This is a genomic window from Bacillales bacterium, from assembly GCA_035700025.1.
Classification (GTDB): domain Bacteria; phylum Bacillota; class Bacilli; order Bacillales; family DASSOY01; genus DASSOY01.
The window spans coordinates 173,015-228,860 of the sequence record DASSOY010000048.1; the positions used below are offsets into that span (position 1 = coordinate 173,015).

Below are 55,846 nucleotides of genomic sequence, written 5' to 3' on the forward strand. Positions count from 1 at the left end.
ATCCCGACGACGGTGTGCTCATCAAGGCTTATTTGCCGATGAACAGTTTCTTGGGAGAAACGGTTGAGGAAATTAAACAAGCGATCAATCATTTAATGTTGTTTGATATCGATCTCGGCCGCAACACGGTAACGATCAGCGAGGTGCATGAAGAAGAGTGGGCTACCGCGTGGAAGAAATATTACAAACCGGTAAAAATTACCGAGCGGATCACGATCATTCCGACTTGGGAAACGTATGAAGCCGCCGAAAACGAAATTCTCGTCGAACTTGATCCGGGCATGGCTTTTGGTACCGGGACGCATCCGACGACGAAGTTGTGCGTTCAAGCGATCGAAAAGGTGCTTCGTCCAGGGGATCGGATGATCGACGTCGGTACCGGATCAGGAGTTTTGAGCATCGCCGCCGCCAAACTCGGCGCGTCCGAAGTCGCGGCGTTTGATCTTGACGATGTCGCTGTAAAAAGCGCGCGCCTTAATGTAAAATTAAACAAGGTTCAATCCATCGTTTCAGTGAAACAAAACAATTTGCTCGACGGTGTTGTGCAGCAGGCGGACGTGATCACCGCCAATTTGCTCGCCGACATCATCTTACGTTTCCCAGCCGATGCTGCGAAGACGACAAAACCGGGAGGTTATTTCATTGCTTCCGGCATCATCAAGGCGAAAGGCGCGGAAGTGGAAGAAGCGTTGCGCCAGCACGGCTTTGCGATTGTGGAGCGTTTGCAAAGCGAAGACTGGATCGCCTTGATTGCAAGAAACGGCGGGTGACGGGATGCAGCGTTATTTTTTAGAGCATTCGCTGGGCAGCGAACAGCTGGAAATCACCGGAGATGATGCGAAACATATCAGCCGGGTAATGAGAATGCGGCCGGGGGATGCGATCATTTGTTGCGGCAACGACGGACGATGCGCGAAATGCTCGCTGCAAGAAGTGACGAATGACCGCGTCGTCGCCGTTGTGGAACAAATGGTCGATGACACGAGCGAAATGCCGGTTCGCGTGACGATCGCACAAGGACTCCCGAAAGCGGACAAGCTTGATCTCGTCGTCCAAAAAGCGACGGAACTTGGCGTACATCGCGTCATGCCTTTCCTTGCAGAACGATCCGTCGTGAAGTGGGACGACAAGAAGAAAGCAAAAAGATCGGAGCGGTTGCGGAAAATCGCGAAAGAAGCGGCTGAACAATCGCACCGGTGCCGCATCCCGGAAATTTTATATCCGCGCACTTTTGACGAATTGCTTACCGAGAGCGAGTCATACGATGTGAAACTCGTCGCATTCGAAGAAGAGGCGAAAGCCGGGGAACAGTCGAATTTCGCAGGCTTGGTCCAGTCAATCTCCCTCGGGCAGTCGCTGTTGGCGGTCGTTGGACCTGAAGGCGGCTTATCGACAGAGGAAGTCCGCTTGCTGCAGCAAAAAGGGTTTGTCTCCTGCGGCCTCGGCCCGCGAATTTTACGCACCGAAACCGTCGCGTTATATATGCTTTCGGCGATTTCTTACCATTTTGAGTTAATGAGGTGAACATCATGCCTACAGTGGCTTTTCACACTTTAGGTTGCAAGGTCAATCATTACGAGACTGAGGCGATTTGGAACGTGTTCAAGAAACACGGTTACGAACGAAAAGATTTTCATGAACGCTCCGAGGTGTACGTCATTAATACGTGCACCGTTACAAATACTGGCGATAAAAAAAGCCGTCAGACGATTCGCCGGGCGATCCGCAAAAATCCAGATGCGGTCATCTGTGTGACGGGTTGCTACGCGCAAACATCTTCAAAAGAAGTGATGGACATTCCGGGTGTCGACGTTGTTGTAGGCACTCAGGACCGCGAAAAAATGATCGCGTACATTGAACAGTTCAAAAAGGAACGTGAGCCGATCAACGGGGTCGGCAACATCATGAAAACGCGGGTTTACGAAGAACTGGAAGTTCCGACGTTCACCGACCGGACGCGTGCGTCGCTGAAAATTCAAGAAGGCTGCAACAATTTTTGCACGTTCTGCATCATTCCGTGGGCCCGAGGTTTGCTGCGTTCCCGGGAACCGCAAGCGGTAATGAAACAAGCGCAGCAGCTCGTGAATGCCGGCTATAAAGAAATTGTGCTTACGGGGATTCATACGGCCGGATACGGCGAGGACATGAAAGATTATAACTTTGCCCAGCTTTTGCGTGATCTTGAAGCGAAAGTCGAGGGTTTGAAACGCATTCGCATTTCTTCCATTGAAGCGAGCCAAGTGACCGACGAAGTCATCGATGTTTTAAACCATTCGGAGAAAATCGTGCGCCATTTGCATATTCCGCTGCAATCCGGTTCGAATACCGTTTTAAAACGGATGCGCCGCAAGTATACGGCTGAATTTTTTGCTGAAAAATTGGCTTTGCTGCGTCAAGCCTTACCGGACTTTGCCTTGACGTCTGACGTAATCGTCGGTTTCCCCGGGGAAACGGAAGAAGAGTTTCAGGAAACGGTTGATTTCATTACGGATAACCGATTTGCGGAATTGCACGTATTCCCGTATTCGATTCGTACAGGGACGCCTGCCGCTCGAATGAAAGACCAAGTTCCGGAAGACGTGAAGCACGAACGGGTGCGGAGATTGATCGATTTGTCGAATCAGTTGGCGAAGGAATACGCTTCGCGGTATGAAGGCGAAGTGCTTGAAGTCATTCCGGAAGAACCGTTCAAAAAAAATGCGTCCGACGGATTGTACGTCGGTTACAGCGACAATTATTTGCGCGTCAAGTTTCCGGCCTCCGCAGAGATGGTCGGCAGCATCGTGAAAGTGAAGATCACGAAAGCCGGCTATCCGTATAATGAAGGAGAGTTTGTGCGCGTCATGGATGACGACGTTCGTCCTTCGATCGCGCAATAACCGAAGAGAAGAAAGGAAAGCAGCATTCATGACACAACGATTAGCTCCATTGATTGATCATACGGCATTAAAACCGGAGACGACGAAACAACAAATTGAAACGTTATGCAAGGAAGCTGCCGCATACGGTTTTGCCTCTGTATGCGTAAATCCGACATGGGTGAAGGCCGCTTCGGCATTGCTGAAAGATTCAGAAGTAAAAGTTTGTACCGTCATCGGTTTTCCGCTCGGGGCTTCGACGACGCATACGAAGGTGTTTGAGACCCGAGAAGCGATCCGTGACGGAGCGACCGAAGTGGACATGGTCATCAACATCGGCGCTCTGAAAAGCGGGGACGACACACTCGTTGAACAGGACATTCGCGGCGTTGTCGAAGCTGCCGGCGACGCGGCGATCACGAAAGTGATCATTGAGACGGCGCTGTTGTCGAGAGAAGAAAAGGTGCGCGCGTGCCGGCTGGCAGTGCGCGCTGGCGCTGAATTCGTCAAAACGTCGACGGGCTTTGCCGGAGGCGGAGCGACTGTTGAGGACGTCGCATTGATGAGGGAGACGGTCGGTGCCGATGTGGGCGTAAAGGCGTCGGGCGGGGTACGCGACCGCCGGACGGCAGAGGCGATGGTCCGTGCCGGGGCAACGCGGATCGGTGCCAGCGCCGGCGTGGCGATTGTCAGCGGCGAGTGTTGAAAGATTCGAGCCGTGACGCGAGCGGCCCGGCAAACGGGAGTATCGCGAGGGAACAAACGCTGTTGAACAGCACGCTGGCGTGTGCGAGCTGGGTTCCCGGTACGCTCGTGAACCATGCGGCCCATGTGCCTAACAATGGGACGAAAGGGAGAAAAACAACGACACCGGCTGCATTGATCGCGATATGGGTGTAAGCGGCGAGTTTGGCCGCTTTGTTAGCCCTGATGGCGGCGATCCATGCGGTGACACAAGTGCCGATGTTAGCGCCGAGCATAAATGCGATTCCGGCATTAAGGGTCAATTGGCCTTCGTTGATGAACGTCATCGCAATGCCGGTAGCAGCGGTGCTGGATTGAATGATCGCGGTAAAGAACGCGCCGACGGCTGCGCTTGTGATCACGTCGTGATTCGTCATGATCAACAGGCGATGGATCGTTTTCAATTGTGCCAGCGGGCCGGCCAATTCTCCGAGACTGCTCATCGCCGTAAAGACGGCACCAAGGCCGAAAAGGACGCAGCCAGTGGAGAAAAGTCGTTGCCGGCGCGAGAAAAGAAGTGCGGCGCCGCAAATGAGTAACGGTATGACGGCATCGGTGACGTGAAATGTAAACAACTCTAAGGTGAACGTCGTGCCGATGTTCGTGCCGAGAACGATACCGATCGTTTGCTTGTAGCGGATCATTCCCGCGGCAAGCAAACCGACGGTAAGAACCATGACGGCCGAACTGCTCTGAACGACTGCCGTGGCTGCCACCCCGACGAGAAAACTCTTCCAGGGCGTGTTGGTCATTTTTAACAGTGCCGTTCGCATATGTTTTTCAGAAATGGATTGCAACCCGATTCTCATCACGGTCATGCCGAACAAAAAGACACTTATGAGAACGGCGAATAAACTGAGCCATTGATTCACCTGCATCACCTATTGTCATTCTATGGACGAGGATGCACAAGCATGATTGCTTTGTTTGCGTCGAAAGGAATGCATGACTTGGAAACACATATTCGCAGATTATCCGTTAATGATTACGAAGCGTTGCAGCAGTTGCAATCAGGCATTGCCGATGATTATGTTTTAAGAATTTTCCGGGAATCCGTTCGGCGAGAAGCGACTTACGGCGTTTTTTCTGCAGGACGATTGCTCGCGATGGCTGCCTATTCGTTGTATGCTGGTCGTTATGCCGTCCTCGGCCGGGTTCGAACGGACGCGCGCTATCGCGGCCATGGATTGGCGACGAAACTGCTTTCATTGATCTGCGGCGAAATCGAACGGCAAGAAACAGCGGATTGGATCGGGCTTTCTACGGAATGGTCAAACGGCGCGATGCGTCATGTTGCCGAAAAACTTAAGCTGGATTGTTTGTCGGTGTATGAATCTTGTGTGCTTGCCTTTGAGCGGCTGTCGGAATGGCGCACGCAGCTTCCGTTTCCGGAAGATTCCTGGGAGCCGGTGGAAGACGTCTCCGAAAAACGCGAACGGCTGATTTCGGCCGTGCAGACGATGGATCGTCCTCTAACGGTGTTTCCGTATGCGTGTTATTACCCTCTTCCTTTCGAAGCGGACTTGTTCAGCGCCGATTATGTCGCAAACGGACGGATGTATGAATCCGGCGGCCAGTTTTTCCTTCTCATGAATGACACAAAAGGGAAAGATTATTTGCATTTGAAAATTTTTGATACGTCCGTGATCGACGATCCGGGTTTGTGGCACACGGCAGCCAGGGAAGCGGAGAAGGCCGGCCGTGACCTTTGGGTCGACTTGCCGCCCGACGCGGTTGCTTCGCGCGATTGGCTGCGTTCTTTTCATTGCACGAGATGGACGTGTTACGGGCGAAAGACTTTGCCTTCGGTTGACCGGAGTCACCGCGTATATTATAATGGCAAGTGATCGTCTCCATTTACCTTACAGAATCAGTAAATTCGCCCCGCGAATCGGGACGAACTTGCTTCAAGTTTGCGGAGGGAGGGAAATTCATGGCTGATACAAGAGTTCGCAAAAATGAATCCATTGATGATGCTTTGCGCCGCTTCAAGCGTTCTGTTTCGAAAGACGGTACGTTGAAGGAGTTGAAGAAGCGCAGACATTATGAAAAACCAAGCGTGCGCCGAAAAAAGAAATCCGAGGCTGCCCGGAAGAAAAATCGCAAGTTTTAGAAAGGAAGTACTCCGATGAGCTTGAAAGATCGACTCACTGAAGATTTGAAACAAGCGATGAAGGCGAAAGAAAAGAAGAAATTGTCCACGCTTCGGATGATTCGGTCCTCGTTGCAAAACGAGCAAATCAAACTCGGTAGAGCGCTTTCAGAAGATGAGGAAATTACGGTGTTGAGCCGCGAATTGAAACAGCGCAAAGACTCCCTCCAAGAGTACGAAAAAGCCGGACGCGAGGATCTCGCGGAAGGCGAGCGTGCTGATATCGCGGTAATCCAAGCCTACTTGCCCGAACCTTTGTCTGAAGAAGATCTTGAACGGATCGTAGACGAAGCGATTGCCGAAACCGGCGCGGAAGAAAAAGGCGACATGGGCAAGGTGATGTCCGTCGTCATGCCTCGCGTCAAAGGGAAAGCGGACGGTTCGCATGTGAATCGCTTGGTCCAGCAAAAGTTATCGAAATAAAGCACGTCTCGTTTCGGGACGTTCAAAGTGCGGAGAAACCATTGACTTTCTCCGCACTTTTCTTGTTCGAAAAAGCTTCGCATGCACCTTCAAAAATGCCGAAGCGCTTTCGACAGCATGAACATCCTTGCTCGGGATGTTTTTTTAGTCCATTGAAACTTTTTTCCTTTCTGCTCGTATGTTATTACAAGATTCACAATTCATTCAATTAGGGGGTAAACCGATGGGTCTGGACATGGGAACCATCTATTTATTGATTGTCGTCGCCATCGTCATAATCATTTTAAGCATTTTGTTTTCGTTCGTGCCGGTGATGCTTTGGATTTCCGCTTTAGCTGCCGGTGTGCACATTTCGATTTTTACATTGATCGGTATGCGTTTGCGAAGGGTCGTCCCGAAGAAAGTCATTAATCCATTGATCAAAGCGGTGAAAGCCGGCCTTGATTTAAAAATCAACCAGTTGGAAAGTCATTACTTGGCCGGCGGTGATGTCGACCATGTCGTTAATGCGTTAATTGCCGCACATCGGGCGAATATCGAGATTAATTTTGCCCGGGCTGCAGCGATTGATTTAGCCGGCCGCAACGTGTTGCAGGCTGTCCAGATGAGCGTGAATCCGAAGGTAATCGAAACTCCATTTATTTCCGGCGTGGCTGGAAATGGAATTGAAGTGAAAGCGAAGGCGAGAATCACCGTAAGGGCGAACATCGACCGCCTTGTCGGCGGTGCAGGCGAAGAAACGGTCATTGCTCGAGTCGGTGAAGGGATCGTATCGACGATCGGCAGTTCTGACACGCACAGCAAAGTGTTGGAAAGTCCGGAATTGATCTCACAGACGGTGCTGAAAAAAGGACTCGATGCCGGAACGGCGTTCGAGATTCTATCGATTGATATCGGTGATGTCGATATTGGAAAAAACATCGGCGCCGGATTGCAGACGGAACAGGCGGAAGCCGACAAAAATATCGCACAAGCGCAGGCAGAGAAACGTCGAGCGATGGCCGTTGCCCAAGAGCAGGAAATGCGAGCGAAAGTGCAGGAAATGCACGCGAAAGTCGTGGAAGCCGAAGCACAAGTGCCGCTTGCGATGGCGGAGGCGTTGAGAAAAGGCAACATGGGTGTAATGGATTATATGAATTACAATAACATTAAAGCGGATACGGATATGCGCTCCGCGATAGGGAAACCGTCCGACGAAGGTGATACGAAGTAAGAAGAAGGAGGGGATCGCATGCCCGAATTCACATGGATCATCGTGCTGGTTATTATCGGTCTTGTCGCCTCTTATGCAAAGAATTTGATTTCGGCCGAGACCAAGAGGGAATTTTCGCCGACGCCGGTTTCGCCGGAAGGCGCGCGCGAGCGTTTGGGGGAAGAGAAACCGCAGCTTGACCAAACGGAGATTCTCGTCAGCAATGATTTCTCGGAGCCGGGGAAGGAAGCTGGAGATCGCAGGATCGAAAGCGAGGAGCATTCGACTATACGTTCGCAAGAGAAAATCCGGCCGCATGAAACGACGGATTACCGTCATTTATCGAAGCGGCAACTTCGTGACGGGTTCATTATAGGGGAATTGTTGAACGAAAAACCGAGAGCTAAGGAACCGCACCCAGCGATTATCCGTTATACGAACGAACAACGGCGAGGTTGACGGACATAAACTTGCCAACTTGTGAACTGCATGCCGATTGTTGGAGATGAACCGACAATTGCAGGCAGTTTTTTTTTATGTAAATTATTGCTTTCCCCGTGTTCCTCGTTCTGCCAACTTTTCTTTTTACCAAGTGATAGCCGAGCCATGTCGTTCATAAAGATGAAAAAGAGGGGGGTTCGAATCGATCATGGGTAAATGGAGGAATAAACTGAACCAATGGCTTGTCAACAATGTTGAACTTCCCGCAGACGTTGTCATGGATTTGCCGAGGATTACGATGATCGGACAACTCCACATTTACATAGAAAACCATAAAGGTGTACTCGCTTTTTCCCATAAAGAACTGCGGTTAATGCTCAACCAAGGACAACTGCTGATTAAAGGGAAAGGATTCGTGTTAAAAGCGATATTACCCGAGGAAATTTTGCTGGAAGGAACGATTGACGAAGTGAAGTTTTTGAATGTTTGAGGGGGGAAGCATACGTTGGACAAACATTGGATGGACAAGGCTTTCGGTCAAGTGCGCATCATCGTTCGCGGCCGGCGGACAGAGCAGTTTATGAATCGCTGTCTTGAACACAACATTACCCTTTCCAATATTGTGAGTCGAGATGCGTCCACGATCGAATGCACGCTGCCTGCTGGCCAAATCAAGGAGATTCGCCCGCTGCTCAAACATAGCGATTGCCGGTTTCATATTGTGGAACGGCGCGGGATTCCATTTTTTATAAGAAGATTGTCTTTCAAAAAGGGCTTTGTCGTCGGCATGATTGTTTTTGCTGCTGTTTTGTTCGTGTTGTCAAACATGTTATGGCGCGTGGAGATTCAAGGAGCTGATCCGCAAACGGAACAAGAGATTTCCGAAGTGCTGCAAAAGCTCGGTGTACAACCGGGAAAATTTATATTTTCACTGCCGCCGGAGGAAGACATTCAGCAAGAAATTGCTGCGAGCGTTGAAAAAGTGTCATGGGTCAGCTTGAAAATAAAAGGAACGACGTATCAATTCGACGTTGTTGAGAAGGAACTCCCGAAGAAAGAAAAAGCGTTGACACCGAGAAATCTTGTTGCTGAAAAAGAAGCGATTATTCACGACATTTACGCAGAAAAGGGGAAGCCTGTCGTCGAACCCGAAGATTATGTTCAAAAAGGGGACGTGCTCATTTCCGGCGTCATCGGCGGAGAGGAAAGGAATAAACGGGTGGCGGCGAAGGGGAAAGTATGGGGGGAAACATGGTACGAATCTAAGGTGACCCTCCCGCTAACGACCGAGTTGAAAACACACACGGGCAACAGCTATGTGAAGCGGTCGTTGGAATTATTTGGATTTCGTCTCCCGTATTGGGGGTTTGCCGGTCCGGATTTCAGGCATTACGACACACGTACAAAAACGACGCCATTGAAATTTTTGCAATGGGAACTTCCCATACGATTCGTGAAGGAAACGTTATATGAAACAAAACGAACGAAACGTACGTATTCTAAGAAACAAGCCGTCGCTAAAGCGAGGAGCGTCGGGAAACACGACGTGCTGCAAAAGATCGGTCCCGGCGGTAAGATTCTCTCGGAAAAGGTTTTGCGCGAAACGGTCGAGAATGGTAAAGTAAAGGTATTCCTGTACTATACAGTCATTGAAAACATTGCAACAGAACAACCTTTGATCGACAATAAGGAGACTGAGTAGATTGCCCGATGATTTGAAATGGATCGATCTCCATATCGAAAATCAAAATGAGGCTCAACAGTTGTTTGGCCCGAACGATACGCATTTGAAAGCGATCGAGAAACTGCTGAACGTCTCGATCACCACGCGCGGCGAGGGGATTTCTGTAACAGGCGAAGCCCGCAAGCGCGAACGAGTGGAAAATGTGTTGAAAACATTGTTGACGTTAATCAGAAGAGGGACGAAGATTTCCGAACGCGATGTTATTTATGCAGTGAATTTAAGCGAACAGGAACTGCTCGACGAACTGCTCGAGCTGTACCATGAGGAAATCACTGTGAACGCGAAAGGAAAGCCGATCCGGGTCAAGACGCTCGGCCAACGGCACTATGTCTCAGCGATGAAGAAGAACGATCTTATTTTCGGAATCGGTCCGGCCGGAACCGGGAAAACGTATTTAGCGGTCGTCATGGCCGTTGCCGCCTTAAAACGGAATCAACAAAAAAAAATCATCCTGACACGGCCTGCGGTCGAAGCCGGAGAACGTCTCGGATTTTTGCCGGGTGATTTAAAAGAAAAGGTCGACCCTTATTTGCGTCCGCTGTATGATGCTCTGCATGACGTGCTCGGCGCCGAGCAAACGGCAAGGCTCGTGGAACGCGGTTCGATCGAGATCGCTCCGCTTGCGTATATGAGGGGAAGGACCCTCGACGATTGTTATGTTATTTTAGACGAAGCTCAAAATACGACCCCGGAACAAATGAAGATGTTTCTTACCCGGCTCGGATTCGGCTCGAAGATGGTCATTACCGGCGATGTCACTCAGGTCGACTTGCCTAAAGGCCACAAGTCCGGATTGAAAATGGCCGAACAAATTTTGGCACCGGTGAAAGACGTGTCTTTCGTTTATTTGCAACAATCGGACGTCGTTCGTCATCCTCTCGTACAACAAATCATTGAAGCGTACGCGACGGCTGGTCATTAGTACGCAGTAAGGCGCTGTCGCGAGGAGGCTACAAAAGTGAAAGAACGTATTTTCGGTTGGCGTGAAATGAAAGATCATCGTTCCGTGAGAACGATCATTTACATTGTTCTCGGCTTTGTCATGTATTTGGCAATGGTCGACAATGTCATGCCGGAAAAGCTGGACATCCGGCCGTTTTCGATCGCGCCCGAAGATATTCTTTCCCCTGTGACGACCGTCGACGGTGAAGCAACGAAAGAAAAACAAAACGAAGCGGCCGCAGCTGTCGCTCCGAAATATACGTTCAAACAAACAACAGCGCTCGTGCAAATCGAAAAAGCGAACGCCATATACGATACCGCAATCAAAATCGCCCAACAAAAAAAGGCGATCACGTCTTCCACGGATGCGAACGGTGGACAGGCCGATACCACGAACGAAACGGAAAAGGTGTCAACAGAAGAAAAAATCAGTCTGCTGAAAAGCAACCTTTCGCAAAACATTGTCGAAGAATTGCCGAAGACGACGTTGAAATCGCTTGTAACGACACAACCGTCTGACTTGACGATCGCCAAAGAGATCACCGGAACGACCCTTAACGCCGTCATGGCGAAACAAATTAAATGGGGTGAACTTGCCAAAGCGAAACGGTCGGTCAACGAAGTGTTTCCTGAGTCTTCCCTTCCCCCGTCGCTGAAAAAAGCGGCCGAGGCGATCACGAAACAACTGATCGTTCCGAACTACGTCTTGAATGCGAAGAAAACGAAACAGGCACGACAGGAAGCGATCGAATCCGTCGATCCTGTCCTGATCCAGGAAGGACAAATCCTGGCTAAAAAAGGGCAGGTCATCAACCATCAAATGTACCACCAAATCGAGGTTGCCGGATTGTTGGACGACAGCTTTAATCCATATCCTTATCTAGGCCTCGGAATTCTTGTATTCTTGCTGATGGCGTTCGTCAGCTATGAAACGAGCGGTCTCGAATCGAAAGTCAGGAGCGGCAACACCTACGTTTTGATGTACGGGTTGGTCATGTTCGTCACTTTCTTGTTGATGAAAATCACGAGCCTGTTGTCGGAATTCCATGTTCATGGTTTGATTTTTCTCGTTCCCGCCGCGGTCGGAACGATGCTCATCCGGCTGCTGATCAGCGAACGGCTGGCGATCACCACCAGTTTCGTGCTTGCGGTATGTGCGTCCATTTTATTCAATGAATCGACGCTTGCCATCATGAATTTCACATTCGGGATTTACGTGCTTTTCAGCTGCTTGGCGGGAGCGGTGTTAATCGGAAAAAGAAATGCTCGTCCGCGCATCTTGAAAACCGGATTGATGGTGTCGCTCGTCAATATTCTCGTTGTGTTGATATTCCTCTTCCTGAAAACGAGTCAGCTTGCCGTATTCGATGTCGTTTTGAGTCTCGGATTCGCTTTTTTGGCGGGATTTTTGTCATCGGTTTTGACACTCGGCTTCATGCCGTTCTTTGAAGTTGCCTTTGGTATTTTGTCGACGATGCGGTTGATCGAATTGTCCAACCCAAACCACCCGCTGCTCCGCAAAATTTTAACAGAGGCCCCCGGGACGTATCATCATAGCGTCATGGTGGCGAATTTGGCGGAGGCGGCATGCGAAGCGATTGGTGCCAACGGACTGTTGGCCAGAGTGGCGGCATACTATCATGACATCGGGAAAACGAAACGACCGCGATTTTTTATCGAGAATCAAATGGGAATGGAAAACCCGCACGATAAGATTTCGCCGCAGCTGAGCCGAACGGTCATCTTGTCTCATCCTTACGACGGCGCGATCATGCTGAGGGAACACCGGTTGCCGAAAGAAATCGTCGATATCGCTGAGCAGCATCACGGAACGACGCTTTTATCGTTCTTTTACAATAAGGCGCTGCAATCAGGAGCAGCCGACGTCAGCGAATCGGAGTTTCGTTATCCGGGTCCGAAGGTGCAAACGAAAGAAGCCGCCGTCATCGAAATTGCCGACAGCGTCGAAGCGGCAACACGATCGTTGAGCAAACCGAAACCGGAAAAAATTGAATCGCTCGTTCGCAAAATTATTACGGCACGCCTTGAAGACGGGCAATTTGACGAATGTCAATTGACGTTGAAGGAACTCGATACGGTAGCACAGTCGATATGCGAAACGTTGAAAGGCATTTTCCATTCGCGGATCGAATATCCAGAGGTGGATTGGAAGAAAAAAGTGGGGCATGCTTAATATGATTATTGATATTCAAGATGAAACGGGCACATTGCACGACGAGCATTTTGAAGTCGTACGCGGTTTGCTTGAAGCCGCTGCGGCTGCGGAAAACATTGATTCAGACACCGAAGTTTCAGTCATCTTCTTGAACGATGAAAGCCTTCACGAATTAAATCGAACGTATCGCGGCGTCGATCGTCCGACAGACGTATTGTCTTTTGCATTAGAAGAGGAAGGCGAGGACGAGCCGGCGATCGTTGGTGATCGTTTTCCGCAAGCTTTAGGAGACATTGCCATCTCCGTTGAGACGGCGGAACGGCAGGCGAACGACTATGGACATTCGTTCATGCGCGAGATTGGATTTTTAGCGGTGCACGGCTTCCTGCATCTATGCGGGTACGATCACGGCACGGTTGAACAAGAAAAACGGATGTTCGAAAAGCAAAAGGGATTATTGACGGCCTATGGACTTGAAAAGTAACCGAAACCGCCGTTCAAGACTGTTTATTTGTTTCAAGTGGGCGTTTGAAGGATTGATGTACGCGTTGCAGACGGAACGAAACGTCCGCATTCATTTTACGGCAGCTATTGTTGTGCTTGGTGCCGCTTTTGCGTTCAACTTTAGTTATTACGAACGGTTGCTCTTGTTTGGGGTCATCGGCTTCGTCATCGGAATGGAGTTGGTCAACACGGCAATCGAACGGTTGGTCGACCTGGTTTCCCCCGGCGAGCATCCGCTTGCGAAAAGGGCGAAAGATGTCGGCGCAGCCGCCGTATTGACGGCGGTATGCGTCGCGGTAGCCGTAGCCATGACGATATTTTTCCATCACTTCATGTAACAGGAGGATCACGTTTTGACAATGAAACCACTCATCGAAGAAGCGAAGACAGCAAGGAAGCACGCTTACGTCCCTTATTCGGAATTTGCGGTCGGTGCGGCGCTTCAGACAGCCGACGGAAAGGTTTATCACGGCTGCAACATCGAAAATGCTGCATACAGCGCGTGTTGCTGTGCGGAAAGGACGGCGCTTTTCAAAGCGGTTTCCGAAGGGGTAACGACGTTTGCCGCGATGGCTGTCGTCGCCGACAGTCCGCGTCCCGTTCCCCCGTGCGGCGTTTGCCGTCAAGTGCTTTCCGAATTTTGCGATCCGCAAATGATCATTACAATGGCAAATCTCAAAGGGGACGTCGAACGGTTGACGATTGCCGAATTGTTGCCGGGCGCGTTCAGCGCGGAGGATCTCCATGAGTGAGCAGGCGTTTAAATCGGGGTTTGTCGCGTTGATCGGAAGACCGAACGTGGGCAAATCCACGTTGATGAACCGCATGGTCGGGGAGAAGATCGCGATCATGAGCGACAAGCCGCAGACGACACGTAACCGGGTTCAAGGTATTGTGACGACGGAAACTTCGCAAATCATCTTTGTCGACACGCCAGGCATTCATAAACCGAAACATAAACTCGGCGAATACATGACGAAAACCGCGCACCAGACGTTAAACCAAGTGGATCTGATTTTGTTTTTGGTCGATGTGAGCGAGGGGTATGGGAAAGGCGATCAATATATTATCGATCGTTTAAATGAGATCGACACGCCGGTGTTTCTTATTTTAAATAAAATTGACGCCGTTCACCCCGACGAGTTGCTGCCGATCATCGAGAGCTATCGCCGCAAGTCTAATTTTCGCGAAATCATCCCGATTTCGGCACTGAACGGCAATAATTTGAATACGTTGACAAGTGAGATCGAGAAAGTACTCGAGCCGGGACCGAAATATTATCCGGAAGACCAAGTGACGGATCATCCTGAACGTTTTATTGCTGCCGAATTGATCCGGGAAAAAGTGCTGCACTTGACACGTGAGGAAGTTCCGCATTCGATCGCGGTCGTCATTGAACAAATCGAACGAAAGGAAAAAAAGAACCTCGTCATCATTCATGCAGCGATTTTGGTCGAACGTTCGTCGCAAAAAGGGATTATCATCGGCAAACAAGGGGTAATGCTGAAAGAAATCGGGAAACGGGCAAGGGAAGATATTGCTAAGCTGTTCGGTTCGAAAGTGTTTTTGGAACTTTGGGTGAAGGTTCAAAAAGACTGGCGCAACAAAGATTATTTGCTGGAGGATTTCGGTTACCGGGACAATTGACAAAAATTCCATCACATGATTTCACCATGGCCGACCAACCTAAGGAAGAGAACGCACAACAAGAAGGGTGGAATTGTTCATGTTGGATTTAACGTGGAAGGTGTTTTGCATGACGGGAGACGTCAATACGTACTTGTTATTAAAACAGCTTGAACAAGCCCCGAACGATCAAGAGGCCCATGGATCCGTTTACGCGGACTCGGCCATAGACGAAGTATCTGCCAGCTCCGTTCAGGCGATCGAATAGTATTATGTACCTTGCATTATAGTTCATATTCGCAAAAGGTGTGACGAAACCGTTAGTCACACCGTTTTCTTTCGATCGGTGGTGGAAAGATTGTTGACGAAAGACGAAGGCATAGTTATCCGTACGGTCGACTACGGGGAAACGAACAAAATCGTTACGCTTTTCACAAGAGCGGGCGGAAAAGTAGCCGTCTTTGGCCGCGGTGCAAAAAAGACGAGAAGCACCTTGGCGTCGGTTACCCAGTTGTTTACGTACGGTTCGTATTTATTTTTTCTCGGAAGCGGGCTCGGAACGATGCGGCAAGGGGAGATGATTGATTCATTCCGCCGGTTGCGGGAAGATCTTTATCGAACCGCCTATGCTTCCTATATCGTTGAATTGCTCGATAAGGTAACGGAAGACCAATCACCCGATCCGTTTTTATTCGAATTGCTTTACCAATGTCTCCATTACATCGACGAAGAACGGGATCCTGAAGTTATCATGTTTATTTTTCAAACGAAAATGCTGCACGTTGCAGGCATCCGTCCGGAACTCAATGGCTGTTCACGCTGCGGGCATCGAGACGGACCCTTTTTGTTTTCCATTGTTGAGGGCGGATTGCTTTGTGAACGATGTCAACGCGTGGATCCGCGCGCATGGCCGGTTGCGGATGTCGTCGTTAAGTTGCTTCGGCTCTTTTCCTCCTTTGCTATGAATCGGCTTGGCCAAATTTCACTGAAACCGGAAACGAAGAAAGCGTTGAAAACAATTTTGGACAATTATTATGAAGAATATTCGGGACTTCGCATGAAATCGAAAAGGTTCCTTGACCAGCTTGAGCGAATGGATCCGGGTACGAGTTGACACGAATCGGAAAATTGAGTATGATAACGACACAACAAATGCATAACGATCATGCCGTGAAGGAAAACAGTATTTGCAGTTAAGGTATCAAAGCGAATCCCGGTCGGTGAAAGCGGGGTATACAAACTGTGAAGAAGGCATTCCGAAGCATGTTGCGATTGAAAGTGATCTCTTCTTCTCAAAATGAAGAGGTAATTAGGGTGGAACCGCGGGTACAACTCTCGTCCCTACGCTGCAAGAGCCGGCGTGGACGGGGTTTTTTTTATGGATGGAGGGAAAAACACGATGAATGTACAAGAAATGATGCTTACGCTGCAAAATTTCTGGGCGGAACAAGGTTGTTTAATCATGCAGGCGTATGATGTCGAGAAAGGGGCGGGCACGATGAATCCGATGACTTTTTTGCGCAGCATCGGACCGGAACCGTGGAAAGTCGCTTATGTCGAACCGTCCCGGCGCCCTGCCGATGCGCGTTACGGGGAAAACCCGAATCGCGTTTACCAACATCATCAATTTCAAGTAATCATGAAACCGTCGCCGGACAATATTCAAGAATTGTACTTGCAAAGTTTGGATCAATTAGGAATCGATCCGTTGGAACATGACATCCGATTCGTTGAAGACAACTGGGAGGATCCGACGCTCGGCGCTTCCGGACTCGGTTGGGAAGTTTGGCTAGACGGCATGGAAATTACGCAGTTTACGTATTTTCAACAAGTGGGCGGCTTGGAAGCGAAGCCGGTTTCCGCGGAATTGACGTACGGATTGGAGCGGCTTGCTACGTACATCCAGGACACGAGTTCCGTGCACGAACTGGAATGGAGCAAAGATTTTTCGTGGAAGGACATTTACTTGCAGCCTGAATACGAACACTCGAAATATACGTTCGAAGTGTCCGACGTTGAAGGGTTGTTCAAGCGTTTTTCTATGTATGAAGAAGAGGCCCGCCGTGCTCTTGAAGAAAATCTCGTCTTTCCCGCTTATGATTATGTGCTGAAATGCTCGCATACCTTTAATTTGCTCGAAGCCCGCGGCGCGATTTCCGTTACTGAACGTACAGGTTATATTGCCCGGGCGCGGAAATTGGCGAGACGATGTGCGCAAACGTATTACGAAGAACGGAAGCGGCTCGGATTTCCAATGTTGCAAGAACAATCGCACAGTGACGGTTAAGTGACGGATGACACGGATGAAAGGAAGGGATCCAGTTGAGTGAACGACAACCTTTTTTGCTTGAAATCGGGCTGGAAGAGATGCCGGCACCGTTTGTGCCTGATGCGATCGACCAATTGAAAAATAAATGCGCCGCATGGTTTGAGGAAAACGAATTAGCGTATGGAGAAATTCGAACGTTCTCAACCCCCCGGCGTCTGACGATTCTCGTCACAGAGGTTCCGTTAAAACAACCCGACAGAGAAATAGAAGCGAGAGGTCCGGCCAAACAAATTGCGATGGACGAGGACGGGGAATGGTCGAAGCCGGCGATCGGCTTCGCTCGCGGGCAAGGGGTCGACGTGAACGATTTGTACGTACAAGAGGTAAAAGGCAAAGCGTACGTATTTGCGAAAAAATATATTAAAGGAGAAAGAACGGAAGCGCTGCTGCCGGGAATGAAAACGGTCATTCAAACGCTGTCCTTCCCGCGAAGCATGCGATGGGGCACGCACGACTTTCGCTTTATCCGGCCGATCCGCTGGATGGTGGCGTTGTTCGGGGAGCAGGTCGTCCCCATTTCGATGACTGGGGTGGAATCGGGGCGCCGTACCCGGGGACACCGTTTTCTCGGCGAAGAAATCGAATTGCATCAACCTGCCGACTATGAGCATGCGTTGCTCGGCCAATATGTCATTGCTGACGCTGACCAACGAAAGCAAGCGATTCGCGAGCAATTGGAAACATTGATGCTTGAGGAAAGTTGGCATATACCGATCGATGAGTCATTGTTAGACGAAATTACCAATCTCGTCGAATATCCGACGGTGTTGTATGGAACCTTCGACAAAACTTTTTTGAAATTGCCGAAGGAGGTATTGTTGACTTCGATGCGCGAACATCAGCGGTATTTTCCGGTCGAAGGCGAAAACGGCGAATTGCTGCCGTATTTCGTTACCGTTCGCAACGGGGACCATCGCCATCTCGATCAAGTTGCCAAAGGCAATGAAAAAGTTTTGCGGGCCCGGTTGAGTGACGCGGTATTTTTCTATGAAGAAGATCAAAAAACGACGATCGACGAGGCGTTGAAACGACTCAGCCATATTGTGTTTCAAGAAAAGCTCGGAACTATGGCGGATAAGACGGCGAGGGTTCGCCGGCTCGCGAACCAAATCGCCGAACAATTGAAAATAGCGCCGGAAACCCAACGATTTGTGGATCGAGCGGCCGAAATTTGCAAATTTGACCTCGTGACGCATATGGTCGATGAATTTTCTGAATTGCAAGGAGTCATAGGTGAACAATACGCGCGTTTGTTTGGCGAACCTGAACTTGTGGCCGTTGCGGTGCGGGAACATTATCAACCGAGGTTCAAAGACGATGCACTTCCCGCGACCGATTGCGGAGCGATCGTGGCCATCGCCGACAAACTTGATACAATTACCGGCTGTTTTTTGGCCGGGCTGATTCCGACCGGTTCACAGGACCCTTACGCTTTGCGCCGTCATGCGCTCGGCATCGTGCAAATTTTATTGGAGCGCAAGTTCGCTTTGTCTGTCGAGAATTTGTTTCGGTTAGCGCTGGACGTGTATGCGGAAACAGGGTTGTTCAATCGGAAACGTTCGGAAGCGTCGCAACAATTGCGTGAATTTTTCACAACGAGAATTCGCACATTGCTGCAAGAAAGAACCATACCGTACGATGTGGTCGATGCAGTGCTGGCGGGAGAGATCAATCAAGTTGCCGATTTGGCCGCCAAAGCGGAATTGCTCACGAAAAAAAGAACGACCGATGCTTTTAAACCGCTCGTCGAAGCTTTGAGCCGTGTAACGAACATCGCAGCGAAAGCGGATATTGCGGATTCAGACGAAGCACGTGCCAACCCTGAACTGTTTGCGGCGGAACAGGAAAAAGCCTTGTACGAGGCGGCAAACAAGGTTGATGAACAATTATTGGAAGCGGCAAATAACGACGATCCGCAGCAAGCTTATGAGGCGTTGATCGAACTGCAGCCGGTCATTCATGAGTATTTCGACAACATTATGGTGATGGCGGAAGATCATCAACTACGTGAAAACCGGTTGAAACAAATGGTGGCATTGTCGCGGTCGATTCGTTCCTTTGCTGATTTTGGCGCCATTGTCCTTTAAGGGAAACCGTCAAAAAGGGTGGTGAAACATCATCGAACTGAGCGAGAGGCAACAACATATATTGCAAATCGTCAAAGATGACGGACCCATTACTGGGGAACAGATCGCCGACAGGCTCGGCTTGACGAGGGCGACTTTGCGTCCGGACCTCGCCATTTTGACAATGGCCGGCTTTCTTGACGCGAGACCGCGTGTCGGATACTTTTATTCTGGAAAAACAGGCTCCCAATTGTTAACCGACAAAATCCGAAAGATGAAAGTGAAGGAATACCAGTCGATTCCGGTCGTCGTCGAACAATCCGCTTCCGTTTATGATGCGATCACGACGATGTTTCTCGAAGATGTCGGCACCTTGTTCGTCGTCGACGAAAATGCCCATCTGGCCGGTGTTCTTTCCCGCAAAGATTTGCTTAGAGCCAGCCTCGGCAACCAAGACTTGGCGAAAATTCCGGTAAACATCATCATGACGCGCATGCCGAACATCACGATGTGTACGAAAGACGACCTCGTTATCGAAGTGGCGAAATTGTTGATCGAAAAACAAATCGACGGGTTGCCGGTCGTTAGACCGGGGAAATCGCCGGGTCATTTTGAAGTGATCGGCAGAATTACGAAGACAAACGTAACGAAAGCGCTCGTTGAAATCGCCTCGAATGAACCGGTTTAGTCGACGAGGCGGATGAGAGCTTTCGAATCCTTCGCTAGGGATAGAAGGGAACAAGCGAGTTTAAGGAGGATGTCATGAATAGTCACAAGAAAAATCGCGTCGTTTACGTTGTATCCGATTCCGTCGGAGAAACGGCGGAGCTTGTCGTGAAAGCGGCAGCGAGCCAATTCCGCGACCGGTCGATCGATATTCGCCGTACTCCGTACGTGGAAGACAAACCAACCGTCGACGAAATCGTGACTTCGGCGAAAAATGACGAAGCACTTATCGCGTTCACGCTCGTAATTCCTGAAATCAAACAACATTTGGTCGATGCCGCAACCGAACAAGCGGTGCCCGTCGTCGATATCCTTGGTCCGATGATGACGGGGATGGAACGACATTTTCAGCAAAAGCCGCGCTATGAACCCGGTCTTGTTCATACGTTGGATGAAAATTATTTCCGTCGCGTTGAAGCTGTCGAGTTCGCTGTTAAATACGACGACGGGCGCGATCCAAGAGGGATAGAACGAGCCGACATCGTATTGATTGGTGTTTCCCGTACTTCAAAAACACCGCTTTCGCAATACTTGGCGAATAAACGTATAAAGGTGGCCAACGTGCCGATTGTCCCTGAAGTTGAACCACCGGAAGAGTTATTTAAAGTATCAAAGCATAAATGCTTTGGTTTGCGTGCCGACGCAAGAAAACTGAATGATATACGCCGTGAACGGCTGATCGCACTCGGTCTCGATTCGTCTGCGAATTACGCAAACTTAAAACGAATCGAAGAAGAACTTTCGTTTTTCGACAGCGTTGTAAAACGCATCGGCTGCGAAGTAATCGATGTTTCCAACAAAGCGGTCGAAGAAACGGCGAACTTGATTTTAAATCAATATCGAAATCGTCTCGAAGGCAAAAAACGTTGAATCGTTTCGAAATTCAACGTTTTTTTGCGTAAAATGGGCAGAATGGTTGCCTAAACCGAATTCAATGTATTATAATTTGTTTTCGTGATTAAAATAACTATTAGTTAATAAAACATAGCAGTATTCTAAATTTTAAAACTAAATTTCAAAGGGAGGATTCCCCTCAAGGAATGTAGAATAAGAAATATGACGAAAGATCTTATGATTTATGTGGATGCGGATGCGTGTCCCGTGAAAGAGGAAATTTCAGAAATAGCGGCTCGGTTCAACGTTGAAGTTCGTTTTGTTGCTTCTTTCGATCACGTTTCTCATTCGGCGGATCGCAGTTGGATATTTGTCGATTCGGGACGGGAATCGGTCGACTTGCACATCGTTAATCACGCGAACAGAGATGATGTTGTGATCACTCAAGATCACGGTTTGGCCGGCCTGTTGTCTGTCCGAGGCATTCACGTCATTTCCCCGAGAGGAAGACATTTCGATGAAAATGACATGAATCACACGTTGTTTCAGCGATATTTGTCGGCAAAACAGCGGCGTGCTGGTTTGAGAGTGAAAGGACCTGGGAAAATGACCGTGCAAGACCGCGTTCGATTTCGGCAAACGTTGACAAATTTCTTGTCAATGGTGGAAGGAAAATGAGCAGGTCATCTTGAATACGATAAACTAGGCACTTGCGACGAAAACGGTGGTGCGCCAAATGGCGAACAAGATTCCTGAAGAAACGATTGAGCAAATCCGAAATTCCGTTGACATTGTGGACGTCGTAGGTGAATATGTTCATTTAAAGAAGCAAGGACGAAACTTCATGGGGCTTTGTCCGTTCCATGACGAAAGAACGCCTTCTTTTTCCGTTTCCCCGGACAAACAAATTTACCATTGTTTCGGGTGCGGGAATGGCGGGAACGTATTCACGTTTTTGATGGAAATCGACGGGCTCGGTTTTGTCGAAGCGGTTAAAAAGTTAGCCGATCAAGCGAATATTGGTCTTCCGAACGTCACCGTCGATGACGGTCGACAGATTGCTTCGAGTGATCGCCGAAAACTCGCGGAAATTCACGAGTGGTTGGTGAAATTTTATCAGTCTTGTTTGCTGAGAACCCAATCTGGGGAGAAGGCGAGACACTATTTGCAGCAACGGGGCTTTTCCGATGAGACGATCGAACGTTTTCAAATCGGCTATGCACCGGAAGAATGGGAATTGGCGGCTCATTTTTTGGAGAAGCGTCATTTTTCTCCGGAAATTCTTGAGAAGTCGGGCCTGTTTTCTAAGCGGGCATTTGACGGAAAGATTTTCGATCGTTTTCGCGATCGTATCATGTTTCCGATTTGGGATTCGCGCGGTCAGGCCATTGCTTTCGGCGGCCGGGTCATCACGGATGCACAACCGAAATATTTAAACAGCCCGGAAACGGAAGTGTTCCGCAAAGGGAAAACGTTGTATGCTTTTCATTTGGCAAAGCGATCGATTCGCGAAGCGAAACAAGCCGTCGTAATGGAAGGTTACGTGGATGTCGTCAGCGCTCATCAAGCGGGCGTCACGCAGGCGGTTGCTTCACTCGGAACTTCTTTTACCAACGAACAGGCACATTTGTTGAAGCGGCATGCCGATTCCGTCGTGATTTGTTATGACGCCGACCGTGCTGGCATTGACGGGGCGCTGCGAGCCGCCGAATTATTGCAGCAGTCCGGTTTATACGTTAAGATCGCGTCCATTCCGGGAGGACTTGACCCTGACGATTACATTCGTAAATTTGGCGGCAGCCGCTTTCAAACGGAAGTGATCGGGGCGAGCCAAACGGTTACCGCTTTCAAAATTCATCATATGCGAAAAGGAAAAAACTTAAATGATGAAGGAGATCAGCTCCGTTATATCGAAGAAGTATTGCGGGTTATTGCTGCGCTGCCGAAAGCGGTCGAGCGGGATCACTATTTGCGTCAACTGTCCGAGGAATTTTCTCTTTCTCTTGATGCGTTGAAACAACAGCAATATGCCATATACAGGCAGTTGAAGAAAAGCGGAATGAAAGCCGAGGCGAATCGCAATGTTAATATGAGAGGACATGTGCGTAAACAAACGTTGCTGCCTGCCCCGCTGAAGGCCGAGCGAATGCTGCTTGCTTATATGATCCAGGATGAAGAAATCGCGCAACGGGTGCAGGAGGAACTTGCCGGTGCCTTTCACGTAGAAGAACACGAAGCGGTTGCCGCACATTTGTTTGCTTATTACGCGGATGGGAATCCGCCCGATATCGGAGCCTTCATCGATCAATTGGGGAATGAGAAGCTCGTCCGCATGGTTACGGAATTAGCAGTTACCCCTTTGAACGAACCGGCGAACGAGCAGGAAATCAACGATTACATCCAACAGGTAAGAACTTATCCGAAGCGGCTTGAGATCGAAGAAATGAAAAGGCAAAGAAAGGCGGCGGAAAGCGCTGGAGATTCTGATGAAGCCGCACGAATCGCGATGAAGATCCTTCATATAAAGAGAGAAATAAAAGGTATGTATTTGTAAATCAATGGAAGGAGGGGATCGAATGGCTGAAAAACCGAACCGTCAAGAGGCGCAAGGTGAACTGACCATCGATCAAGTCAAAGAACAACTCGTCGAAATCGGCAAGAAAAGGGGGGCGCTAACTTACGCGGAAATCGCGGACCGGCTCGCACCTTTCGAACAAGATTCCGATCAGATGGACCAGTTTTTTGACTACCTGGACGATCAAGGCATCGAGGTGCTAGATGAGTCGGACGCTCCAGAAGCAGCAAAAGAGGAAGAATTCGATCTGAATGATCTGAGCGTTCCACCGGGCGTCAAAATCAACGATCCGGTCAGGATGTACTTGAAAGAGATCGGACGGGTCGACTTGCTCTCGGCCGATGAAGAAATTGAATTGGCCAAGCGCATTGAAGAAGGCGATGAAGAAGCGGAGCGCCGGCTGGCTGAAGCGAATTTGCGTCTCGTAGTAAGTATCGCCAAGCGTTACGTTGGCCGCGGGATGTTGTTTCTCGATCTCATTCAGGAAGGCAACATGGGTTTGATTAAAGCCGTGGAAAAGTTTGATTATCGGAAAGGCTACAAGTTCAGCACATACGCGACTTGGTGGATTCGTCAAGCGATCACGCGCGCCATTGCCGATCAAGCGCGAACGATCCGGATCCCGGTTCACATGGTGGAAACGATCAACAAACTCATTCGTGTTCAACGTCAACTGCTGCAAGATCTCGGACGTGAACCAACGCCGGAGGAAATTTCGAAAGAAATGGATTTAACGCCGGACAAGGTGCGGGAAATCTTGAAAATTGCGCAAGAACCCGTTTCGTTGGAAACGCCGATAGGCGAAGAGGATGACTCTCATCTCGGCGACTTCATTGAAGACCAAGATGCACAAGCCCCTTCTGATGCTGCCGCTTATGAGTTGCTGAAAGAGCAATTGGAAGATGTGCTCGACACGTTAACCGACCGGGAAGAAAACGTGTTGCGTTTGCGTTTTGGCCTCGACGACGGAAGAACGAGGACGCTCGAGGAAGTTGGAAAAGTGTTTGGCGTCACTCGTGAAAGGATCCGTCAAATCGAGGCGAAGGCATTAAGAAAATTGCGTCATCCGAGCCGAAGCAAACGGTTAAAAGACTTTTTGGAATAAAGTTTACTTCTCCAAGGGAAGTAAACTTTTTTTTGTGCGTCAATTTCTTATTTTTTATTGTACTGATTTTCCATATCAGTTTCAAGGGGGCTTCAGACTTATTCGAAAGATCTTTTGAAAAAGTTGAAACGCTTACATTGTTAATTTTATAATATAACTGGAAGTCGGAAGATACAGAACTGGAGGAGAACGATTTGAATTTTGATTTAACGGAAGAACAGAAGCTGATTCTAAAGACGATCCGTGATTTCAGCAACGAAGAGGTAGCCCCTTTCGCTGAACGGTGGGACAAGGAAAAAAGATTTCCTAAAGAAGTGTTTGAAAAACTCGGGGAGCTTGGCATTATGGGACTTCCTTTTCCAGAGGAATACGGCGGTTCCGGGGGAGATACGATCAGTTTCGCCATCGTCGTCGAAGAATTGAGCCGGGCATGCGGCTCAACGGGCATCACCTATTCGGCGCACGTTTCTCTTGGCGGAGCACCGTTGCATTTGTTCGGCACCCGCGAGCAAAAAGAAAAGTACCTGGTTCCGATTTGTAAGGGAGAAGCGTTGGGAGCGTTTGGTTTAACGGAACCGAATGCTGGTTCGGATGCTGGCGGTACTCGGACAGAAGCGAAGGAAGATGACGGCGATTGGGTCATTAATGGAAACAAATGTTTCATTACCAATGCGTCTTACGCACAAGTCGTTCCGATGACCGCGATTACCGGCAGAACGAACGGCGAAAAAGAAATTACCGCCATTATTGTTCCGACCGACGCAAAGGGATTCGAGGTCATTGATAACTATGAAAAAATGGGGCTTCATGCGTCCAATACGACTGAGCTCGTACTTGAAGATGTGCGCGTGCCGCGGGAAAATGTTCTTGGTGAGCGAGGAAAAGGGTTTCAACAGTTCCTGATTACGTTGGACGGCGGACGCATCGGAATCGGCGCGATGGCTGTCGGCATTGCCCAAGCCGCGTATGACAAGGCATTAAGCTATGCGAAAGAAAGAGAACAATTCGGGCGGCCGATAGCCAAATTTCAAGTGAACCAATTTAAATTGGCGGATATGGCCATGAAATTGGAATTGGCGCGTACAATGGTTTATAAGGCAGCATGGCTGAAAGACAACGGAAGAAAATTCAGCAAGGAAGCTTCCATGTGCAAATTGTACGCATCGGAAATTTGTATGGAAATTTGCCGCGAAGCGGTGCAAATTCACGGCGGATACGGGTACATGAGGGATTATCATGTCGAACGATACTTTCGAGACGCCAAGCTTCTGGAAATTGGTGAAGGTACTTCGGAAGTGCAGCGAACGGTCATTGCCCGCGAAATTGGATGTTAGAAAATGAAAAAGGGGATCGCCTTCGTTCTTGAACCCAATCGGAAAAGGAGGCACATATGACAAGGCTCTTGAGTCGAACCGTCGGCGGATTATTGAGGGAAAAGGCGAATGAGTTGCCGGACCATGAGGCCATTGTGTATCCCGAACACGGCATTCGTTATACGTATAAGGAATTTTACGAATTGTCGGGTAAAGTCGCAAAAAGCTTAATGGCGTTAGGGATCGAGAAAGGTGATCATGTCGCGGTTTGGGCAACGAATGTACCCGAGTGGCTGCTACTCCAGTTTGGAACGGCGCGTGCGGGCGCGGTTTTGGTCACCGTCAACACGAGCTATCAGGCGAAAGAACTCGATTACTTGTTGAGACAATCGGACAGCAAAGTGCTCTTTCTCGTTGAAGGCTATAAAGACAATTCCTACGTGAAAATGGCGGAAGCGATCATACAGGAGGGAAAAGAAGCGTTTCCTTCACTCGAACATTTCGTGTTTTTGGACGGCGGGAAGGTGCATCCGCCTAGGGGGATGATCGGATGGACGGAATTCTTGACTTCAGCTAAGAAGATTTCGGACGAAGCTTTGCATGACCGTGAATCGGAACTCCACGAACACGATGTAATTAACATGCAGTACACGTCTGGAACGACTGGGTTTCCGAAAGGCGTCATGTTAACGCATTTCAATATTGTCAACAATGCTTATTCAATCGCGCAGGCGATGCGACTCGGACTGGAAGACCGCATGTGCATTCCGGTTCCATTTTTTCATTGCTTCGGATGTGTGCTCGGTACATTGGCCGCGGTATCCGTCGGGGCAACAATGGTTCCTGTCGTTGAATTTTCCCCGAAAGACGTACTGGCCACTGTCGAAGCAGAAAAATGTACTGCGCTTCACGGGGTTCCGACAATGTTCATCGCGGAGCTGAATACCGAGGGATTCGCGAATTACGATTTATCCTCGCTGCGGACCGGTATTATGGCTGGATCTCCTTGCCCGATCGAGGTGATGAAGAAAGTGATCAACGAAATTGGAATGGCAGAAATTACGATTGCATACGGGCAAACCGAGTCATCTCCCGTCATTACGCAAACGCGTACCGATGATCCGATTGATCGGAGGGTGAATACGGTCGGGAGGGCATTGCCGGGAATTGAAGTGAAAATCATTGATCCGGTATCAGGAGAGGAAGCAGCGCCGGGAGAGCAAGGAGAGTTGTGCACGCGCGGCTATCACGTAATGAAAGGGTATTACAAAATGGAGGAAGAAACGAGACGCGCGATTGATGAAGGTGGATGGCTGCACACCGGCGACATGGCAGCGATGGATGAATCGGGCTATGTGAGGATCACCGGAAGACTAAAAGACATGATCATCCGCGGAGGGGAAAATATTTATCCGCGTGAAATCGAGGAATTTTTATATGAGCATCCGGACGTTCTTGACGTTCAAGTGGTTGGGACACCCGATGAAAAATATGGAGAAAAAGTGGTTGCCTGTGTTAGAAAACGGCCAAACAGCAAGGTGACAGAAGAGGAGATTCGTAATTTTTGCCAAGGTAAGATCTCTCGTTTTAAGATCCCGGAATACATTATGTTTGTCGACGAGTATCCAATGACCGCTTCGGGAAAAATTCAAAAATTCAAATTGCGCGAGCAAGTGAAATCAATGCTTGCTGACCATTGAGCCGTTTCTCCATCGAGACGGCTCGTTTTTTTGTTTAAACTCTGTCAGTTATGGTAGAATAGGTTATGTCACAGGCGATCGCTCCTTTTATTTTGGAAGATAGAAGGAACTGCCTTTCCTTGCCCGCCCATTTCAAGTAAAATGGTTGGGGGAGCTGCTATTTTAACTTACATACGAAGGAATCAACGTACAAGGAGGACATCGCATGAAAAGCAATCCTTTAATTCCTTACGGCATTATTGTGGTTCTTGGTATTGTACTCATGTGCATTATTGGATTTTACGGAGCCAGCCAAATAGGGAATGACCAAGCAAAAGGCGGCGGAGGCGCAACGGCGGATGCCAGCCCGAAACAAATCTTCGAGAAAAATTGCGCGTCTTGCCACGGTCAAAATCTTGAAGGCGGAATGGGACCGAGTCTTCAACATATCGGCAGCAAATTGTCGAAAGAACAAATTTTGGAGCAAATCAAAAACGGCGGCGGCGCGATGCCCGGAGGCTTGATCCAAGGGGAAGAAGCCAAGAAAGTGGCCGAATGGTTGGCCAAGAAAAAATAACGAAAAAGCTTTCTGCTTGGCAGAGAGCTTTTTTTCATTGGCAGGTGCGGCATACACATGAATGAAATAAAATTGTCGAAAAGATTGCAAGCGGTGGCAGATGCGGTTCCTGAAGGCGCATCGCTCGCCGACATCGGTTCTGACCATGCGTATTTGCCCTGTTTTTTGAGTTTGGCTGGAAAAATACGTGCCGCGATCGCTGGTGAAGTGGCGGTTGGTCCGTACTCGTCGGCGAAATCGCAAGTGGACCGGCTGCACTTGGGCGATGTCGTTTCGGTGCGATTGGGAGACGGCCTGGAAGTGATTCGCCAAGGCGAGGTTGACGTTGTTGTCATCGCGGGAATGGGGGGGCCATTGATCGCCGACATATTGCAACGAGGGAAAGAGAAGTTGAGTGCGGTCCGTCGTCTCGTTTTGCAACCGAATGTCGAAGCTGAAGGGGTGCGAACTTGGCTCGTTGATCATGGATGGGAGTTGAGGCATGAGTCCATTCTCGAAGAGGACGGGCATATTTACGAGATCCTTACAGCGGAACCGGGAAATCCGCACCGTCCCTACGTTGGCACGGGCCGGCAAGGGTTGCTTTACGGACCGTTTTTGATGAAAGAGCGGAATTCGGTGTTTTTGAAAAAATGGCGTCTCCAGCTGCGCCATTGGAAAAAAATCGAAAAACAAATGATCCAGGCGGCCGAAACCGAACAACTTGTGCAAAAAAAACGACAGTTGCGGAAACGCATCGCAGAAACGGAGGAGTTGCTGAATGAGTAAATTTGCCAGCGGACAAACGTTGATTCAAGCTTTTGAAGCCTGGAGCCCTAAATCGTTGGCGATCGGAGATGATCGAAACAAAATTGGGTTGCAACTCGGAACGTTGAACAAACCGGTCAAAAAAGTGATGGTCACACTCGACGTTCTTGAGAATGTCGTCGATGAAGCGATCGCACAAGGGGTGGATTTGATCATCGCTCATCACCCGATGATGTTTCATCCGGTCAAACGGATCGATACCGATACTGCGAGAGGACGGATGATCGAAAAATGTTTGCGCCAAGGCATTGCGGTTTATGCCGCCCATACGAATCTCGATGTTGCCGTCGGCGGCGTAAACGATCGGCTGGCAGAAGTTTTAGGCGTTGAGGATACGGAAATTTTCATACCGACGCAAGAAAGAAAGCTTGTCAAATTTGCCGTATATGTTCCGGAATCACATGCGGAAGCCGTCCGGCAAGCGCTCGGGGACGTTGGAGCCGGACATATCGGCCGTTACAGCCATTGCAGCTTTAACAGCCGCGGAACGGGCATGTTTTTGCCGGGAGAAGGGACGAATCCCCATATCGGCACGAAAGGAAAATGGGAACGCGTCGAAGAAGTGAAGATCGAAACGATTTTACCGGAAGAATTGACGAATCAGGCGATCGCTGCGATGAAAAGAGTACATCCATATGAAGAAGTCGCCTACGATTTGTATGCGCTGCAAAATGAAGGAGACTTTGCCGGCGTCGGCAGAATCGGGGAATTGAGCGAACCGATGCCGCTGCATCAATTCGCGACACACGTGAAAACGCGTTTGCAGGTCAGGGGTGTCCGTTTTGTCGGACAGGCAGACGCGATCGTGAAAAAAGTCGCCGTTTTGGGCGGGGACGGGAATAAGTTTATGTCAACAGCAAAACGAAAAGGTGCTGACGTTTACGTGACGGGAGATGTTTACTTTCATACAGCTCATGAAGCATGGATGGACGGTTTGAATGTGGTCGATCCCGGTCATTATGCCGAAAAAGTCATGAAGGAAGAGGTTAGCCGCCGGTTGAATGCGTTTGTCGCGGCACAAGGATACGATACGGAAGTTTTTGTGTCCAAGACAAACACCGATCCATTTCATTTCGTGTAACGCGAAAAGATCCCCGTACGGGGATCTTTTCAGCTATTTCACTTTTACCTTGGGCAAGATTTTTTTTCGTTCGATCGGATTTTCTTTATTCCATGTGTCTTCGTTGTTCGGATCGTATTGTTCGAGAAACCGAATGACTTGTTTCGTGATCGGTGTCGGCGTGGAAGCGCCCGCTGTCACGGCAACTTTCTCGACGCCGTTCAGCCATTCGAGTTTGAGCTCGGAAAGATTGGCGATTCGGTGACCGGGCGTTCCGGCGATTTCTTCGGAAACTTGAACGAGCCGGTTTGAATTGTTGCTTCGCGGATCGCCGACGACAATGAGTAAATCCGCTTGTTTCGCCTGTTCGGCGACCGCCTCTTGGCGTACTTGCGTCGCCAGGCATATTTCGTTGTAAATCTCCGTCTGCGGATACTTCTCAACGATTTTCTGCATGATTTTGTTGACGTCCCATTGACTCATCGTCGTCTGGTTCGTTGCCAAAATTTTCTCAGCCGTCAAATCCAAAGCATCAACGTCCTCCAGCGATTCGACGAGATGGACAACGTCCGGAGCAACGCCTACCGCGCCTTCCGGTTCAGGGTGTCCTTTTTTTCCTACATAAACGATGTGATACCCTTCCTCTTTCTTTTCGAGGATGATGTCGTGCGTTTTCGTAACATCCGGGCACGTGGCATCAATCGTCGTCAATCCCTTGTCTTTCGCTATGCGCCGTACCTCAGGAGATACGCCGTGCGCCGTGAAAATGATCGTTCCTTTTTCCACTTGTTTCAATATGTCGAGACGGTTGGCTCCGTCAAGCGTGATGATTCCCTCGTCTTCGAAAGCGTCCGTTACGTGATGATTGTGTACGATCATGCCGAGAATGTAGATCGGCCTCGGCAAGTCGGGATTTTGCGCCGCCCGCCGGGCCAATACCATCGCGTCAACAACCCCGTAACAGTAGCCTCGAGGCGAAATTTTAATGACTTCCATCGATGAATTCCCCTTTCCATCTTCGTCCTTATTATAAAGGAGAAGAAAGGGGAAAACAAATGATCTTCGTTATACGTACAGCTTCGGTTTTGACGATTTTCGCCGATTCGAATTTTCATTCCGTCTTGAATTCCGATTCACCGCGTTTGATGACTGTGTTTCGATTGACGATCGGCGGTCACGTTTTGCCGATTCCTTGTTTTCGGTTGACCTTCCGGCATTCGAATTGTTTTCCCGCGTTTTGATTTTGTCGGATTCTTTATCGTTTCGTTTGTCGTTGTTGTTGCTGTCATCCGAAGTTTCCGCTTCTTTTTCTTTGTTTTTGCTGTATTCCTGGTATTCCTTCATCAATTGAATCATGTTCGGGATGTTTTTCGCGACCGGAGCCGCTTTTTGCACCATTGGACCGACGGTTTGCATGACTTTGATCGCTTTTTGAAGATTTCCGAACATGCCGCTTATTCCGCCCGTCGATGCGGAAGCTGCCGGCCCGGCCGGTGCGCCTCCGCCCCCGGTGAATGCTGACAAAAGCCTGCCGAATCCGCCGAGACCGCCTCCGGCACTGCTCGCGCTGGAAGCTGATCCCGCTCCCGGCATTGCGCCGCCGAAACTTGCAGGACCTGCACCGCCGCCGCCAAACATTCCGCCGGCCATTGTCGGTGCTCCTCCCGCAGGTGGTCCGAAAGGGAAACCGGGTCCACCGGCAGGAAAGCCTCCGTTCGGCATGGGAGGAACATGATTTCCAAATAAGGCCATTTGATCAAGACCTCCTCTCATGATCATGACTATACTTTTAACGTATGCAAGGATCCTGGGAAACGGATGGGCAGCAGCATACTTTTGTATCCATCGGTTACACGTGGTAAAATGGGGAAGGAAACAAGCCTTTTTCAGAAACTTTCAGGGGGCGAACAGATGGTTAAATTAGGTTCACACGTGTCGATGAGCGGTGACAAAATGCTGCTTGCGGCTAGTGAAGAAGCATGTTCCTACGGTGCCAACACGTTTATGGTGTATACCGGTGCACCGCAAAACACCCGCAGAAAAGCGATTGAGAAATTGAACATCGAAGCGGGGAAAGAACATATGCAGCAAAACGGCATCGATGAAATCGTCGTACATGCCCCGTATATCATTAACATCGGGAATACGACGAAACCGGCAACATTCAAGCTCGGTGTTGATTTTCTGCGTTCGGAAATTGAGCGTACGGAAGCGATCGGCGCACGGCAGATCGTGCTTCATCCCGGAGCGCATGTCGGCGCGGGCGAAGATGCGGCGATCGCTAAAATCATTGAAGGATTGAACGAGGTGCTCACGCCGGAAACCAACGTGCAAATCGCTTTGGAAACGATGGCCGGCAAAGGTTCGGAGTGCGGAAAAACATTCGAGGAATTGGCGAAAATCATTGACGGTGTCACGTATAATGATAAACTATCCGTTTGTTTTGACACATGCCATACTCATGATGCGGGATACGACGTGAAAAACGATTTTGACGGCGTTTTGCGCAAATTTGACGAGGTTATTGGTGTTGACCGCATTCGCGTGCTTCATATTAACGACAGTAAAAACGAGAAGGGCGCTCGAAAGGACCGTCACGAAAATATCGGTTTCGGCCATATCGGTTTCGATGCCTTGAATTACATTGTCCATCACGACACGTTCAAGACGATACCGAAAATTCTCGAAACGCCGTACGTCGGTCCAGACAAACGTAATCGCAAACCGCCTTACGAATTGGAAATCGCAATGTTGAAGCAAAAATCTTTCGATGATCAATTGCAAAACAAACTCATTGGGGCATGAGATTCATGCCTCTTTTTTTATGCCGTTTTGTTAAAGAAACTGTTGGAACAACGCCTGAATTTTTTTAGCGATGGCCGGATCGACTTCTGCGGAAATTTCCTGCAAAATTTGTTTTCGCTGCCTGTCGTCGGCGATGTTAATTTGATGACGGCGCAAAATGGCGGTAATTTGTTCCGCTTGCCGCGGCGTGATCGATAAATCGTATTGTTTGGCTAATTGCAACAATTGTTCGGGAGTCAAATGATTCAGTTTCTGATTAATCATTTGCTTAATGAATCCGTTCATGCTTTCACTCCTTCGCTTCCGGTGAGATTCAACGGAATACTGTATGAGGGGCAAACGTTATTCGTGCACGTTCCACATGATTTTGAGGAAAACGGCGCAAACTAACAAGGAAAGGAGTGTATGCACATGCCGATCGTGAAATGCAACGTTTCGAATTGCGTTTACTGGGAGGAAGGCAACCACTGCAACGCTGATGCTATTCTCGTCGAAATCGACAGCCATGCGGAAAATTCTTATACGATGTCATCGTCCGGTCGGCTCATCGGTGCTGCTGATCACCGTGATATCGCTGAGGAAGTGTCGCAAACATGCTGTCATACGTTTGATCCCATCGATTAACAATCACCGGATGCAATTATTGTCATCATATTCTCGTGCCGTTGAGTCATACTAAGAGTGCTCCTCACGCAAGGAAAGCGAGGGATTGGCGAATGGATGATTATCGCAACTATGATGAACATGTCAATGACCGATCAGATTATCTTGAAGAAACGGCAACCGAAACGACCCCAGTCGCAAGAGGTTGGGGCGTAACTGAAAACGATACCGAAATCGACAAGGATAATCGTGGGGAGCAGGGCAATCGAGGAACGCAAGCCGGTGTCAATTACGGAACAGGCTACGGAATTTTGGCCCTTATTCTTTCCGTATTGGCATTCTTCTTTTTGCCTATCGTCATGGGTGGAGCCGGAATCGTCATCGGCTTCATCGCGCGTGCCAAAGGAGCCAACACCTGGGGCGCATGGGCCATAGGTGTCGGTATCGCAGCCATCGTCATTAGTCTGTTTGCCGCACCTTTTGTATAACGAAAGAAAACGGGATGTCCAGCAGTGGGCATCTCGTTTTTTATGCTTTATAATGGGGAAGGAAATCGGTTGGGAGGGATTGACATGGAGGTTCTCAAAGCTATCCGAACGCGCAGATCGATCGGTAAAGTATCGGAACGGACGCCGGAAAAGGAACACATTCAGACAATGCTTGAAGCGGCCAGGTGGGCACCGAATCACCATAAAACGGAACCGTGGCATTTTTATGTGTTGACCGGAAAAGGAAGGGACCGACTCGGAGAAGTGTACGGACAAATTAACGTTGAAAAAATTCACGATCCGTCGGCAGACGAAAAGAAACAAGCGATAGAAGCAGGATTGCAAAAAGCACGGCGGTCCCCGGTAGTGATCGTCGTAACGGTGGAACCTGCCGAAGGGGCAATGATCGAACCGATCGAAGAAATTGCGGCGGCTTCTTGTGCTGTCCAAAACGTTTTGCTTGTCGCCCATGATCTCGGGTTGGCGGTGAAATGGCGGACAGGAAAACCCGCTTTTCATCCATATATGAAACAAGTGTTCAACGTATCGGAAAACGGCAGCGTGCTCGGGTTTTTGTATGTCGGTTATCCGGAAGAGGAACCGAAACCGCCCGGAAAAAAACCGTTGCATGAGTACGTGACATGGCATGAAAACTAAATAAAAAGAAGCTTGGCACCGTTGAGGCGTCAAGCTTCTTGTTTTTGTTTCTCGTAATGTTCTTCAGCAAGTTTGTCGACTTCTTTTTTCAATTCGTCGACCAAGGTTTCTTCCGGTACTTTGCGTATGATCTCCCCGTGCCGGAACAACAAGCCTTGCCCTTTGCCGCCGGCAATGCCGATATCCGCTTCACGGGCTTCACCCGGTCCGTTGACGGCGCATCCGAGTACTGCCACTTTGATTGGAGCTTTGATTGTGGAAATGTATTCTTCTACTTCGTTGGCGATCTTGATCAAATCAATCTCGATTCGTCCGCACGTCGGACAAGAAATCAACGTCGCCGCATTAGCCGCGAGTCCGAACGTTTTCAGCAGTTCGCGCGCCACTTTCACTTCTTCAACGGGATCGGCGCTCAGCGAGACGCGAAGCGTATTGCCGATGCCTTTGTGAAGGATCGTCCCGAGACCCGCAGCGCTTTTGATCGAGCCGGCGAACTGAGTTCCCGACTCCGTGATCCCGAGATGGAGCGGGTAATCGAATGCCCGTGCCGCTTTTTCGTAAGCTTCGATCGCTAAGAACACATCAGACGCTTTCAGCGAAACGATGATGTCGTGAAAATCGAGGTCTTCCAAAATTTTTATATGATAAAGCGCGCTTTCAACCATGCCGTCCGCGGTAGGATAGCCGTACTTTTCCAGGATGTGCCTTTCTAACGAACCAGCATTGACGCCGATCCGAATCGGGATTCCTTTTGCTTTTGCCGCCTTAACGACGGCTTCCACGCGTTCGCGGCTTCCAATGTTCCCGGGGTTGATGCGGATTTTGTCGGCGCCGCCCTCGATGGCTTTTAATGCCATTTTATAATCAAAATGAATGTCTACGACAAGCGGAATGTTGATCCGTTTCTTGATTTCCGGGATGGCGAGCGCATCTTCCATGCGAGGACAAGCGACTCGCACGATTTGGCAACCGGCTTCTTCGAGACGATGGATTTCATTGACTGTGGCTTCGACGTCCCGCGTTTTCGTTGTCGTCATGCTTTGGATAACGACTTGGTTGTTCCCTCCAACGGTGACGTTGCCGACTTTCACCGGTCTTGTTTTCGTTCGATGGGTGATTTCGTTCATGCCCCGAACGCCTCCTTCAGTAACGACTCAAATGACGTCCTCTCGCTTTGGACGCGTCATTCACAATGCTTGGCAGGCAAGCATACAGGTTTATTCTAGCAGTAACAACGTACGGCATCAAGCCATGTGTTATCTTGATTGCGTATAAACGGGGAAGCGGTATGTTTTCCCAATTTGCAGTTGATGGACGTTCACACCCGGATTTAATTTTTTAAAGTCGGAGACGATTTTTTCGATCGATGCCTTTGCGTTTCCGTTCAGTTTCTCACTGATTGACAGAACGGTTTCGCCTGGATGGACTTTCCAACTCGTCGCAGGAATCCGTTCCTCTTCGTTTTCAGTACGGGCCGCGGTTGATGTTTCTGCTCCTCCCGCATTATGCGAAGTTGGAATCGTTCCGTATGTGATATCGTAGTATGCCGTGTACGCGACCAACAAACAAAAACAAAACGTGAAAAACCCTTTCATGTCGCTTCCCTCCCATCTTTGTACAACTTATGCTTGTCCGACGAACTATATGTTGCTTTTTCATCGTCGATTCCGATAAAATATAGGCATGTTCAGGAGGGATGAGAATGAACAAGAAGGTACAAGCCATCTTCACAGCCTTGTTGCTGCTCGTTTTGGCGCTGCCGGCAACCGCCCATGCGGATGCAAAACCCGGGGATGTCATCGTGACACTCGGAAAAGACTTGACGATTGAACAAAAAGAAAACGTATTGAATCAAATGAAGGTAAACGAAAACGAAGTGGAAATCGTTTACGTCACGAACGAAGAAGAACATAAATATTTAGGGGATTACATCAGCGATGAGAAAATCGGCACTCATGCCATTTCTTCGGCAAAAATTACGCTTGCTGAAGAAGGGGCAGGTTTAAATGTTAAGACGAACAACATTACGTACGTCACCGAAGCGATGTACGCCAACGCACTAATGACCGCGGGGATTCACGATGCGGACATTTTCGTCACTGCGCCGTTTAAAGTTTCAGGAACTGCAGGATTGACGGGAATTTTAAAGGCCTATGACGTGAAAACCGATCTGAAGTTGACGGAAGATCAAAAGAAAGTGGCCAATGAAGAATTGGTGAAAACGGCGGAACTCGGGGAAGACATCGGCAAAGACAAAGCCGCGCAGCTGATCACGAAAATTAAGCAGGCACTCGCCGATCATCCGGTCGAATCGAAAGAAGACTTGCGGGAACTCATTGACAAAGCGGCCAAAGATTTGAACGTGCAGCTAACCGATGAACAAATGAATCAATTGTTGACGCTGTTCGATCACATCAAAAACTTGGACATCGACTGGAGTCAATTGAAAAACGAGTTGAACGATATGTCGGAACAACTGAATCAGTTTTTGAGCGACGAAGATACCCAGTCTTTCTTTAAAAAAGTGCTGCAGGCGATCGGCAGCTTGATCGATCAAATTCGTTCTTGGTTTTAACACTGGCAAGAAAGCCTTGATTTTTTCAGCTTAAGTTTAGGGTAACGGGCATTCATCCTCTTAGCGCACGTTTCTTGATTCTTTCAACGAGCTTGGCGTCTCAAAGAGGCATGGTGTCCGTTCCGTTTTTTTGTGGAAGAAATGAGATCTTGCTTTGCGTGAAACCTTTTATCGTCGGATGTCGTATGTACATTTAAGGAGGGGGAGTCATGCTGCTCGATTTTCCGATCATCGGATTTTTTGTCATCTTCTTTTCTTCGTTATTGTTGTTCGGAGAAATGCTTGTCAAAACGCGCGGCATTTTCGCATTGATCGGCATCGGCTTGATGGCTGTTTATTTTTCCTATTTTGTCAATGATGAAAATGTTTACTTGTTGTCATTTTTGTATGTCGCGGGCTTATTGACCATTATCATCGATGCAAAGCTGTTGAATCACGGAATTGTTGCCTTGTTCGGTGTGGTGATGATGATGGCGGCGGTTGCGATACCGGCTCCATCTGTTTTGTACGGGGTTTTGGCGGCGATTGCGCTGCTTGTGGGAATGAGCGGTTCTTTCGTTTTTTTGAAAGTGTTTCGACCGCGGGCAATATGGGGCAAGTTGACTTTGAAAGACAGGCTGACGAGCGAGGCGGGTTATAATTCGATCAATGAGGAATATCGGACCTTGATCGGCAGGACAGGGATGACGGAAACCCCGTTTCGTCCGAGCGGTACGGTTAAAATTGAAGGGAAGTCGTACAGCGCCGTTTCCGAAGGAAAGTGGCTGCAATCCGATATGCCGGTCCTCGTAACGGCCGTCGACGGGACACGCATCGTGGTGCAAGAAAAAACAGACTAGCTCTGTTTTCTTGGGAAGTGCAGGATGATGCGGAAGACGATGCTGAGCGTGAGAAGAAAGAGCAGCAAGAGGAGCAAAGACGACTGCCAACCAAAACTTTGCGCGCACGTGAACAAAAGCAGCGGCCCTGTCAAGGCGAAAGCGGTAACTTTCCAAATTTGCTGGTAGGTGAGCTTTCGTTGGGCCGCAGTGCTGAACAGCTTGCCGAATCCGGCTGACACAGAGACGGCGAGCAAGCCGACAAAAACAAACAACAAGTAATAATAAACGGAAAATTGCAAAATAAACAGTGTAAGAGGGATTTCCTCGTCAAGTTCTGGATGTGGGGCAAGGATGAAGCGAACCGCTTCCGGCAACGAGACAAGAATCATGAGCAGAAAAAAATACGCGATCGTTTTTCCCATGCGAACGCGATTCAGACGAAACATCGCTTGTTTTTGCGGAAGCCGAATTCCGTCAAGGAAGATCCGCCCCATAGTCATTGCCGATCCCGCCTTTCGTAACAAAGCCCGGTGGACGTGGTCCCCGGGCTTTTCGGTGCTAATTCATGATGGCTCGAGACGGAATCGAACCGCCGACACGAGGATTTTCAGTCCTCTGCTCTACCGACTGAGCTATCGAGCCATGAAGTTGAAACCGGGGAAGCACGCTCAGGCGTCTTCACGACTCGTGTCCCATCCTCTACAAGTAAATCAAGAAGTGAACTGATGGAGGAGGAGGGATTCGAACCCCCGCGGGCCGTGAAGCCCCTGTCGGTTTTCAAGACCGATCCCTTCAGCCGGACTTGGGTACTCCTCCAGATTAGATGTTAGAGATGAGAGGTTAGAGATTGGAGTTGAAGCTAATGAATTTCGAACTTCCAACTTCTAATTTCTAACTTCTAACATGGTGGACCCTGTAGGACTCGAACCTACGACCGGACGGTTATGAGCCGTCTGCTCTAACCAACTGAGCTAAGGGTCCAATATGAAAGTATGACGTTGGTTAGTTGTTTTCTGTCTGTCCCATCCTCTTCAAGTAAGCGCATAGAAGTGAATCGTCGGTACAACTCGAAGTTGTTCGTGAAGATGGTGCTCGTTGCTCTAACCAACTGAGCTAAGGGTCCAATATGAAAGTATGACGTTGGTTAGCTGTTTTCTGATGTAGATTCCAACTTCCAACCTCTAAATTTCTCACTTCTAGAATGGCGGTGGAGGGGATCGAACCCCCGGCCTTACGGGTATGAACCGTACGCTCTAGCCAGCTGAGCTACACCGCCTTGTTTTAATCGGACAACGTTTAATATACCACGAAGCGACTTGCTGCGCAAGAAGATTTTTTGAAAAATGACTGGAAAATGAAGCACAAGTTCAGTTTTAATCTTTGAATCCAAAGGGTACATTTGGTATTGTAATAAGTGAAGTACATATGCTTCATGTGCTTTTCAAAACTAATCAAAAAGACCGAGGAGGATGGTTTCAATGGCAAATTATCAATTACCGGAATTGCCTTACGCATTCGACGCACTCGAGCCTCACATCGACGAAGAGACAATGAAGATCCATCACGGCAAGCATCATAACACTTATGTGACAAAATTGAACGCCGCATTGGAAGGCCATGACGATTTGGCGGACAAGAGTGTGGAAGCGCTCATTGCCGATTTGGATGCAGTGCCTGAGAACATCCGCACGGCGGTTCGCAACAACGGCGGCGGCCATGCGAATCACAGCTTGTTCTGGCAAATCATGAGCCCGAACGGCGGCGGACAACCGAGCGGCGAATTGGCGGAAGCCATCAATGCGAAATTTGGCAGCTTCGACGAATTTAAGGAAGCTTTCAAAAGCGCAGGTGCCGGACGCTTTGGCTCCGGATGGGCTTGGCTCGTCGTGAACAACGGAGAGTTGGAGATCGTCGATACGCCGAATCAGGACAACCCGCTATCGGACGGAAAAACCCCAATTCTTGGTGTTGACGTTTGGGAACATGCTTACTACTTGAACTATCAAAATCGTCGTCCGGATTATCTTGAAGCCTTCTTCAACGTCATTAACTGGGATGAAGTCGAAAAGCGCTTCAAGCAAGCGAAGTAAATCGAACGTTGAAAAACCGGCGGGCACATGCCCCCGGTTTTTTCTATGATCGCGTTAATGCAGACACAGTTCTTGATGTGATGAATAGCCATTCCCTCTTGTAGCACACTATCTTGTAGTGACAAAAAGGGAGAAATGGCGATGAACGTGAAAAAGAAAATTCTCGGCAAAGTGAACGTATCCAAAGACCTTACCCTCTTGCTGATTGTGGGCGGTCTTTATTTTTTGAGTATTGCCTTGTCGAATACTTTCGTCAACGTTTACATTTGGAAGCAGTCAGGTTCGTTCGCGGATCTTGCCTTGTATAATTTAGGCATTGTCATTATGCAGCCGCTCGCCTTTATTGTTGCGGGCCGGTGGGCCAAGAAAGTGGATCGCGTGATTGTGCTCCGGGTAGGGGTCTCACTGCTGTCGGTATTTTTTTTAACGGTCCTGTTTTTCGGCGATCACATTGAAGGTTTGCAGATGGTGATGGGCGGACTGCTCGGCATTGGTTTCGGGTTTTATTGGCTGGCCTTCAACGTGCTTACATTTGAGATCACCGAGCCGGACACCCGCGATTTTTTTAACGGATTTCTCGGTTTGCTGTCTTCGCTTGCAGGAATGATCGGCCCGTTTTCTGCCGGAGCCATTATTTCATCAATGGAAAAGTTCACCGGTTACCGGATCATTTTTACGTTGTCGTTGTTGTTTTTCTGCTGTGCAGTCGTCCTTAGTTTTTACTTAAAAAGGCGATCGGCGCGAGGATCGTACAGATTTCGTCAAATCATTGTTGAACGGAAGCATAACCTCAATTGGCGGGCCGTGTTGAATGCGCATTTTTTTCAGGGGTTGCGGGAAGGTACGTTTGCGTTTGTTATTGTGATCTGGGTGTTTATCACCACGAAAAGCGCACTGGCGCTCGGCACTTACGGACTCGTTCAGTCGGCCGTTTCTTTCGGCGCTTATTATGGAGCGACGAGAATGATCAAAAACCGCCACCGGAAAAAGGCGATACTTGCCGGCGGTTTGGCGTTGTATGCGGCCGTGTTTTTCATTTTGTTCCAATTAACTTATCCTTTGTTGCTTGCTTACGGCGTCACGATTGCGCTCGCTTATCCGCTCTTGCTCGTCCCGTATATGTCGCTGACATTTGATGTCATCGGAAAAGGTTGGAAAGCGGCAGACATGCGAATCGAATATGTCGTTGTTCGCGAACTTTATTATAATGCGGGAAGGGTGATTTCGATTTTGGCTTTTCTCGCTGTTGTGTTTTTGTTTGATGATAAGCAAGCGATCCCTTATTTGTTAGCTGTACTCGGTGCCGGACATCTGTTTATTTATATGTTCGTTCGAAACATTCAACTTCGAAAAAGCTCCCATTCACCTCAGGGGGGAGAAGGAGAAAGGCGGTCATTGCAGAAAAAAGGGTCGACCGTATAGGTGAAAAATCGTTGCTTTACAATGACGAGCCGTTCCGGTTAAACTTTGAATAGTTACAAAGAAACCGGAGAGGGATTGAACATGGTCGGCCAAACGAAATCAAAGCCAAAGAATGCAAAACCGAAGAAAAAGAATCAAGTTCCTTTTCGATTAAACGTACTGTTTATTGTCGTTTTCGTCCTGTTTTCGATATTGATCTTGCGGCTCGGCATCGTACAAATCGTAGAAGGGGAGACGTATAAACAACAAGTCAAAGAACAAGTAAGACCGACGAGTAAGCTGGATGCTGCTAGAGGACTCATTTACGACACGAACGGCGAACTGCTTGTCGGCAACAAAGGTGAAAACGCGATTACCTTTACGCGAACGAAAGACGACTCCGCGGAGGATTTGCTTCATCTTGCCGAAAAGTTAACTGAATACATCCACATGGATCCTAAGAAATTGACGGTAAGAGACAAGAAGGATTATTGGATTTTGAAGCACGGGTTGTTGAACGCCTATCATGAAAAGTTGTCGGACGAAGAATACAACCGGCTTTCAAAAAGTGATGACAAAAGCGCCGCCTACGACGCGCTGCTCGATCGAATCACGAAAGAAAATATAGATTCGCTGACGAACCATGATTTGCAAGTCGCGGCGATCTTTCGAAAGTTAAATCAAGCGATGAATTTAACGCCGTATTACGTAAAAATCGGCATTGAAGACGAAGCATTTTATAAAATCGGTGAACATCTCGAAAGTTTGCCAGGCATTGATTTGACTCAGGCGGCGAAGCGGGTTTATCCGAACGGAGATCCGTTTTATTTAGGCAGCGTCGGAGAAATTCCGCGTGAATCATTGGATTATTATTTGGCTCGCGGCTATAACCGGAACGATCTCGTCGGAACGAGCTATCTGGAGCAATATTACGAAAACCTTCTGAACGGAACGCCGACGAAATTGCAGTTTCAATTGAATGAAGACGGTGAGTTGCTTGCGAACCCGAAGCAGCTTCCCGGACATCGCGGGTACGACATTCAGCTGACAATCAACTTGGAATTGCAAAAAAAAGTGCAGGAAATCTTAAAGGCGGGCGTCCGTGATGCCATGTTCCATTGGCACAACCCTTATTTGAACAGTGCTTATGCCGTTGTGATGAACCCGCAAACCGGCGGGATTTTGGCACTGAACGGCGTGGAATACGAAGACGGCCAATTTAACAACGTCTCTTACCAAACAATTACCGGTTCCTTTGTCATCGGCTCGAACATCAAAGGGGCGACGGTGCTTGCCGGATTTGAGACGAATACCGTGCCAAGCGCTTTTAATGATAAAAAATTTGTTTTCAAAAACGGTAACGATTTACAATCGTATCCGGGCAACAACATCGGAGTCGTCACCCCGGTGACGGCGCTGGAAGCTTCCTCGAACATTTTTATGGCAAAAATCGCCGCGAATATGGCTGGTTTCAAGACGGTCGATAAAGGATCGTATTACCGAGTGTACACTTATCGGGACGAACAATATTTTCACGCGTTCCATCAATTGCGGGAAATATACAGCCAATTCGGTTTGGGGATCCGCACGCAAATTGATTTACCGAAGGAAGGGCTCGGATACGAAGGAGACATCGACCAAGTTCAGCCTGGGCAAATTTTACGCTTTGCTTTCGGCCAATTTGATACGTATACGCCGATCCAAGTGGCTCAATACTTTTCGACAATCGCCAACGGCGGTTACCGTTTGCAGCTTCATTTGTTGAAATCGGTGCATGAGCCGAATGCCGATGCGGAAGGACCAGGTGAACTCGTCTATCAATTTGAACCGAACGTTTTGAATCATATCACGATGAACCAACATGCCCTTGAACAAGTCCATAAAGGGTTTTGGCTCGTTACTCACGGAGCACGCGTCTATTCTCATCTGCCGACCGCCCCTCAACTCGGCCGCGGCGAATATGAAAAATACGAGATTGCGGGAAAAACAGGTACGGCCGATGTGACGATCAATGGTCACGAAACCGTCAATGAGCTGTTCAGCGGCTACGCTCCCGCGGGAGAAGGACATGAACCGGAAGTGACAGTTGTTGTGATCGTCCCCGGTGACGACAACGGCGGTCACCACATCAAATTGGCAGGTCAGATTTTCAAAGCCTATTTTGAGATGAAAAACGGCAGTTAAATGAAAAAAATCGCCCTGGGAATTTCCCGGGGCGATTCGTCTATCAAGATGTGATTTTTTTCGCGATCTCCGCGATTGTCATGTCGCTCTTTATTTGCACCGTACCGAGCTGCACGTCTTGTTCCATATTGTGTTTTTTCAAATAATGGATCAAGTCGAACTTGTCTTTAATAATGTTCGCCTCTTCAAGCTTCGCGGCAATCTCGCCGCCCGTCATGCCCGAGCGAATATGCAGCGTGAAACTGCGAACATTTTCTTTTTTCGTGTCCGATTCGATGTCTGATTTTGACTTCGAATCGTCTGAATCATCCGCAGCCGTTTTCGATTTTTCTTCTTGTTCGTTCGCCTTGGCTTTCGCCTGCAGGTTCTCGTATTCCGATTCGGAAACGGCTACTTGTCCATGCGTATCCAAATACTCATCAACCTGCGACTCAGTTATGACTGCCGGTTTGGCCGCCGTCTTTTCCAACGAATCGCTCGTGTATACGAAGAAGGCCATTACCAAAGCGGCCACCCAAATCCCTGCGGCAAATCCGCGCATTCCCCTTTTCGTCATAAAAGATCCCTCTTTTTTCCTTTTAGTCGCGACGATGTTGAATCATGATTTCATCTTCCAGTTCGTTTTGCTTTTTCTTCACTTTGTAAAGTTCTTGCATCAACGTGATCGATAAATTTTCCATTTGATTTTCAATGTCCGCGAAGCGGTCTTTCTTAAAGAACGACGCGATAAATACGATCGCTCCAATGACCAACAGTCCGAAAATTGCAAATTCCATTATGTATCTAACCTCCTTGCGCCATGATTCAACAATATTCGATGCATCCTCTTCATTTATAACATATTCGTCCAAAAAAACAATGGAAAATGAGAACCAAATTGGCCGATCTTGAATTTGTACGGAAACTCTGGTAAAGTAACAACGAATAACGTTTGGAGGGAACAGGAATGCGAGTTCAAGTAACTTTGGAATGCACGGAATCGGGTCATCGCAATTATTTAACAACGAAAAATAAAACGAAACAACCCGATCGCATTGAAATGAAAAAATACTGCCCGTCGTGCAGAACACACACCGTACACAAAGAAACGAAATAAAGCAGCGGGGGAGAGCTCCCGGTGCTTTTTTCATGGATGGAAAAGGAGAAGGCGGACGATGGATGCGAAACGCATGCTGCGGGAAAAAATGAAGAAAACTTTAAATGCGATTCCGGCCGATGAACGGAAACGTTGGCAAGAGGAGGCGGCTCAACGTCTGTATGCGTTGCCGGAATGGAAGGAGTCGCGGACGATCGGCATTACGCTGTCGACCCCGGATGAAATCGATACCGAAGCGATCATTCAAAAAGCATGGGAACAAGAAAAGAACGTGGCTGTACCAAAAGTGCTTCCTGCTGAAAAAGCGATGCAATTTCGACAGATTTCGTCATTCGCTGACGTTCGACCGATGTTCGCGGGCATTCGTGAACCGCTGGAACGTCGCTCGCGGTTGATCGTTCCGGAAGCGATCGACTTACTTGTCGTCCCTGGGCTCGTTTTTTCCGAAGCCGGTTACCGGATCGGATTCGGCGGCGGTTTTTACGATCGGTTTTTGGAGCGTCACCAGTTGTTTGCTGTTTCGCTTGCATTTGAATGTCAACTAAATGCTGACGTTCCCGTCGAACCGTTTGATCGCCCGGTCGATATGATTGTAACGGAATCTAGGGTCCTTACGTGCAACGGATAGTTGGAAATTCATTCGCTTTCTCCGAGATCGAGCTTCACTTCAAGTTTGACGTTCCCGCCGTCCGCCGTTTTGAATAATACGACAAAGCCGGTGCGGTTTTTGCTGAACAAAACGAGGGGTACGGTGCTTCCAATCGGAGAAGTTTTTTCGCCGTCTTTTCGTGTGACGCCGGAAACGTAATCCGAATAAAGCGTCTGCCATAATTGCGCCAAGGCCCGTTCTGTTTGCTGCTTTGTTAAGCCGGGAAGCCGGTTTCTTGAGAACACATGAAGGTAAGGAAGCGAAAACGAGTAATAAGCATTGCGGTTGATGGCGAACGACTCGATGAGTGCATGCCAAGCATATTGGACTTGTTCTTCGGTTGCGTGATCAAGTATCGATTTCCATTCTTTCTCTTCCTCGCTGATCGGAACTTTGAACGAATCAGTCTCGCTCAGCGGAGAGTCCATCACGTAAATTTGATCATAACTCATTGCCAACAAGCTCGTCTCATGTTGTTCATCAGTACCGAAGTTCGCGTAATGAACGGAAATGGCCCGAAAATGGCCGCTGTCTTCACAGCGAACACTCTTTTGCGCATACAACTCACCAGCGTTTTCACGCTGCTCGGCAAGACGGTCAATCAGTTTTCCGTCTTCGTACAACAAAGAAAAATCTTGTCTGAACGTTGCTTTGCCATTCAGTTCCGAGCGCAAGGTCCAGTTTATCGTATATTCGTCTGGATCGACTTGCTTCCCTTTATGCAATTCCGTCTCGGCGCGGCGAAACGGATGGTTTTCATTTGTCGGCAAATAGACGATTGGAGAATGCGATGCTGTCTTCTCGACAGAAACGTAAAATGCGGCAAAGCAGGCGCTGATAAGCGCCGCCAGTACTATCAAACCCGCCCGCTTCATAGGAAACCTCCAAAGGACAACTTTTTCATCAATTTATGTGATTAATGTTAAAATATGAGGCGGGTGTTTATCTTTCAATTAAAGGAGAGACTCGGAAGAATGGGACATGTAGTAAATGACGACGAAATCGTCAAAGTGATCGATGAATTGGTCAACATCCCGAGCCCGACGGGGAACACATCGGAAATTATTAAGGTGATCGATGATCGGTTGCGACAATTCGGCGTTGCGACGAAAGTAACGCGCAAAGGGGCATTGCTGGCAACGTTGCAAGGCGAAGACGACACGCGGCATCGATTTGTTACTGCGCACGTAGATGCATTAGGGGCAATGGTGAAACAAATCAAAGAAAACGGGCGATTGACGTTGTCGCGCATCGGCGGTTTTCCGTGGAATCACGCGGAAGGAGAATATTGCACGATCGAAACTTCCGGGGGAAAACGGTATGGAGGAACGATCGTAATGCATCAAACCGCCGTACACGTTTACAAAGATGCGGGAGAAGCGAAACGAAACGATGAAAACATCGAAGTGAGGATCGATGAAAAAGTAAGAAACGCGAAGGATGTACGTAACCTTGGAATCGAGGTTGGTGACTTCGTATCGTTTGATCCGCGTTTTGAATCAACGGACAGCGGATTCGTCAAGTCAAGGCATTTGGATGATAAAGCGAGCGTCGCGATTCTTCTTGAGGTTGTACGGCAACTCGTCGAAAATAAAATCAAGTTGCCGTACACGACACATTTTTTGATTGCCAACAACGAAGAAATCGGATATGGGGCAAATTCGAATGTTTCGCCGGAAACGATTGAATATTTAGCGGTTGACATGGGAGCGATCGGCGATGGTCAAACAACCGATGAATTTACGGTTTCCATTTGCGCGAAAGATACGAGCGGCCCGTATCATTACGGGTTGAGAAAACATCTCGTGAAACTCGCCGAGAAGCATAACATCGGCTTTCAAGTGGACATTTATCCTTTTTACAATTCCGATGCTTCTGCGGCTGTCCGCGCCGGACATGACATCATTCACGGGCTCATCGGCCCGGGTGTAGATGCTTCGCATGCATACGAACGTACACATCGGGAGTCGCTCGTTTCTACAGGGGATTTGATTTATCATTATTTGCAATCGAAAATGATTTCTTGACTTATTCCATTCTCGAGGGCCGGGTTCCCTCGAGTTTTCTTTCTTTCATACTTTAATGCCTCCGTTACATATTTATATAGAAATGCCGTAATGGAGGTGGAAAGTGTGAGAATCACGATAAGAAGAGGGGACACGTTATGGTATGTGAGCCAACTGTTTAATGTCCCGCTGCAATTGTTGATCGATTCGAATCCTAACGTTAATCCGCAAAGTTTGGCCGTTGGAAAGGAAATCGACGTTCCCGGTTATATAACGGAATCTTACACGATCAAATCGGGGGATACGTTTTGGGAAATCGCGACACGCCGTCGGTTGTCGCTTGAAACGCTGTTGCGGGCCAACCCCCGGATGGACCCGCTTCGTTTACGTGTCGGAGAAACCATCCGAATCCCAGTCCGAGTCACGGATCTTGTCGTTAACTGGCGTACACAATATGACTATGAAACCCTTACACGGGATATCAATCGCTTGGTGGACATTTATCCATTTTTGCGGCGGAACCGGGCGGGGAACAGTGTTATGGGAAAAGAGATTGCGGAACTGAGAATCGGAAACGGTCCGAAAAATGTTCATTTCGATGGTTCGTTTCATGCGAATGAATGGACGACGACCCCGATGTTAATGAGGTTTGTCAACGAGTACTTGATCGCCTTAACGAATCGGGGTACGATCCGGGGTTTATACATGGCGCCGTTTTACAGTGAAACGAGTCTTTCAGTTGTACCGATGGTGAATCCGGATGGGGTGAATCTTGTTATCCACGGTTTGCCTGATCAAGAACCGTATCGCAGCCAGGTGTTGAGAATTAACAATGGCAGCACAGACTTTTCCGGATGGAAAGCCAATATCAACGGCGTTGATTTAAATGATCAATTCCCGGCTCGCTGGTACATAGAGGCGAGAAGGCGAGAACAGCAGCCATCCCCGGCCAATTATCCGGGAACGGCCCCGTTAACGGAACCAGAAGCGCAAGCGATCGCGCGATTGACGAGAGAAAGGAATTACAACCGGGTGCTCGCTTTTCACACGCAAGGGGAAGTGATATATTGGGGATTTCTCGGGTATGAGCCTCCGGAATCGCGAGTCCTCGTAAATGAATTTTCACGAGTCAGCGGCTACCGTGCCGTACGATATGTGGACAGTTACGCCGGGTACAAAGATTGGTTCATTCAAGAATGGCGACGTCCCGGATTTACGGTGGAAATGGGCACCGGCCCGAAACCGATCCCGCTCGGTCAATTTGCTGAAATCTATCAAGAAAACCTTGGAATTTTCTTGGCGAGCTTATATATGTAAAATAAAAACAGGCGGTCGAAATGCGTTCGACCGCCTGATTCTTTCGTTATTCGCCGCTGACCGCGCCGTTACCCCAAATCGAAGCGTAAATGCTCATTACCGAAAACCATCCGAATACGAGAAACGAAAGCAAAGCGTATCCGCCTCCGAACAGATTTCTTCGTTTGAATTCACGAACCGTGCCGAATAAAGCAAAAATCGTAATGACGAGAAAGATAAATCCGAGTGCCATATGTAGTCCTCCTTGCTGAAAATGAAAGTGATAAGTTCAGTTTAACCAAATCGTGCGTGATCTACCGTTATTTTATACTTTTTTTGCACGAATGTCGAGAATCTGTATCGTTTTTCCTGCCCGTGTGGCGTTTGGCTGCCGCATCGCTTAAAATGGAAAGGGGAAAGGAAATCGACGTCAAGGAGGCAGGATGATGAAGTGGACGAGATTCGAGCTCGGCCCCGTGCAAACGAACGCGTATGTGGTCACTAACGACAAGCGTGATGCCTTGATCCTTGATCCGGGTGCCGAAAGCGAAAAACTGTTTGATTATATCGAACGAAATGAATTCAATCCGTTGGCGGTATTGTTGACGCACGCTCATTTCGATCATATTGGGGCTTTGGAAGACGTCAGGCGCCGTTGGCAGATACCGGTCTATTTGCATAGCCGGGAAGCTGATTGGCTAGGCGATCCGGAGAAAAATGGTTCGGCGTATTTTCCGTTAGGGGAAGTAACTGCCGAAGCGGCAGACGAACTCATTCGCGACGAAGGGGAGTTGAAAATCGCCTCATTTCGCTTTGAGATTTTCGAGACACCGGGACATTCTCCGGGGAGCGTCTCCTATTACGATCGGGAACACGGCATCGTGTTTTCCGGTGATGCGTTGTTTGCTGGAAGCATCGGGCGAACGGACTTGTATGGCGGTGACCAACAAATGTTGTTGAAAAGCATCACGGAAAAATTACTAACTTTGCCGGATGATACGGTGGTTGCTTCAGGACACGGTCCGGAAACGACCATTGGAAAGGAAAAACGGATGAATCCGTTTTTGTAAACGACGGGAGGGGGCGCGCTTGAAAAAGCTCGTCGAACAACTCATTCGAAGCTCACCAGAGCATCGAATCGACATGGCTCGTTACATGGAGACGGTTTTGTATCACGAAACGGAAGGTTATTATCGAAAAACAGGTGAAAAAATCGGGAGACAGGGTGATTTTTATACAAGCGCTTCCATGCATCCCGTCTTTGGCAAAGTGCTCGCGGAATGTTTTATCGAATGGTGCAGCCGGTTTCAGATCCAACCGTCGATCTGCGAACTTGGTGCAGGCGGCGGAACGCTGGCGGCATCCGTGATTGAACATTGGCAGGCAACGTCCAGAGAAACTTTTGCCGATTTACATTATTACGTAATCGAAGGAAGCCCGTATCACCGCGAGCTCATAAAAAAAAGAATACCTGGAGACGGACCGCTCGTCGTCTTTGACAGCCTCGAAGCTTTTGTCGCAAAGCACCGTGCGTTCGACGGGATTTTTTTATCCAATGAATTTTTTGATGCGCTGCCCGTGCGAGTGGTCGAAAATGACGGCGAAGCGCTGAAAGAGATTGCGGTGACGATCAACGAATACGGGAAATTGTGTGAAACAGTCGTTCCACTAACGGATCCAACGGTTGTCGATTGGATCGATCGATACGGGTATCTTCCGGAAAAAGGGCAAAGAATCGAAATTCCGATCGCGATGACGGAAGTGTTGGATCAAATCACCGCAAGTCTCAAGCGGGGACTCGTCCTTACATTCGATTACGGGTTCACGGAAAAAGAAGCGAAACACCCCTCGCGGCGCAGAGGAACATTGAGAGGATATTACCGGCACCAGCTGATTGGCGACGTGCTTGCCCATCCCGGAAACATGGATTTGACATTCCACGTGCCGCTTGACGCTTATCGGAAAATAATGTCCGATCGTGATATGATGTCCGTGTGGAGTGGAACCCAAAGGCAATTTTTATTGAAAAACGGGATTAGGTCTCACTTAAGACAACCGGAGGACACTGATCCTTTTTCTGACGCCCGCAAACAAAATCGTGCCGTTTTCAACCTGATTTCGGAAGCGGGAATGGGGCATGCGTTTTCGGTGCTTCTGCATAAGAAAAAGGAATAAAAAAAACCCGGGGCCACCGCCGCGGGTCGATGTAAAACGTTTATTGAGGGCTTCCGCCGGGGACCATGACGAACGTGGTCCAGTACGTGAAACCAATGAAAAACAAGGTCAAATACGCGCCAAAAATATACAGGTAAGTGCGTTCGGATAAATTTAAAAGTCCTAAACAATAAAAGATGACCGTTTGCCCGTAAAACAACAATGCGGCGTCAAACATTCCGCCAACGTTCAACATGATTGCGAAAACAAGCGTCCAAAATGCGAGAACGCGAAACATGCGCGGCATAGTGTTCCCTCCTTCATCACGATGTATATGTACGCCAATCTCATTGTCATTATATACGAGAGCAATTTCATTGTAAATGTTTTTACCCGTATGCGGCGCAACCTTTCGAAAAAGCCCGCCTCGAAGGCGGGCTTTTTCATAAAACAGCGCGGTTCGCGCTGGAACTGGGATGGCAGGATTCGAACCTACGCATAACGGAGTCAAAGTCCGGTGCCTTACCACTTGGCTACATCCCATCGAACCTACAATACGTAGTATGAACGCAGGTTTTGTAAAATATACGACGAAATGACAAATGACAGCAGGAAATTGTAAAACGATGGCGAAATAAACAATAGTCGGGAAGATGAAAAAAGGAAGGATGTGGTTCATGATTGAATGATGTTGAAGTAAAAAGCCGAAATCTGTTTGTCAATGCCGCTGCCCTTGGAGCCTCTGACATTCACTTTCATCCTCGCGCTAAGGACACCCTCGTCCGCTTAAGGTTGAATGCAAAACTTATCAATGTCGAACGTGTGCCGAACCGATTTTATGAGAAATGGATTTCTCACTTGAAATTTCTTGCCGGTATGGACATTGGCGAGAAACGAAAGCCGCAAAATGCTTCCCTCGATGTGCGAATCCTCGATAACTTCGTCAATCTTCGTCTCTCTACATTGCCCACTCCATATCACGAAAGCCTCGTGATTCGCCTCTTGCCGCAACAACAAACCCTTTCTTTGCATGAACTTGCCTTGTTCCCGCGATCGTATGACAAACTTATCTCATTGCTGTTTCCGCTTGAAGGTCTTGTGCTGCTCACTGGACCGACCGGATCTGGAAAAACAACTTTGCTGTATGCGTTACTTTCCGAGCTTGAACAGAAATATGCCCCGAAGGTGATCACGATCGAAGACCCGGTTGAGGTGAAGAATGACAATTATATTCAAATGGAAGTGAACGAAAAGGCGGGATTGACTTACGCAGAAGGTTTGAAAGCGATCCTTCGGCATGATCCGGACGTAATCATGATCGGTGAAATACGTCATGAGGAAACGGCGAAAATCGCGGTGCGTGCAGCAATGACCGGCCACCTCGTCCTGACTACGATGCATACAACCGATTCATGGGGAGCGGTTTATCGTCTGTTGGAGTTCGGCATCCCGCTGTCGTTTTTACAACAATCGTTGAACGCCGTCGTCGCTCAGCGGCTCGTATCTTTGTTATGCCCATTTTGCGGACCGAATTGCCACCCTTCTTGTTTTTCCCGCAGAAAACGGACGAGGCTTGGGGTGTATGAAATTTTATCGGGACATCCGTTGAAACAATGGGTCTCTTCCTTGACGAACGGAGATCAGTCACCCGCGCGTCCGAAAATCACATCGCTTCGCGATGAAATCAAAAAGGGGGTCGCTTACGGTTTTCTTGCTGAACAAGTACTTTCTGAAACGAAGACGGTGGACGTATCATGGCAAGGCTGAATTTTTGCAGCGGCTCGGCAAGTTGTTGGAACAAGGCTACACATTGTCCGAAGGGATCACATTTTTGACCTACCATCAACCGGAACACGTTCGCTCCATTTTGGCTGAAGTTGCGCAACAGTTGAAACAAGGGGAGTCGTTCCATGAAGTGCTGGAGGACAATGGTTTTCCGAAAGACGTTCTTGGGTATTTGTTTTTTTCCGAACAATACGGGGACTTGGCTTTCGCTTTAAAGGAAAGCGGCACACTAATGATCCGCCGGTGCGAAACGAAGAAGCGGTTTTTCCGTCTTGTCCGCTATCCGCTGTTTTTACTATGGATGGTCGGCCTGCTTATTGTGTTCATGATGCAATTTTTGTTCCCGCAATTCGATTCGATTTACGGTTCCCTTGACGTCGAACTTCCATGGCTTACCCGCTCGTTTTTATCGTTCATCCATACGCTCCCGACCTTACTCATCTTCGCATGTCTCCTCGCTTGTTTTTTACTTCTTTATTATTGGACGCATTTCCGCAAGTTACACCCGCATGCCCAACTGACTTTTCTCGGCCGCGTACCGTTATTGAAACAGTGGATTCCGCTCGTTGTCTCACAATACTTTTGCGTGCAGCTCGGTCATCTGCTCAAGGGAGGATTGTCGATTTATGAAGCGTTGTCAGTGTTTGAAAACCAACACCATCTTCTTTTCTTTCAACAAGAAGCGACGAACATGAAAGCCTCCTTGCGTGACGGTCAAGAATTGAAGGACGTTTTACGAAAAAACCGTTTTTATGTGCCGGAGCTATCCCAGATCATTGCATTTGGGCAGCGGAACGGCGACTTGCCTCGCGAACTGTTTGCGTACGGCCGACTGTTGATGACTTTGATCGAAACGCGAATGGCGCGGGCGATGGGCGTGTTGCAGCCGCTGTTGTTTGCCGGTGTCGGTATTGTCGTACTTGTCATGTACGTATCGATTTTGCTGCCGATCTTTCATTTGCTCGACGCGATGTAATTAAAGGAGGGATCTAAGAGTGTTAAAGAACGAACAGGGATTTACATTGATTGAAATGATGATCGTTTTGATGATCATCTCGGTATTGCTGATGATCGCGATTCCGAACATGGTGAAAAGCAACAATGTTGTAAAAGAAAAGACATGCGAATCGACAATTCATTTGCTGCAGAGTGAAGTAGAGACGTACGCGGTCGAACATGGCGGGACTATGCCGAATTCATTGACGGCATTAAAAGAGGAAGGTTATGTGGACAAGGTGCGTTGTCCTGATGCGGAATTGCGGCTCGTGGACGGACGGGTGATGCGTGATGTAGATGCTTCGCAATAAAGAGCTATCCCGTGAGAACGGATTTACGATGGTGGAAATGCTCATCGTCTTGTTCGTGATCGTTTCGGTCACTTCGATCGTTCACGCTTCGTTCCGCACTTTCCATGCCTCACGCGAAACAGCGTACGAGCTTCATCAGATCGTGCAAGATCTTTACTTGGCTCAGGAAACGGCGATAGCTCGCGGGGAATCCGTACATTTCGTGATTCACCGGCGGGAACATGAATACGCTTTGACGGCACGGGACGAAACCGTCCTTTTCGAGAGAAGCTATGATGCTCACCTCGAAGTGACGAGCAACTTCGGTTACACGATTACCTTTCACGGCGACGGAAACATCGCCAGATTCGGAACGTTGAAGATCGCCGCTGGCGGAAACCGTTACAAAATCGTTTTCCACATCGGAAAAGGGAGATTTTATGTTGAAAAAGGGTAATGGATTTTCCCTTGTCGAGACGATGGCAGCATTGTTTGTATTGACGATCGTCGTTGCTGGAACAATTCCGGTGGTCACCAAGCTGTATGAAGAGCGGGCGGCGGCGCATGAAAAAGCGAGAGCGTTAAATCTATTGGAAAATGAGCTGCATCGCTGGCTGTTGATCGGAAAAATCAAGAAGCATCACGACATTAAAAGGGGTTCCGTGATGTATCATGTTCACTCGAACGGCATCGATAACGGCAACGCTCTTACGGTTTGCATCCGTTGGAAAGCAAGCAATGAAAGAAGGTATGAATCATGCGGATCGGCAAAAATGAATCCGGCTTTACGCTCGTTGAATCGATGATCGCCTTGGCGGCTTTAACGCTCATCCTCGGCCTATTTCCGCTCGTATTGAAAGCGGTAGACCTTCCGGCGGCAAATGATTCCATGAACGAGTGGGAAACGGTCTTGTTTTTTCAACAAGTGAAAACGGAGATTCTTACGGCCGATGCGATCGCCATCGGCGGCAAACGGCTCGATTTGCGCATGCGGGACGGGACGGTCGTCGGCTACGTATTCAAAAACGGGAAGCTGGTGCGAAAAGTGAACGGACGCGGGAGCGTTTGGCTGCTTCAACACGTGCGGGACGTGCGGTTTGCGAGAGTTGGCAAAGGGGTTTCGATCGTCGTTGAAGGGACGAAAGGGAGGAAAGTGAGTCATGTCTTTTTGTCTTACGCATCTCAGGCGAAGTGAGAAAGGCTTTGTGTTGCCGTTGACGATGGTTGTCGCACTGCTTTTGACCGGTTACGCCTTGTTTCAATGGCACATGTACGATGCAGACAAACGCTTCTTGCGCGAAAAGGAAAATTCCTTGCGGCTTTCGTTGTTAATCGAAAGCGGAATCGCCGACTTCGCGGCCGCAGTTGAAAGAAATCACGATCATCTGCAGTTCACCTATAAAACGGGAAGTGTGAGCATGAAGATTGAGAACAGGGGTGACACGAGCCGCGTAACCTTGCGCGCCGAAACGAAGAAAGGGGAAAGCCGAACGATTCGTTTCCAATATGATAAAATAAACGACAAAATCATGGCGTGGAAGGGGATCGAGGGTGAATGAATCCGGTCTATTTAACAGGTTTCATGGGAAGCGGCAAAACAACGGTCGGAAAAGCGCTCGCAGCCGAACTCGGCCTACCGGTCGTCGATACGGACACTTACATTGAAAAGATGACCGGTCGACGAATCAAGGAAATATTTGCTGAACAAGGGGAAACGGGCTTTCGCCGGTTGGAAACGCAGGCATTGAAGGCGGTGACGAAGGAAAATACGGTCATAACGACAGGGGGAGGCATCGTATTAAGCAGGGAAAACCGCGAATTCATGAAAAAAAGGGGGACGGTTGTCCATTTGCGTTGTACGGCGGAGGAAATCATGAGGCGGTTGGCGAACGATCAAGACCGGCCGTTGCTGCGTGGAAAAGACATGGAGAGTGTTCAACGGATGTATGCGGACAGGCTGCCGCTGTACGAACAATGTGATTTGGAAATCGACACGACCGGTGCATCGGTGGAGACGATTGTTCGCCGATGTTGCGCGCGCTTGATTACGCGAAGCGAATAAGGGCCATACTAGGAA

The 55,846-nt window shown here is 48.7% G+C and carries 66 protein-coding genes and 5 tRNA genes (1 of these 71 only partly in view); 54 read left to right on the top strand and 17 right to left on the bottom strand.

The window, feature by feature from the left end; translation table 11 throughout:
* The 4 genes in view from prmA to deoC are tightly spaced (at most 28 nt apart) and all read left to right on the top strand, a layout consistent with a single transcriptional unit that may run on beyond the window.
* A protein-coding gene (prmA, locus tag VFK44_08470; GenBank protein ID HET7628408.1) for a 50S ribosomal protein L11 methyltransferase crosses the window boundary here: on the top strand, positions 1-770 show its 3' portion. It extends 169 nt beyond the left edge of the window; the window shows 770 of its 939 coding nt (coding positions 170-939); its start codon lies off the left edge, out of view; it ends in the stop codon at positions 768-770.
* A gap of 4 nt (positions 771-774) precedes the next feature.
* Positions 775-1,524, top strand: coding sequence for a 16S rRNA (uracil(1498)-N(3))-methyltransferase (locus VFK44_08475; protein HET7628409.1), 750 nt, complete (start codon positions 775-777; stop codon positions 1,522-1,524).
* A 5-nt stretch (positions 1,525-1,529) separates the two neighbouring features.
* The gene (gene mtaB / locus VFK44_08480; protein HET7628410.1) at positions 1,530-2,879 is read left to right on the top strand and encodes a tRNA (N(6)-L-threonylcarbamoyladenosine(37)-C(2))-methylthiotransferase MtaB; all 1,350 of its coding nucleotides are present in this window, start codon (positions 1,530-1,532) and stop codon (positions 2,877-2,879) included.
* A gap of 28 nt (positions 2,880-2,907) precedes the next feature.
* A complete protein-coding gene (gene deoC, locus VFK44_08485; protein HET7628411.1) occupies positions 2,908-3,564 on the top strand; it encodes a deoxyribose-phosphate aldolase in 657 nt (218 codons plus the stop codon).
* Here the strand turns inward: deoC and VFK44_08490 are convergent.
* Positions 3,548-4,474, bottom strand: coding sequence for a Na/Pi symporter (locus tag VFK44_08490; GenBank protein HET7628412.1), 927 nt, complete (start codon positions 4,472-4,474; stop codon positions 3,548-3,550). The two genes, deoC and VFK44_08490, sit on opposite strands and share 17 nt — an antisense overlap.
* Before the next feature lie 42 nt (positions 4,475-4,516).
* Here VFK44_08490 and VFK44_08495 point away from each other — a divergent pair, with 42 nt between their 5' ends.
* The 27 genes from VFK44_08495 (at position 4,517) to VFK44_08625 (ending at position 29,894) form a co-directional block, all read left to right on the top strand.
* Entirely contained in the window at positions 4,517-5,449 is a 933-nt protein-coding gene (locus VFK44_08495; protein ID HET7628413.1) for a GNAT family N-acetyltransferase, read from the top strand.
* Positions 5,450-5,535: 86 nt separating this feature from the next.
* Positions 5,536-5,715 (top strand): 30S ribosomal protein S21, encoded by a 180-nt coding sequence (rpsU, locus tag VFK44_08500; protein ID HET7628414.1) that lies wholly within the window; start codon positions 5,536-5,538, stop codon positions 5,713-5,715.
* A 15-nt stretch (positions 5,716-5,730) separates the two neighbouring features.
* Entirely contained in the window at positions 5,731-6,177 is a 447-nt protein-coding gene (locus tag VFK44_08505; GenBank protein HET7628415.1) for a GatB/YqeY domain-containing protein, read from the top strand.
* Between the two features lie 229 nt (positions 6,178-6,406).
* Complete coding sequence (floA, locus tag VFK44_08510) at positions 6,407-7,390, top strand: flotillin-like protein FloA (protein ID HET7628416.1); 984 nt, start codon at positions 6,407-6,409, stop codon at positions 7,388-7,390.
* A gap of 18 nt (positions 7,391-7,408) precedes the next feature.
* Entirely contained in the window at positions 7,409-7,828 is a 420-nt protein-coding gene (locus tag VFK44_08515; GenBank protein HET7628417.1) for a hypothetical protein, read from the top strand.
* Positions 7,829-8,018: 190 nt separating this feature from the next.
* The gene (gene yqfC, locus VFK44_08520; GenBank protein HET7628418.1) at positions 8,019-8,300 is read left to right on the top strand and encodes a sporulation protein YqfC; all 282 of its coding nucleotides are present in this window, start codon (positions 8,019-8,021) and stop codon (positions 8,298-8,300) included.
* 15 nt (positions 8,301-8,315) lie between these two features.
* The gene (gene yqfD / locus VFK44_08525) at positions 8,316-9,512 is read left to right on the top strand and encodes a sporulation protein YqfD (GenBank protein ID HET7628419.1); all 1,197 of its coding nucleotides are present in this window, start codon (positions 8,316-8,318) and stop codon (positions 9,510-9,512) included.
* A gap of 1 nt (position 9,513) precedes the next feature.
* Positions 9,514-10,476, top strand: a complete 963-nt coding sequence (locus VFK44_08530; GenBank protein HET7628420.1) for a PhoH family protein — start codon at positions 9,514-9,516, stop codon at positions 10,474-10,476.
* A 36-nt stretch (positions 10,477-10,512) separates the two neighbouring features.
* Positions 10,513-12,690 carry an HD family phosphohydrolase gene (locus tag VFK44_08535; protein HET7628421.1) on the top strand — a complete coding sequence of 726 codons (2,178 nt, stop codon included), beginning with the start codon at positions 10,513-10,515 and terminating at the stop codon, positions 12,688-12,690.
* Entirely contained in the window at positions 12,683-13,156 is a 474-nt protein-coding gene (ybeY, locus tag VFK44_08540; GenBank protein ID HET7628422.1) for an rRNA maturation RNase YbeY, read from the top strand. The genes VFK44_08535 and ybeY overlap by 8 nt, the downstream gene beginning before the upstream one ends.
* A complete protein-coding gene (locus VFK44_08545; GenBank protein HET7628423.1) occupies positions 13,140-13,514 on the top strand; it encodes a diacylglycerol kinase family protein in 375 nt (124 codons plus the stop codon). Before ybeY ends, VFK44_08545 begins: the two co-directional genes overlap by 17 nt.
* A gap of 21 nt (positions 13,515-13,535) precedes the next feature.
* Positions 13,536-13,928 (top strand): cytidine deaminase, encoded by a 393-nt coding sequence (gene cdd / locus VFK44_08550; GenBank protein ID HET7628424.1) that lies wholly within the window; start codon positions 13,536-13,538, stop codon positions 13,926-13,928.
* On the top strand, positions 13,921-14,823 hold the full coding sequence (era, locus tag VFK44_08555) for a GTPase Era (protein ID HET7628425.1): 903 nt from the start codon (positions 13,921-13,923) through the stop codon (positions 14,821-14,823). The genes cdd and era overlap by 8 nt, the downstream gene beginning before the upstream one ends.
* 79 nt (positions 14,824-14,902) lie before the next feature.
* Entirely contained in the window at positions 14,903-15,070 is a 168-nt protein-coding gene (locus VFK44_08560) for a YqzL family protein (GenBank protein ID HET7628426.1), read from the top strand.
* Positions 15,071-15,160: 90 nt separating this feature from the next.
* Complete coding sequence (recO, locus tag VFK44_08565) at positions 15,161-15,916, top strand: DNA repair protein RecO (GenBank protein HET7628427.1); 756 nt, start codon at positions 15,161-15,163, stop codon at positions 15,914-15,916.
* Positions 15,917-16,201: 285 nt separating this feature from the next.
* Positions 16,202-17,089 carry a glycine--tRNA ligase subunit alpha gene (gene glyQ / locus VFK44_08570; protein HET7628428.1) on the top strand — a complete coding sequence of 296 codons (888 nt, stop codon included), beginning with the start codon at positions 16,202-16,204 and terminating at the stop codon, positions 17,087-17,089.
* Positions 17,090-17,124: 35 nt separating this feature from the next.
* A complete protein-coding gene (gene glyS, locus VFK44_08575; protein HET7628429.1) occupies positions 17,125-19,218 on the top strand; it encodes a glycine--tRNA ligase subunit beta in 2,094 nt (697 codons plus the stop codon).
* A gap of 31 nt (positions 19,219-19,249) precedes the next feature.
* A complete protein-coding gene (locus VFK44_08580) occupies positions 19,250-19,885 on the top strand; it encodes a helix-turn-helix transcriptional regulator (protein HET7628430.1) in 636 nt (211 codons plus the stop codon).
* Between the two features lie 74 nt (positions 19,886-19,959).
* On the top strand, positions 19,960-20,793 hold the full coding sequence (locus VFK44_08585; protein ID HET7628431.1) for a pyruvate, water dikinase regulatory protein: 834 nt from the start codon (positions 19,960-19,962) through the stop codon (positions 20,791-20,793).
* Positions 20,794-20,979: 186 nt separating this feature from the next.
* Complete coding sequence (locus tag VFK44_08590; GenBank protein HET7628432.1) at positions 20,980-21,435, top strand: DUF188 domain-containing protein; 456 nt, start codon at positions 20,980-20,982, stop codon at positions 21,433-21,435.
* Positions 21,436-21,493: 58 nt separating this feature from the next.
* A complete protein-coding gene (dnaG, locus tag VFK44_08595) occupies positions 21,494-23,311 on the top strand; it encodes a DNA primase (protein HET7628433.1) in 1,818 nt (605 codons plus the stop codon).
* Positions 23,312-23,333: 22 nt separating this feature from the next.
* Positions 23,334-24,437, top strand: a complete 1,104-nt coding sequence (rpoD, locus tag VFK44_08600; GenBank protein HET7628434.1) for an RNA polymerase sigma factor RpoD — start codon at positions 23,334-23,336, stop codon at positions 24,435-24,437.
* A gap of 194 nt (positions 24,438-24,631) precedes the next feature.
* A complete protein-coding gene (locus VFK44_08605; GenBank protein ID HET7628435.1) occupies positions 24,632-25,771 on the top strand; it encodes an acyl-CoA dehydrogenase family protein in 1,140 nt (379 codons plus the stop codon).
* A gap of 56 nt (positions 25,772-25,827) precedes the next feature.
* On the top strand, positions 25,828-27,450 hold the full coding sequence (locus VFK44_08610) for an AMP-binding protein (GenBank protein ID HET7628436.1): 1,623 nt from the start codon (positions 25,828-25,830) through the stop codon (positions 27,448-27,450).
* Between the two features lie 205 nt (positions 27,451-27,655).
* Complete coding sequence (locus VFK44_08615; protein ID HET7628437.1) at positions 27,656-28,006, top strand: cytochrome c; 351 nt, start codon at positions 27,656-27,658, stop codon at positions 28,004-28,006.
* A gap of 57 nt (positions 28,007-28,063) precedes the next feature.
* Positions 28,064-28,774, top strand: coding sequence for a tRNA (adenine(22)-N(1))-methyltransferase TrmK (locus tag VFK44_08620; protein ID HET7628438.1), 711 nt, complete (start codon positions 28,064-28,066; stop codon positions 28,772-28,774).
* Entirely contained in the window at positions 28,767-29,894 is a 1,128-nt protein-coding gene (locus tag VFK44_08625; protein ID HET7628439.1) for a Nif3-like dinuclear metal center hexameric protein, read from the top strand. The genes VFK44_08620 and VFK44_08625 overlap by 8 nt, the downstream gene beginning before the upstream one ends.
* Positions 29,895-29,927: 33 nt before the next feature.
* On the opposite strand, the gene VFK44_08630 is transcribed toward VFK44_08625, so the two are convergent.
* Together VFK44_08630 and vrrA are read right to left on the bottom strand one after the other, a co-directional pair.
* Entirely contained in the window at positions 29,928-30,869 is a 942-nt protein-coding gene (locus VFK44_08630) for a 4-hydroxy-3-methylbut-2-enyl diphosphate reductase (GenBank protein HET7628440.1), read from the bottom strand.
* Positions 30,870-30,938: 69 nt separating this feature from the next.
* The gene (gene vrrA, locus VFK44_08635; protein HET7628441.1) at positions 30,939-31,523 is read right to left on the bottom strand and encodes a VrrA/YqfQ family protein; all 585 of its coding nucleotides are present in this window, start codon (positions 31,521-31,523) and stop codon (positions 30,939-30,941) included.
* A gap of 261 nt (positions 31,524-31,784) precedes the next feature.
* Between vrrA and VFK44_08640 the strand changes: the two genes are divergently transcribed.
* On the top strand, positions 31,785-32,678 hold the full coding sequence (locus VFK44_08640; GenBank protein HET7628442.1) for a deoxyribonuclease IV: 894 nt from the start codon (positions 31,785-31,787) through the stop codon (positions 32,676-32,678).
* Positions 32,679-32,708: 30 nt separating this feature from the next.
* Here the strand turns inward: VFK44_08640 and VFK44_08645 are convergent, their stop codons facing one another.
* Positions 32,709-32,963, bottom strand: coding sequence for a DUF2624 domain-containing protein (locus VFK44_08645; protein ID HET7628443.1), 255 nt, complete (start codon positions 32,961-32,963; stop codon positions 32,709-32,711).
* Positions 32,964-33,089: 126 nt separating this feature from the next.
* Here VFK44_08645 and VFK44_08650 point away from each other — a divergent pair, with 126 nt between their 5' ends.
* From VFK44_08650 to VFK44_08660, 3 genes are all read left to right on the top strand, one after another.
* Positions 33,090-33,302: a DUF1540 domain-containing protein gene (locus VFK44_08650; protein HET7628444.1), complete on the top strand. Its 213-nt coding sequence runs from the start codon at positions 33,090-33,092 to the stop codon at positions 33,300-33,302.
* A gap of 92 nt (positions 33,303-33,394) precedes the next feature.
* A complete protein-coding gene (locus VFK44_08655; protein HET7628445.1) occupies positions 33,395-33,769 on the top strand; it encodes a DUF4190 domain-containing protein in 375 nt (124 codons plus the stop codon).
* 84 nt (positions 33,770-33,853) lie between these two features.
* Complete coding sequence (locus VFK44_08660; GenBank protein ID HET7628446.1) at positions 33,854-34,426, top strand: nitroreductase; 573 nt, start codon at positions 33,854-33,856, stop codon at positions 34,424-34,426.
* Positions 34,427-34,455: 29 nt separating this feature from the next.
* On the opposite strand, the gene ispG is transcribed toward VFK44_08660, so the two are convergent.
* Together ispG and VFK44_08670 are read right to left on the bottom strand one after the other, a co-directional pair.
* Positions 34,456-35,553: a flavodoxin-dependent (E)-4-hydroxy-3-methylbut-2-enyl-diphosphate synthase gene (gene ispG / locus VFK44_08665; protein ID HET7628447.1), complete on the bottom strand. Its 1,098-nt coding sequence runs from the start codon at positions 35,551-35,553 to the stop codon at positions 34,456-34,458.
* Between the two features lie 129 nt (positions 35,554-35,682).
* Entirely contained in the window at positions 35,683-36,021 is a 339-nt protein-coding gene (locus tag VFK44_08670; protein HET7628448.1) for a hypothetical protein, read from the bottom strand.
* Positions 36,022-36,128: 107 nt separating this feature from the next.
* Here VFK44_08670 and VFK44_08675 point away from each other — a divergent pair, with 107 nt between their 5' ends.
* On the top strand, positions 36,129-37,001 hold the full coding sequence (locus VFK44_08675; protein ID HET7628449.1) for a DUF1002 domain-containing protein: 873 nt from the start codon (positions 36,129-36,131) through the stop codon (positions 36,999-37,001).
* A 209-nt stretch (positions 37,002-37,210) separates the two neighbouring features.
* Positions 37,211-37,840 carry an NfeD family protein gene (locus tag VFK44_08680; protein ID HET7628450.1) on the top strand — a complete coding sequence of 210 codons (630 nt, stop codon included), beginning with the start codon at positions 37,211-37,213 and terminating at the stop codon, positions 37,838-37,840.
* Here VFK44_08680 and VFK44_08685 read toward each other — a convergent pair.
* From VFK44_08685 to VFK44_08705, 5 genes are all read right to left on the bottom strand, one after another.
* Entirely contained in the window at positions 37,837-38,322 is a 486-nt protein-coding gene (locus VFK44_08685) for a DUF1189 family protein (GenBank protein ID HET7628451.1), read from the bottom strand. The genes VFK44_08680 and VFK44_08685 overlap by 4 nt on opposite strands.
* Before the next feature lie 69 nt (positions 38,323-38,391).
* Positions 38,392-38,464 (bottom strand) — tRNA-Phe (locus VFK44_08690).
* An 84-nt stretch (positions 38,465-38,548) separates the two neighbouring features.
* Positions 38,549-38,638 (bottom strand) — tRNA-Ser (locus VFK44_08695).
* Positions 38,639-38,726: 88 nt separating this feature from the next.
* Positions 38,727-38,803, bottom strand: a tRNA-Ile gene (locus VFK44_08700).
* 221 nt (positions 38,804-39,024) lie between these two features.
* Positions 39,025-39,098 (bottom strand) — tRNA-Met (locus VFK44_08705).
* A gap of 202 nt (positions 39,099-39,300) precedes the next feature.
* On the opposite strand from VFK44_08705, the gene VFK44_08710 reads away from it, so the two are divergent.
* From VFK44_08710 to VFK44_08720, 3 genes are all read left to right on the top strand, one after another.
* Positions 39,301-39,912, top strand: coding sequence for a superoxide dismutase (locus tag VFK44_08710; GenBank protein ID HET7628452.1), 612 nt, complete (start codon positions 39,301-39,303; stop codon positions 39,910-39,912).
* Positions 39,913-40,053: 141 nt separating this feature from the next.
* A complete protein-coding gene (locus VFK44_08715; protein ID HET7628453.1) occupies positions 40,054-41,334 on the top strand; it encodes an MFS transporter in 1,281 nt (426 codons plus the stop codon).
* A gap of 81 nt (positions 41,335-41,415) precedes the next feature.
* Positions 41,416-43,497, top strand: a complete 2,082-nt coding sequence (locus VFK44_08720; GenBank protein HET7628454.1) for a penicillin-binding protein 2 — start codon at positions 41,416-41,418, stop codon at positions 43,495-43,497.
* Between the two features lie 43 nt (positions 43,498-43,540).
* On the opposite strand, the gene VFK44_08725 is transcribed toward VFK44_08720, so the two are convergent.
* Positions 43,541-44,053, bottom strand: coding sequence for a hypothetical protein (locus VFK44_08725; protein ID HET7628455.1), 513 nt, complete (start codon positions 44,051-44,053; stop codon positions 43,541-43,543).
* Between the two features lie 22 nt (positions 44,054-44,075).
* Positions 44,076-44,273, bottom strand: coding sequence for a hypothetical protein (locus tag VFK44_08730; GenBank protein ID HET7628456.1), 198 nt, complete (start codon positions 44,271-44,273; stop codon positions 44,076-44,078).
* 170 nt (positions 44,274-44,443) lie between these two features.
* Here VFK44_08730 and rpmG point away from each other — a divergent pair, with 170 nt between their 5' ends.
* Together rpmG and VFK44_08740 are read left to right on the top strand one after the other, a co-directional pair.
* A complete protein-coding gene (gene rpmG / locus VFK44_08735) occupies positions 44,444-44,593 on the top strand; it encodes a 50S ribosomal protein L33 (protein ID HET7628457.1) in 150 nt (49 codons plus the stop codon).
* Between the two features lie 58 nt (positions 44,594-44,651).
* A complete protein-coding gene (locus tag VFK44_08740; protein HET7628458.1) occupies positions 44,652-45,221 on the top strand; it encodes a 5-formyltetrahydrofolate cyclo-ligase in 570 nt (189 codons plus the stop codon).
* Positions 45,222-45,229: 8 nt separating this feature from the next.
* Here VFK44_08740 and VFK44_08745 read toward each other — a convergent pair whose 3' ends face one another.
* The gene (locus tag VFK44_08745; GenBank protein ID HET7628459.1) at positions 45,230-46,117 is read right to left on the bottom strand and encodes a hypothetical protein; all 888 of its coding nucleotides are present in this window, start codon (positions 46,115-46,117) and stop codon (positions 45,230-45,232) included.
* A 99-nt stretch (positions 46,118-46,216) separates the two neighbouring features.
* Here VFK44_08745 and VFK44_08750 point away from each other — a divergent pair, with 99 nt between their 5' ends.
* Positions 46,217-47,269 (top strand): M42 family metallopeptidase, encoded by a 1,053-nt coding sequence (locus VFK44_08750; protein HET7628460.1) that lies wholly within the window; start codon positions 46,217-46,219, stop codon positions 47,267-47,269.
* A 105-nt stretch (positions 47,270-47,374) separates the two neighbouring features.
* On the top strand, positions 47,375-48,565 hold the full coding sequence (locus VFK44_08755) for a M14 family metallopeptidase (GenBank protein ID HET7628461.1): 1,191 nt from the start codon (positions 47,375-47,377) through the stop codon (positions 48,563-48,565).
* Positions 48,566-48,611: 46 nt separating this feature from the next.
* On the opposite strand, the gene VFK44_08760 is transcribed toward VFK44_08755, so the two are convergent.
* Positions 48,612-48,797 (bottom strand): DUF2759 domain-containing protein, encoded by a 186-nt coding sequence (locus VFK44_08760; protein HET7628462.1) that lies wholly within the window; start codon positions 48,795-48,797, stop codon positions 48,612-48,614.
* A gap of 193 nt (positions 48,798-48,990) precedes the next feature.
* Between VFK44_08760 and VFK44_08765 the strand changes: the two genes are divergently transcribed.
* Both VFK44_08765 and VFK44_08770 read left to right on the top strand, forming a co-directional pair.
* Positions 48,991-49,614, top strand: coding sequence for an MBL fold metallo-hydrolase (locus VFK44_08765; protein ID HET7628463.1), 624 nt, complete (start codon positions 48,991-48,993; stop codon positions 49,612-49,614).
* Positions 49,615-49,633: 19 nt separating this feature from the next.
* The gene (locus VFK44_08770) at positions 49,634-50,719 is read left to right on the top strand and encodes an SAM-dependent methyltransferase (GenBank protein HET7628464.1); all 1,086 of its coding nucleotides are present in this window, start codon (positions 49,634-49,636) and stop codon (positions 50,717-50,719) included.
* 40 nt (positions 50,720-50,759) lie between these two features.
* On the opposite strand, the gene VFK44_08775 is transcribed toward VFK44_08770, so the two are convergent.
* Positions 50,760-51,005, bottom strand: a complete 246-nt coding sequence (locus tag VFK44_08775) for a DUF2626 domain-containing protein (protein ID HET7628465.1) — start codon at positions 51,003-51,005, stop codon at positions 50,760-50,762.
* A 164-nt stretch (positions 51,006-51,169) separates the two neighbouring features.
* Positions 51,170-51,241 (bottom strand) — tRNA-Gln (locus VFK44_08780).
* A gap of 138 nt (positions 51,242-51,379) precedes the next feature.
* On the opposite strand from VFK44_08780, the gene comGA reads away from it, so the two are divergent.
* Genes comGA through VFK44_08820 form a run of 8 tightly spaced genes read left to right on the top strand, consistent with a single transcriptional unit; the run spans position 51,380 to position 55,831 of the window.
* On the top strand, positions 51,380-52,465 hold the full coding sequence (comGA, locus tag VFK44_08785) for a competence type IV pilus ATPase ComGA (protein HET7628466.1): 1,086 nt from the start codon (positions 51,380-51,382) through the stop codon (positions 52,463-52,465).
* Positions 52,410-53,459 (top strand): competence type IV pilus assembly protein ComGB, encoded by a 1,050-nt coding sequence (gene comGB / locus VFK44_08790; GenBank protein ID HET7628467.1) that lies wholly within the window; start codon positions 52,410-52,412, stop codon positions 53,457-53,459. Before comGA ends, comGB begins: the two co-directional genes overlap by 56 nt.
* 19 nt (positions 53,460-53,478) lie before the next feature.
* Positions 53,479-53,790 (top strand): competence type IV pilus major pilin ComGC, encoded by a 312-nt coding sequence (gene comGC, locus VFK44_08795; protein HET7628468.1) that lies wholly within the window; start codon positions 53,479-53,481, stop codon positions 53,788-53,790.
* Positions 53,777-54,226 (top strand): competence type IV pilus minor pilin ComGD, encoded by a 450-nt coding sequence (gene comGD / locus VFK44_08800; GenBank protein HET7628469.1) that lies wholly within the window; start codon positions 53,777-53,779, stop codon positions 54,224-54,226. The genes comGC and comGD overlap by 14 nt, the downstream gene beginning before the upstream one ends.
* Complete coding sequence (locus tag VFK44_08805; protein HET7628470.1) at positions 54,213-54,575, top strand: type II secretion system protein; 363 nt, start codon at positions 54,213-54,215, stop codon at positions 54,573-54,575. Before comGD ends, VFK44_08805 begins: the two co-directional genes overlap by 14 nt.
* Complete coding sequence (locus VFK44_08810) at positions 54,527-54,964, top strand: ComGF family competence protein (GenBank protein ID HET7628471.1); 438 nt, start codon at positions 54,527-54,529, stop codon at positions 54,962-54,964. Before VFK44_08805 ends, VFK44_08810 begins: the two co-directional genes overlap by 49 nt.
* A complete protein-coding gene (gene comGG, locus VFK44_08815; GenBank protein HET7628472.1) occupies positions 54,930-55,328 on the top strand; it encodes a competence type IV pilus minor pilin ComGG in 399 nt (132 codons plus the stop codon). The genes VFK44_08810 and comGG overlap by 35 nt, the downstream gene beginning before the upstream one ends.
* A complete protein-coding gene (locus VFK44_08820) occupies positions 55,325-55,831 on the top strand; it encodes a shikimate kinase (protein ID HET7628473.1) in 507 nt (168 codons plus the stop codon). Before comGG ends, VFK44_08820 begins: the two co-directional genes overlap by 4 nt.
* The last annotated feature ends 15 nt before the right edge of the window (positions 55,832-55,846 follow it).

Excerpts from the sequence above, each read along its gene's own strand:
- VFK44_08750 (HET7628460.1), top strand. The coding sequence starts at position 46,217 with ATGGGACATGTAGTAAATGACGACGAAATCGTCAAAGTGATCGATGAA.
- rpsU (HET7628414.1), top strand. The coding sequence starts at position 5,536 with ATGGCTGATACAAGAGTTCGCAAAAATGAATCCATTGATGATGCTTTG.
- VFK44_08585 (HET7628431.1), top strand. The coding sequence starts at position 19,960 with ATGAATAGTCACAAGAAAAATCGCGTCGTTTACGTTGTATCCGATTCC.
- VFK44_08515 (HET7628417.1), top strand. The coding sequence starts at position 7,409 with ATGCCCGAATTCACATGGATCATCGTGCTGGTTATTATCGGTCTTGTC.
- VFK44_08730 (HET7628456.1), bottom strand. The coding sequence starts at position 44,273 with ATGGAATTTGCAATTTTCGGACTGTTGGTCATTGGAGCGATCGTATTT.
- VFK44_08775 (HET7628465.1), bottom strand. The coding sequence starts at position 51,005 with ATGCCGCGCATGTTTCGCGTTCTCGCATTTTGGACGCTTGTTTTCGCA.
- mtaB (HET7628410.1), top strand. The coding sequence starts at position 1,530 with ATGCCTACAGTGGCTTTTCACACTTTAGGTTGCAAGGTCAATCATTAC.
- VFK44_08640 (HET7628442.1), top strand. The coding sequence starts at position 31,785 with ATGGTTAAATTAGGTTCACACGTGTCGATGAGCGGTGACAAAATGCTG.
- VFK44_08765 (HET7628463.1), top strand. The coding sequence starts at position 48,991 with ATGAAGTGGACGAGATTCGAGCTCGGCCCCGTGCAAACGAACGCGTAT.
- VFK44_08645 (HET7628443.1), bottom strand. The coding sequence starts at position 32,963 with ATGAACGGATTCATTAAGCAAATGATTAATCAGAAACTGAATCATTTG.
- VFK44_08590 (HET7628432.1), top strand. The coding sequence starts at position 20,980 with ATGACGAAAGATCTTATGATTTATGTGGATGCGGATGCGTGTCCCGTG.
- VFK44_08810 (HET7628471.1), top strand. The coding sequence starts at position 54,527 with ATGCGGATCGGCAAAAATGAATCCGGCTTTACGCTCGTTGAATCGATG.
- VFK44_08745 (HET7628459.1), bottom strand. The coding sequence starts at position 46,117 with ATGAAGCGGGCGGGTTTGATAGTACTGGCGGCGCTTATCAGCGCCTGC.
- rpmG (HET7628457.1), top strand. The coding sequence starts at position 44,444 with ATGCGAGTTCAAGTAACTTTGGAATGCACGGAATCGGGTCATCGCAAT.
- ispG (HET7628447.1), bottom strand. The coding sequence starts at position 35,553 with ATGAACGAAATCACCCATCGAACGAAAACAAGACCGGTGAAAGTCGGC.
- VFK44_08505 (HET7628415.1), top strand. The coding sequence starts at position 5,731 with ATGAGCTTGAAAGATCGACTCACTGAAGATTTGAAACAAGCGATGAAG.
- VFK44_08725 (HET7628455.1), bottom strand. The coding sequence starts at position 44,053 with ATGACGAAAAGGGGAATGCGCGGATTTGCCGCAGGGATTTGGGTGGCC.
- ybeY (HET7628422.1), top strand. The coding sequence starts at position 12,683 with ATGCTTAATATGATTATTGATATTCAAGATGAAACGGGCACATTGCAC.
- VFK44_08620 (HET7628438.1), top strand. The coding sequence starts at position 28,064 with ATGAATGAAATAAAATTGTCGAAAAGATTGCAAGCGGTGGCAGATGCG.
- VFK44_08715 (HET7628453.1), top strand. The coding sequence starts at position 40,054 with ATGAACGTGAAAAAGAAAATTCTCGGCAAAGTGAACGTATCCAAAGAC.
- deoC (HET7628411.1), top strand. The coding sequence starts at position 2,908 with ATGACACAACGATTAGCTCCATTGATTGATCATACGGCATTAAAACCG.
- yqfC (HET7628418.1), top strand. The coding sequence starts at position 8,019 with ATGGGTAAATGGAGGAATAAACTGAACCAATGGCTTGTCAACAATGTT.
- VFK44_08660 (HET7628446.1), top strand. The coding sequence starts at position 33,854 with ATGGAGGTTCTCAAAGCTATCCGAACGCGCAGATCGATCGGTAAAGTA.
- VFK44_08495 (HET7628413.1), top strand. The coding sequence starts at position 4,517 with ATGATTGCTTTGTTTGCGTCGAAAGGAATGCATGACTTGGAAACACAT.
- glyQ (HET7628428.1), top strand. The coding sequence starts at position 16,202 with ATGAATGTACAAGAAATGATGCTTACGCTGCAAAATTTCTGGGCGGAA.
- rpoD (HET7628434.1), top strand. The coding sequence starts at position 23,334 with ATGGCTGAAAAACCGAACCGTCAAGAGGCGCAAGGTGAACTGACCATC.
- dnaG (HET7628433.1), top strand. The coding sequence starts at position 21,494 with ATGGCGAACAAGATTCCTGAAGAAACGATTGAGCAAATCCGAAATTCC.
- VFK44_08610 (HET7628436.1), top strand. The coding sequence starts at position 25,828 with ATGACAAGGCTCTTGAGTCGAACCGTCGGCGGATTATTGAGGGAAAAG.
- VFK44_08760 (HET7628462.1), bottom strand. The coding sequence starts at position 48,797 with ATGGCACTCGGATTTATCTTTCTCGTCATTACGATTTTTGCTTTATTC.
- VFK44_08670 (HET7628448.1), bottom strand. The coding sequence starts at position 36,021 with ATGAAAGGGTTTTTCACGTTTTGTTTTTGTTTGTTGGTCGCGTACACG.
- VFK44_08650 (HET7628444.1), top strand. The coding sequence starts at position 33,090 with ATGCCGATCGTGAAATGCAACGTTTCGAATTGCGTTTACTGGGAGGAA.
- VFK44_08630 (HET7628440.1), bottom strand. The coding sequence starts at position 30,869 with ATGGAAGTCATTAAAATTTCGCCTCGAGGCTACTGTTACGGGGTTGTT.
- VFK44_08655 (HET7628445.1), top strand. The coding sequence starts at position 33,395 with ATGGATGATTATCGCAACTATGATGAACATGTCAATGACCGATCAGAT.
- VFK44_08720 (HET7628454.1), top strand. The coding sequence starts at position 41,416 with ATGGTCGGCCAAACGAAATCAAAGCCAAAGAATGCAAAACCGAAGAAA.
- comGG (HET7628472.1), top strand. The coding sequence starts at position 54,930 with ATGTCTTTTTGTCTTACGCATCTCAGGCGAAGTGAGAAAGGCTTTGTG.
- VFK44_08675 (HET7628449.1), top strand. The coding sequence starts at position 36,129 with ATGAACAAGAAGGTACAAGCCATCTTCACAGCCTTGTTGCTGCTCGTT.
- VFK44_08685 (HET7628451.1), bottom strand. The coding sequence starts at position 38,322 with ATGACTATGGGGCGGATCTTCCTTGACGGAATTCGGCTTCCGCAAAAA.
- VFK44_08740 (HET7628458.1), top strand. The coding sequence starts at position 44,652 with ATGGATGCGAAACGCATGCTGCGGGAAAAAATGAAGAAAACTTTAAAT.
- VFK44_08545 (HET7628423.1), top strand. The coding sequence starts at position 13,140 with ATGGACTTGAAAAGTAACCGAAACCGCCGTTCAAGACTGTTTATTTGT.
- VFK44_08475 (HET7628409.1), top strand. The coding sequence starts at position 775 with ATGCAGCGTTATTTTTTAGAGCATTCGCTGGGCAGCGAACAGCTGGAA.
- VFK44_08680 (HET7628450.1), top strand. The coding sequence starts at position 37,211 with ATGCTGCTCGATTTTCCGATCATCGGATTTTTTGTCATCTTCTTTTCT.
- VFK44_08710 (HET7628452.1), top strand. The coding sequence starts at position 39,301 with ATGGCAAATTATCAATTACCGGAATTGCCTTACGCATTCGACGCACTC.
- era (HET7628425.1), top strand. The coding sequence starts at position 13,921 with ATGAGTGAGCAGGCGTTTAAATCGGGGTTTGTCGCGTTGATCGGAAGA.
- VFK44_08615 (HET7628437.1), top strand. The coding sequence starts at position 27,656 with ATGAAAAGCAATCCTTTAATTCCTTACGGCATTATTGTGGTTCTTGGT.
- vrrA (HET7628441.1), bottom strand. The coding sequence starts at position 31,523 with ATGGCCGGCGGAATGTTTGGCGGCGGCGGTGCAGGTCCTGCAAGTTTC.
- VFK44_08625 (HET7628439.1), top strand. The coding sequence starts at position 28,767 with ATGAGTAAATTTGCCAGCGGACAAACGTTGATTCAAGCTTTTGAAGCC.
- cdd (HET7628424.1), top strand. The coding sequence starts at position 13,536 with ATGAAACCACTCATCGAAGAAGCGAAGACAGCAAGGAAGCACGCTTAC.
- comGD (HET7628469.1), top strand. The coding sequence starts at position 53,777 with ATGCTTCGCAATAAAGAGCTATCCCGTGAGAACGGATTTACGATGGTG.
- VFK44_08820 (HET7628473.1), top strand. The coding sequence starts at position 55,325 with ATGAATCCGGTCTATTTAACAGGTTTCATGGGAAGCGGCAAAACAACG.
- VFK44_08560 (HET7628426.1), top strand. The coding sequence starts at position 14,903 with ATGTTGGATTTAACGTGGAAGGTGTTTTGCATGACGGGAGACGTCAAT.